Annotated in this window: 51 protein-coding genes (1 of these 51 running past the window's edge); 33 read left to right on the forward strand and 18 right to left on the reverse strand. The window is 37.5% G+C overall.

What is annotated here, in order from left to right:
* The first annotated feature begins 197 nt into the window (after window positions 1-197).
* From FBT53_RS00005 to FBT53_RS00050, 10 genes are all read left to right on the forward strand, one after another.
* The gene (locus tag FBT53_RS00005) at window positions 198-860 is read left to right on the forward strand and encodes a hypothetical protein (protein WP_136949119.1); all 663 of its coding nucleotides are present in this window, start codon (window positions 198-200) and stop codon (window positions 858-860) included.
* A gap of 215 nt (window positions 861-1075) precedes the next feature.
* Window positions 1076-1813 (forward strand): hypothetical protein, encoded by a 738-nt coding sequence (locus FBT53_RS00010; protein ID WP_136949120.1) that lies wholly within the window; start codon window positions 1076-1078, stop codon window positions 1811-1813.
* A 139-nt stretch (window positions 1814-1952) separates the two neighbouring features.
* Window positions 1953-2396 (forward strand): hypothetical protein, encoded by a 444-nt coding sequence (locus tag FBT53_RS00015; protein WP_169630290.1) that lies wholly within the window; start codon window positions 1953-1955, stop codon window positions 2394-2396.
* A 290-nt stretch (window positions 2397-2686) separates the two neighbouring features.
* Window positions 2687-3409, forward strand: a complete 723-nt coding sequence (locus FBT53_RS00020; RefSeq protein WP_136949122.1) for a hypothetical protein — start codon at window positions 2687-2689, stop codon at window positions 3407-3409.
* Window positions 3410-3737: 328 nt separating this feature from the next.
* Window positions 3738-4301, forward strand: coding sequence for a helix-turn-helix domain-containing protein (locus FBT53_RS00025; RefSeq protein ID WP_136949123.1), 564 nt, complete (start codon window positions 3738-3740; stop codon window positions 4299-4301).
* A gap of 115 nt (window positions 4302-4416) precedes the next feature.
* Window positions 4417-4851 (forward strand): hypothetical protein, encoded by a 435-nt coding sequence (locus tag FBT53_RS00030; RefSeq protein ID WP_136949124.1) that lies wholly within the window; start codon window positions 4417-4419, stop codon window positions 4849-4851.
* A 546-nt stretch (window positions 4852-5397) separates the two neighbouring features.
* Complete coding sequence (locus FBT53_RS00035; protein ID WP_136949125.1) at window positions 5398-5664, forward strand: hypothetical protein; 267 nt, start codon at window positions 5398-5400, stop codon at window positions 5662-5664.
* Window positions 5665-5869: 205 nt separating this feature from the next.
* Complete coding sequence (locus FBT53_RS00040) at window positions 5870-6310, forward strand: hypothetical protein (protein ID WP_136949126.1); 441 nt, start codon at window positions 5870-5872, stop codon at window positions 6308-6310.
* Window positions 6311-6464: 154 nt separating this feature from the next.
* On the forward strand, window positions 6465-8132 hold the full coding sequence (locus FBT53_RS00045; protein ID WP_136949127.1) for a hypothetical protein: 1668 nt from the start codon (window positions 6465-6467) through the stop codon (window positions 8130-8132).
* A gap of 35 nt (window positions 8133-8167) precedes the next feature.
* Window positions 8168-10327 carry a prolyl oligopeptidase family serine peptidase gene (locus FBT53_RS00050; RefSeq protein ID WP_136949128.1) on the forward strand — a complete coding sequence of 720 codons (2160 nt, stop codon included), beginning with the start codon at window positions 8168-8170 and terminating at the stop codon, window positions 10325-10327.
* Between the two features lie 114 nt (window positions 10328-10441).
* Here the strand turns inward: FBT53_RS00050 and FBT53_RS00055 are convergent, their stop codons facing one another.
* Window positions 10442-11746 (reverse strand): dienelactone hydrolase family protein, encoded by a 1305-nt coding sequence (locus FBT53_RS00055; RefSeq protein WP_136949129.1) that lies wholly within the window; start codon window positions 11744-11746, stop codon window positions 10442-10444.
* 174 nt (window positions 11747-11920) lie between these two features.
* Here FBT53_RS00055 and FBT53_RS00060 point away from each other — a divergent pair, with 174 nt between their 5' ends.
* Window positions 11921-12661, forward strand: coding sequence for an SDR family oxidoreductase (locus FBT53_RS00060; RefSeq protein ID WP_136949130.1), 741 nt, complete (start codon window positions 11921-11923; stop codon window positions 12659-12661).
* Between the two features lie 19 nt (window positions 12662-12680).
* Window positions 12681-14078, forward strand: a complete 1398-nt coding sequence (locus FBT53_RS00065; RefSeq protein WP_136949131.1) for an NAD-dependent succinate-semialdehyde dehydrogenase — start codon at window positions 12681-12683, stop codon at window positions 14076-14078.
* 558 nt (window positions 14079-14636) lie between these two features.
* Here FBT53_RS00065 and FBT53_RS00070 read toward each other — a convergent pair.
* Together FBT53_RS00070 and FBT53_RS00075 are read right to left on the reverse strand one after the other, a co-directional pair.
* Window positions 14637-15338, reverse strand: a complete 702-nt coding sequence (locus FBT53_RS00070; RefSeq protein ID WP_136949132.1) for a carboxypeptidase-like regulatory domain-containing protein — start codon at window positions 15336-15338, stop codon at window positions 14637-14639.
* Between the two features lie 92 nt (window positions 15339-15430).
* Entirely contained in the window at window positions 15431-16291 is an 861-nt protein-coding gene (locus tag FBT53_RS00075) for a DUF4328 domain-containing protein (protein ID WP_136949133.1), read from the reverse strand.
* A 113-nt stretch (window positions 16292-16404) separates the two neighbouring features.
* Here FBT53_RS00075 and FBT53_RS00080 point away from each other — a divergent pair, with 113 nt between their 5' ends.
* Both FBT53_RS00080 and FBT53_RS00085 read left to right on the forward strand, forming a co-directional pair.
* Entirely contained in the window at window positions 16405-19545 is a 3141-nt protein-coding gene (locus FBT53_RS00080) for a glycosyl hydrolase (protein ID WP_136949134.1), read from the forward strand.
* Between the two features lie 251 nt (window positions 19546-19796).
* Window positions 19797-22928, forward strand: coding sequence for a WD40/YVTN/BNR-like repeat-containing protein (locus FBT53_RS00085; protein WP_370323653.1), 3132 nt, complete (start codon window positions 19797-19799; stop codon window positions 22926-22928).
* 71 nt (window positions 22929-22999) lie between these two features.
* Here FBT53_RS00085 and FBT53_RS00090 read toward each other — a convergent pair whose 3' ends face one another.
* Entirely contained in the window at window positions 23000-23539 is a 540-nt protein-coding gene (locus tag FBT53_RS00090; RefSeq protein WP_136949135.1) for a hypothetical protein, read from the reverse strand.
* Between the two features lie 9 nt (window positions 23540-23548).
* Entirely contained in the window at window positions 23549-24154 is a 606-nt protein-coding gene (locus FBT53_RS00095) for a hypothetical protein (RefSeq protein WP_136949136.1), read from the reverse strand.
* 127 nt (window positions 24155-24281) lie between these two features.
* Here FBT53_RS00095 and FBT53_RS00100 point away from each other — a divergent pair, with 127 nt between their 5' ends.
* The 6 genes from FBT53_RS00100 (at window position 24282) to FBT53_RS00125 (ending at window position 30757) form a co-directional block, all read left to right on the forward strand.
* On the forward strand, window positions 24282-24830 hold the full coding sequence (locus FBT53_RS00100; protein WP_136949137.1) for a CopD family protein: 549 nt from the start codon (window positions 24282-24284) through the stop codon (window positions 24828-24830).
* A 156-nt stretch (window positions 24831-24986) separates the two neighbouring features.
* A complete protein-coding gene (locus FBT53_RS00105) occupies window positions 24987-26393 on the forward strand; it encodes an ATP-binding protein (RefSeq protein WP_136949138.1) in 1407 nt (468 codons plus the stop codon).
* Between the two features lie 76 nt (window positions 26394-26469).
* A complete protein-coding gene (locus FBT53_RS00110; protein WP_136949139.1) occupies window positions 26470-27252 on the forward strand; it encodes an enoyl-CoA hydratase/isomerase family protein in 783 nt (260 codons plus the stop codon).
* A 21-nt stretch (window positions 27253-27273) separates the two neighbouring features.
* The gene (locus tag FBT53_RS00115) at window positions 27274-28818 is read left to right on the forward strand and encodes a hypothetical protein (protein ID WP_136949140.1); all 1545 of its coding nucleotides are present in this window, start codon (window positions 27274-27276) and stop codon (window positions 28816-28818) included.
* A gap of 61 nt (window positions 28819-28879) precedes the next feature.
* Window positions 28880-29953 (forward strand): PA0069 family radical SAM protein, encoded by a 1074-nt coding sequence (locus FBT53_RS00120; protein WP_136949141.1) that lies wholly within the window; start codon window positions 28880-28882, stop codon window positions 29951-29953.
* 180 nt (window positions 29954-30133) lie between these two features.
* Window positions 30134-30757, forward strand: a complete 624-nt coding sequence (locus tag FBT53_RS00125) for a 2OG-Fe(II) oxygenase (RefSeq protein WP_136949142.1) — start codon at window positions 30134-30136, stop codon at window positions 30755-30757.
* Between the two features lie 67 nt (window positions 30758-30824).
* Here the strand turns inward: FBT53_RS00125 and FBT53_RS00130 are convergent, their stop codons facing one another.
* On the reverse strand, window positions 30825-31409 hold the full coding sequence (locus FBT53_RS00130; protein ID WP_136949143.1) for a GNAT family N-acetyltransferase: 585 nt from the start codon (window positions 31407-31409) through the stop codon (window positions 30825-30827).
* A 365-nt stretch (window positions 31410-31774) separates the two neighbouring features.
* Complete coding sequence (locus FBT53_RS00135) at window positions 31775-33199, reverse strand: Gfo/Idh/MocA family protein (RefSeq protein WP_136949144.1); 1425 nt, start codon at window positions 33197-33199, stop codon at window positions 31775-31777.
* 259 nt (window positions 33200-33458) lie between these two features.
* On the opposite strand from FBT53_RS00135, the gene FBT53_RS00140 reads away from it, so the two are divergent.
* Complete coding sequence (locus FBT53_RS00140) at window positions 33459-34895, forward strand: glycosyltransferase family 2 protein (protein WP_136949145.1); 1437 nt, start codon at window positions 33459-33461, stop codon at window positions 34893-34895.
* A 42-nt stretch (window positions 34896-34937) separates the two neighbouring features.
* Here FBT53_RS00140 and FBT53_RS00145 read toward each other — a convergent pair whose 3' ends face one another.
* The 3 genes from FBT53_RS00145 to FBT53_RS00155 all read right to left on the reverse strand — a co-directional run bounded on the left by FBT53_RS00145 (window position 34938) and on the right by FBT53_RS00155 (window position 36854).
* Window positions 34938-35609 carry an HD domain-containing protein gene (locus FBT53_RS00145; RefSeq protein ID WP_136949227.1) on the reverse strand — a complete coding sequence of 224 codons (672 nt, stop codon included), beginning with the start codon at window positions 35607-35609 and terminating at the stop codon, window positions 34938-34940.
* Window positions 35606-36343 (reverse strand): 1-acyl-sn-glycerol-3-phosphate acyltransferase, encoded by a 738-nt coding sequence (locus FBT53_RS00150; RefSeq protein WP_136949146.1) that lies wholly within the window; start codon window positions 36341-36343, stop codon window positions 35606-35608. Before FBT53_RS00150 ends, FBT53_RS00145 begins: the two co-directional genes overlap by 4 nt.
* A gap of 100 nt (window positions 36344-36443) precedes the next feature.
* Window positions 36444-36854 (reverse strand): BrxA/BrxB family bacilliredoxin, encoded by a 411-nt coding sequence (locus FBT53_RS00155; RefSeq protein WP_136949147.1) that lies wholly within the window; start codon window positions 36852-36854, stop codon window positions 36444-36446.
* A 120-nt stretch (window positions 36855-36974) separates the two neighbouring features.
* Between FBT53_RS00155 and FBT53_RS00160 the strand changes: the two genes are divergently transcribed.
* Window positions 36975-37712, forward strand: coding sequence for a TerB family tellurite resistance protein (locus FBT53_RS00160; RefSeq protein WP_136949228.1), 738 nt, complete (start codon window positions 36975-36977; stop codon window positions 37710-37712).
* Here the strand turns inward: FBT53_RS00160 and FBT53_RS00165 are convergent.
* Window positions 37709-38866: a PepSY domain-containing protein gene (locus FBT53_RS00165; protein WP_136949148.1), complete on the reverse strand. Its 1158-nt coding sequence runs from the start codon at window positions 38864-38866 to the stop codon at window positions 37709-37711. The two genes, FBT53_RS00160 and FBT53_RS00165, sit on opposite strands and share 4 nt — an antisense overlap.
* A gap of 184 nt (window positions 38867-39050) precedes the next feature.
* Here FBT53_RS00165 and FBT53_RS00170 point away from each other — a divergent pair, with 184 nt between their 5' ends.
* The 3 genes from FBT53_RS00170 (at window position 39051) to FBT53_RS00180 (ending at window position 41833) form a co-directional block, all read left to right on the forward strand.
* Window positions 39051-39695 (forward strand): HupE/UreJ family protein, encoded by a 645-nt coding sequence (locus tag FBT53_RS00170; protein ID WP_370323654.1) that lies wholly within the window; start codon window positions 39051-39053, stop codon window positions 39693-39695.
* A 64-nt stretch (window positions 39696-39759) separates the two neighbouring features.
* A complete protein-coding gene (locus FBT53_RS00175) occupies window positions 39760-40197 on the forward strand; it encodes a dCMP deaminase family protein (RefSeq protein WP_136949149.1) in 438 nt (145 codons plus the stop codon).
* A 10-nt stretch (window positions 40198-40207) separates the two neighbouring features.
* On the forward strand, window positions 40208-41833 hold the full coding sequence (locus FBT53_RS00180) for a S41 family peptidase (protein WP_136949150.1): 1626 nt from the start codon (window positions 40208-40210) through the stop codon (window positions 41831-41833).
* 10 nt (window positions 41834-41843) lie between these two features.
* Here FBT53_RS00180 and FBT53_RS00185 read toward each other — a convergent pair whose 3' ends face one another.
* Window positions 41844-42050, reverse strand: coding sequence for a hypothetical protein (locus FBT53_RS00185; protein WP_136949151.1), 207 nt, complete (start codon window positions 42048-42050; stop codon window positions 41844-41846).
* Window positions 42047-42625 carry a MarC family protein gene (locus tag FBT53_RS00190; protein WP_136949152.1) on the reverse strand — a complete coding sequence of 193 codons (579 nt, stop codon included), beginning with the start codon at window positions 42623-42625 and terminating at the stop codon, window positions 42047-42049. Before FBT53_RS00190 ends, FBT53_RS00185 begins: the two co-directional genes overlap by 4 nt.
* Window positions 42626-42716: 91 nt before the next feature.
* Between FBT53_RS00190 and FBT53_RS00195 the strand changes: the two genes are divergently transcribed.
* Window positions 42717-43289 carry a DUF3109 family protein gene (locus FBT53_RS00195; RefSeq protein WP_136949153.1) on the forward strand — a complete coding sequence of 191 codons (573 nt, stop codon included), beginning with the start codon at window positions 42717-42719 and terminating at the stop codon, window positions 43287-43289.
* On the opposite strand, the gene FBT53_RS00200 is transcribed toward FBT53_RS00195, so the two are convergent.
* Together FBT53_RS00200 and FBT53_RS00205 are read right to left on the reverse strand one after the other, a co-directional pair.
* On the reverse strand, window positions 43279-45249 hold the full coding sequence (locus tag FBT53_RS00200; protein ID WP_136949154.1) for a tetratricopeptide repeat protein: 1971 nt from the start codon (window positions 45247-45249) through the stop codon (window positions 43279-43281). The two genes, FBT53_RS00195 and FBT53_RS00200, sit on opposite strands and share 11 nt — an antisense overlap.
* Window positions 45250-45256: 7 nt before the next feature.
* Window positions 45257-45991 carry a LytTR family DNA-binding domain-containing protein gene (locus FBT53_RS00205; protein ID WP_136949155.1) on the reverse strand — a complete coding sequence of 245 codons (735 nt, stop codon included), beginning with the start codon at window positions 45989-45991 and terminating at the stop codon, window positions 45257-45259.
* 832 nt (window positions 45992-46823) lie between these two features.
* On the opposite strand from FBT53_RS00205, the gene FBT53_RS00210 reads away from it, so the two are divergent.
* Both FBT53_RS00210 and FBT53_RS00215 read left to right on the forward strand, forming a co-directional pair.
* On the forward strand, window positions 46824-47807 hold the full coding sequence (locus tag FBT53_RS00210; protein ID WP_136949156.1) for a ribonucleotide-diphosphate reductase subunit beta: 984 nt from the start codon (window positions 46824-46826) through the stop codon (window positions 47805-47807).
* A gap of 128 nt (window positions 47808-47935) precedes the next feature.
* Window positions 47936-50410 (forward strand): ribonucleoside-diphosphate reductase subunit alpha, encoded by a 2475-nt coding sequence (locus FBT53_RS00215; protein ID WP_136949157.1) that lies wholly within the window; start codon window positions 47936-47938, stop codon window positions 50408-50410.
* A 130-nt stretch (window positions 50411-50540) separates the two neighbouring features.
* Here FBT53_RS00215 and FBT53_RS00220 read toward each other — a convergent pair whose 3' ends face one another.
* Both FBT53_RS00220 and FBT53_RS00225 read right to left on the reverse strand, forming a co-directional pair.
* Window positions 50541-51194 (reverse strand): gluconate 2-dehydrogenase subunit 3 family protein, encoded by a 654-nt coding sequence (locus tag FBT53_RS00220; protein WP_136949158.1) that lies wholly within the window; start codon window positions 51192-51194, stop codon window positions 50541-50543.
* Complete coding sequence (locus FBT53_RS00225) at window positions 51194-52912, reverse strand: GMC oxidoreductase (RefSeq protein ID WP_136949159.1); 1719 nt, start codon at window positions 52910-52912, stop codon at window positions 51194-51196. Before FBT53_RS00225 ends, FBT53_RS00220 begins: the two co-directional genes overlap by 1 nt.
* A 143-nt stretch (window positions 52913-53055) precedes the next feature.
* On the opposite strand from FBT53_RS00225, the gene FBT53_RS00230 reads away from it, so the two are divergent.
* Genes FBT53_RS00230 through FBT53_RS00245 form a run of 4 tightly spaced genes read left to right on the forward strand, consistent with a single transcriptional unit; the run spans window position 53056 to window position 56952 of the window.
* Window positions 53056-54060, forward strand: a complete 1005-nt coding sequence (locus FBT53_RS00230) for a sugar phosphate isomerase/epimerase (protein ID WP_136949160.1) — start codon at window positions 53056-53058, stop codon at window positions 54058-54060.
* 12 nt (window positions 54061-54072) lie between these two features.
* Window positions 54073-54516 carry a DinB family protein gene (locus tag FBT53_RS00235; protein WP_136949161.1) on the forward strand — a complete coding sequence of 148 codons (444 nt, stop codon included), beginning with the start codon at window positions 54073-54075 and terminating at the stop codon, window positions 54514-54516.
* A gap of 35 nt (window positions 54517-54551) precedes the next feature.
* Window positions 54552-55775: a sugar MFS transporter gene (locus FBT53_RS00240; protein WP_136949162.1), complete on the forward strand. Its 1224-nt coding sequence runs from the start codon at window positions 54552-54554 to the stop codon at window positions 55773-55775.
* Between the two features lie 37 nt (window positions 55776-55812).
* Complete coding sequence (locus FBT53_RS00245; RefSeq protein WP_136949163.1) at window positions 55813-56952, forward strand: Gfo/Idh/MocA family protein; 1140 nt, start codon at window positions 55813-55815, stop codon at window positions 56950-56952.
* A gap of 35 nt (window positions 56953-56987) precedes the next feature.
* Here the strand turns inward: FBT53_RS00245 and FBT53_RS00250 are convergent, their stop codons facing one another.
* Window positions 56988-57443: an ASCH domain-containing protein gene (locus FBT53_RS00250; RefSeq protein ID WP_136949164.1), complete on the reverse strand. Its 456-nt coding sequence runs from the start codon at window positions 57441-57443 to the stop codon at window positions 56988-56990.
* A 224-nt stretch (window positions 57444-57667) separates the two neighbouring features.
* On the opposite strand from FBT53_RS00250, the gene FBT53_RS00255 reads away from it, so the two are divergent.
* Window positions 57668-57671: the 5' end (the start) of a sugar phosphate isomerase/epimerase gene (locus FBT53_RS00255; protein WP_136949165.1), read on the forward strand. Its footprint extends 1049 nt past the window's final position; the window shows 4 of its 1053 coding nt (coding positions 1-4); it begins with the start codon at window positions 57668-57670; the stop codon falls past the right edge of the window.

Here is a 57671-nt window from a genome sequence, read left to right on the forward strand (position 1 = left end):
GGTATTTTCAACTTATTTGGAAGCCAATAGGCACTATTAAAAAGGGTTTTAAATCAATTAATGGTAGTTTGGAGCAAAACAAAATTTCGCCATCCTTTTTACAAGCTTCGGTAATTTGAAACTAATAAGCTAATTTTAAATTAAAATCTGAAGGCGGTTTTGGGACAGACTGCCGTTGTGAGCAATTAAAACAAACTATGGGAATAGGAAGAAGGCAGTTCATGAAATTATCAAGTCTTGCTTTGGTTGGACTTACTATTGACCCTTTAAATGCTGTTGCCATAAATGATAGTGTTTATGTGAATAAAAAACTTGGAATACTATTCAACAAACCAAAAAAATGGGGATTCATTGCTGTTAAAGACTTTGGGAAAATTAAAAGCGAACAAATAATTGGAGAGGGACTTGAAGATTCACAAGAAGAAATATGGGAGGGATTGGGAGACCCTATTTGTATTGCTACAAAATATTACGGGGACAAACCTAAATATAAAGGTATTTTCTCACCAACAATTACTTTAAACATAACGCCAAAAGAAGAACTCGAAGATTTAGGACACGAAACTTTCGAAGAACTAATGGAAATGTCTGAATTTGGAACTTCTATGATTTTAAAGGACTTTAAAGTAATAAAAAAGTATGAGCCTTATTTCATTAGTAATTGTAAATTCTATGAATATGACGCTGAATATTTATTTGAACATATAGAAATAAATGAGCCATTAAAAGTCGAGCTTAAAGTATTAAAAGCAGAGCATAATGGATTTTATTACGATTTTAATTGCCATCAATCTAAAGCTCAAAATCAACTTGCGAACATGGAATTTGAAGAATTTAAAAAATCAATAAAACTAATATAAATAACTGCCCACCACACGGTGTATAAAATATAGCTAATAAGTACTTAACCGAAAAGTTGGTGTATATTTAAAAAGTCCGCCAAATTTTTTATTTGGCTTTTTAAAAAAAGAAAAATTAAAAACAAAATATAAAAATTCGTCTCTGTGTTTATCTGAAAGGTTAGTGTCTATTTATACGCTACATTTCATACACAAGACCATTGCAACCAATTAAGATGAACGAAGAGATTAAATTTAATTTAGAAGCCTTATTAAATGAATCTTTGAAAAAATTAAATTCATCTTCTTTACAATCAATTGTTGATGACTTTCTTCTTTCAACCCCTTATTTCATTAATTTAAATCCTGAATCATCTCAGGATAAACCTACTTATAATGAAATTGAAAGAGTTAAAAGAGCTCTTAAAAATCCTGAGTTAATAAATTCCTTTGAGGTGGCCAGAAAAATGGAATTTAATAAAGACGAGATTATAAAAGAATTAAAAAGTGATATTCTTAATTCAATTCCTGAAATGAAAGAAAGTATTACAAGAAGTAATATAAAGTATAAGAAACAGATACTTTTTTTAGAATATGACCATGAACCAATAGCCTGCCTCTGTGGGTTTGGAAAAGGGAGTTATCCAATTTTAAAAAACCCTGAATACATCGACTACAATTATAGAGAAGAATTATACAATGGAATTGGTAAAGTAGATTATCGAAAAATTTGGAAAAACCTAATCGAATTTGACCAGATACTAGATGAATTAAATATTTTTTATCAAATTATTGATACAGAATTGTATCATAATTTATCAGATTCTTATAGATATAAAACATATTTATTCCTTTACGAGACATTTGACGAATTGAGTATTGAAATATTTGAAGGGATACCTATAGAAAAGCCATTAATGATTTATGGAAATGAACACGATTTGGAGGCCATAAACATTTATGCTTTTACTTAAATTAACTGGTTACAACAACGGCCATGCCTCATAGCCTATCGCTCGGCTAATTTTTTGTACATTTCAAAGAAACTAAAAGCGCCTACGCTTGGCCACGAAGGCATAGCCAGGGACGTTGAATGCCACTCAACGCAACCAAATGATTAAATATCTACTATTAAATAAAATAGACGATATGAAAAGTAAATTAATATTTGAAATTATCTCAATTCTTTTTTTGAGTCTTTTATCCTGTGAGTCTAATAATCCTGATGGAAAGTGGGAGGATAATATAAAACTTTCGACTAAAGAAGTAAGTTTTTCTGCCCAATCTGATGCTGTAATTATAACAACCGAGGGAACTTCATGGTGGATTAATGGAATAGGTATGAATGACGACTGGAGTTACGATATAAGCGGAATTGATACTATGCAAGACAATTTTTTGATCGAAGAACCTGAATTTACTATTGAAAGGAAAAATGCTAAAGAAATTCACATTTCTATGACTGAAAACCAATCAGCCATAGAAAGAACCCTAACAATTGGACTACAAGCAGGAAATTATTTTGACGGAATTAAAATTATACAATCTGGTAATTGAAAATATAAACGGTATACAACAAAGAGTTGAGGTAAAAACCAACTTTTTTCTACTTTAAATTTAGGCATATTTTTTCTAGCAAAATTCCTGCCCCCGCTATCACTAGTTTGCTCATCTGCAAAGGAAACCACTTTTGAACAAAGAAGAACTTGGTGAAAATTTAGCTATAATTCATTGATCGAAAATTTCCTAAACGGTTTTCAACCGAAATTGCCTATATTTATTCCCAACCGTGTGGTCCGCGCTTTATTTGGTTGCAACTCGCCATACGTTTAAAGTTACCAATAATTATGAAAAACAGCATTTTGACAATATTATTCTCATTCTTATTGACTTTGGGTCTTGCTCAAACAGAAGTCTATTACCCTGAATTTAACTATGATAATTCAAAAGATGGAACTTATGAAAACAAAAGTTTTTCTAAAGAATTTTTGGACAAAGAACTGCCAATTATCAAACCGAATTTGGAAACTCTTAATCCTAAAAAATATCCCAATTTCCTAAATCCTAACAATAGAGAAATAGTACTTTTTGAAAACCATAATCTGAATAGCTTAAAACCAGTTGCGAAATTAAATAGTTTAACCCAAGTTTATATTGACTCTATAATTTACAAATACAAGTTTAAAGACTTGACCAATTGCGTTTGGAATAGAATATTGATAAAGGACAAATATTATTACACAGACGCTGATATTCACGACTTTTCTCTGACAAAGAAATTGAATAAACTCAATCAAAAAGTAGAGATTATTGGACAAAATGACGGTTACGATGGAGCATATCATTTAGGTTACCCAGAACATTTTTTTATGATTTTTACCGACATAGAAAATAAGGTTATAAATAAAACTGATGTTCTTAAATTTTATTTAAATGACGAATTTGCGATGGAAGAAGATATTCTAAAGGTAGATTGGAATGAAAAAAATAAAACGTATGAAATAAATTTAATTGGAGCAGATGACAAAATAAAAGTTATTTGGAATGGAAAGACATTTGAAATAAAATAACTTGTACAACAGCCACAATGCCTAAATGTAATGTGGATTTTAGGGCAAGACCGAAAATTCTGAATGCATTTATGATGACGCTAATTCTTATAGGTTTAGCATTTAACAATTAATGAAAATAAAAACAATAAGCTGTAGCTCCGTCGCCAGATGGAAACTAAAAGTTTCCTTACCTGCCCTAATTGCCATAGCCGCAACGTTGGCACCAATTAAAAACGCAACAAAATCAATAGATTGACAAGAATGTCGTAAGAATGCCGCAAAGTAACCGTTATCAAAAAGATACTCTCATAAGTAGTTTTGTGAAAAGAATAACCCAAAATTAATTATGAACGAAATCGGAAAAAAAATTAAAGAATTAAGAAAGAGAAAAGGTCTTTCTCAAGAAGAATTAGCGGAAAAAGCGAAAGTAAATTTAAGAACCATTCAGAGAATCGAAAATAATGAAAGTGAACCTCGTGGAAAAACGCTGAATTTGATATGCGAAGTTCTTGACATAAACCCAGAAGCTATTTTGGATTATGGAAAACAAATGGACAAAACTTATCTAACAATTTTCCATCTTACTGTGCTGACCTTTTTGGCAATTCCTGTTGGTAACATTATCATACCCTTAATTATGTGGATGAACAAAAAAGATAAAATATTTGGACTTAAAAAAATCGGAGTAAACTTATTGAACTATCAGATACTTTGGTCAATTTTGACTTTTATTTCAATAACAGCATTCGCATTTTTTAAAATTATGCATTATGGATATTATCCGCTTTTGCTTTACATTTTTGCTGGACTTTATGCCTTAAATATAATATTGCCGATAATTTTCGCAATTAAAACAAATAAAGGAAAAATGGTAAACTCATATCCGAATTTAATAAAACTAATAAAATAACTGGTGCTATCGGGTATTGTTATAGATGTGTATAGGAATTAGTATATCTTTAGTGTTATAGAAGTATTTATCGGATGAAGCGTATTCTATTTTGTAATTCATTTAAAATAAGTCTATGAAATTTAGCCTTCTTTTTATTATAACCGTATTTACTGCTTCAGCTGTCTATGGACAAGAAGTTCAAGTAATTGGAGAATACGAAAAAAATGTAGAAACCAATGATGGGTCTATTTTGGTATGGACAGTTCATCTAAAAGAAGATAGTACATTCTTGTATAATTTTTACCGCAAGTTAAATTGTGATGCGTGTAAAGAAGAAAACTTTTGGGGAAAAGGAAAATGGACTGCTAAAGAAAATGTAATTACAATTCAATCCGAAAAAGAAAAAGATTTGGATAGTATTTACACAATGGATTTTAGTATTACTAAAGCTAGAATTAAGAGTCAGTCTAAGCGAAATTTATCTGCCAAACGCATTCCAAATAAATTGATTTTCTATGATTCGCCCTTATCCTTAATTAAAGGATTGAAATTGGTAAAAAAATCTTAACATATTTCAATAGTGCCTGTAATTCATTGAGCCAAAATTTCCTAATCGGTTTTCAATTGTAATTGCCTATATTTATTCCCAACCGTGTGGTATGCGCTCTTTTGGGCGCAACTCGTCATACATTTAACGTTACCTGTAATTTTGAAATTCTAATTGGAAATAACAAAATCCGACATAGTCAAGCTTATTGAAGAAGAGAAAACGGACAATTTAACCACTCACTTCTTGACAATCCTAAAATGGGATTTCAAACCGACTGGGGAAATACGGAATCGGGAAATCAGGGTTTGGAGACAAAACAGTTGGAACAGAATGTTTTATCCGATTTTCAAGTTTGAATTAAACAAAGATTCACACCTAATAAATATTTCGGACAGAATAAACCCTGTTGGACTAATATTTTATATCCTTTTTTGCATTCTATTTTCAATTCCTTGGCTCTATTGGGTTTTTGAAGATTTTGACCTTTGGAATCATTGGATTCAGATTCTTGGATGGATTATTTTTCTGGGAATTTTCCTTTTAATCGGCTTTAAAATATATCGAATGGAAAAGAAAATCCAATTGGAAAAGATTTACGAAATCTTGGAAATCGAAATTGAAAATGAAAAGCTAGCGAAACAATGGAACTGGAAAAAAATATTGGTACGCTTAATTACTTATCCTCTTTCTCTTTTTCTTTTAGCAATGTGCTTTTTCGCCGCCATTCCACAAGGAAAATACCTGCTAGCACTAGGAATACTAACAATTGTTGGGTTCTATATGTATTCGGATTTGAAAATAATACTAGAAAAGAAAAAAAACTACAGGTAACAACGGCTATAAGTGATGCGGACTGATGTTCAAGACGAAAGTGATTTTCTTACAGCATCGCTTACAATTTTGTAAATTGGTTACTAACAAAAAACAAATTTATAAATGGTCCGCTTGGGTTCGTGCCAAATTGATGACTAGCGCTTTTCAATCCCGAACTAATCATAGCCAAACCGTTGTAAGCAAGCTGAAAACCGAAATATAATTGATAAAAAGAGCGATAATAATAACCATAATTCTGAACTCAATAATTCTGATTGATGTTCCTGCTGGACACGGTTACGGAATAATGGCAATGTTTGAATTTATAAGTATTCCGACTCTGATTAAAAACGGATTTGATTTTCAGAAAGAATACCCTTTTGAAAGTAGTCTGATTTTAATTGCTTTGGTTTCCTTAATTGGAAAACTGATTTCAATTTCACTATTGTTTTCAAAGAATATTTTGAACAAAAAGAACTGGATTTATGTCGGACTGACTTTAATGCTGATTTCATTCCTTTTTGTTTGTTATGGAGCTTGGGAATATGATAATTTCCTATTTGCAATTACACTGGGAAGCGGAACTCCATTTTTAATGTATTTCGGCAGAATATTATATTTAATTAAAAAGGAAAAAAGCAAAACGGAATTAGTAGCGGAATGAAAAAAAGCCAGCACACAACAAAAACCAGACCTAAAAACCACCCCATTACCCCATTACGTTTAAGGCCTTTTTATCTAGACCAAAATCCTGTATTTTTAGGAATTCAACGATAACCCCACCATTTCGGCCAATTAAGAAAAACCACCAGCAACATATGAGAACCACTACCATCTTGCTCCCTGTCTTAGTAATGCTATTGTTTACTTGTACCATAGATGCAAAAGAAAAGAGCAAGAAAACAACACCGATACAAATTACAACCAATGATTATCAAGATTTAGTAATCTTGTTCAAAGAATGGCGGCGTTTTGAAGCGCCGCCAATGCACGAAGGTGCTCCGGACTATCGTAAAGCTACGTTTACGGAGCGTATGCCTACCTTTAATCAATTAAGAGCGCGCCATGCTGCTATTGACACTACCGGCTGGTCTATCCCCAACAAAGTGGATTGGATGGTAGTTTGGGCAGAGATGAATGGTTTTGATTTTAACCAGCGTGTACTAAAACCATGGGAGCGAGACCCTGCATTCTACAAAACCATTTGGACCGCCAAAAGTGATGTGCCAGCACACGAGGGCCCTACCCATCATGGTACCTTGGAACTATGGACGTATACTTTTCCGTTGAGCGATGCTGCACGAACAAAAATGCTTAAGGAGCTGGCCGTGATTCCATCCTTGAACGCACAGGCCAAAACCAACCTTACAGGCAATGCTAGAGACTTGTGGGTTACGGGTATAAGAGATATTAAAACCCAATCCGAAGTACTTGAGAATATGAAAAGTGCAGCAGGTGTACGTGCCGATGAAGCCCTGATGGCTGCCATTGAAAAAGCCCAAACGGCCACAAATCAACTGGTAGCATGGCTAGAAGCGCAATCCGATAAGAAAACGGGCCCTTCAGGTATTGGTAAGGAGAATTACACCTGGTATATGCAAAATGTACATTTGGTTCCACTTACTTGGGAAGACGAGGTAATGATTTTAAAAAGAGAATTGGCCCGTGCATGGTCGGCATTAAAATTAGAAGAACACCGCAATCGAAAGCTCCCCCAATTAATCGCCGCAGACTCTCCTAAAAGTTATGATGCCTTAGCCAATCGAGCAGCCAACAGCTTCCTCAACTTTCTAGAGAGCGAAGCTATTTTAACGGTCAAAGATTATTTTGAGCCCGCTTTACGGGAACATTTGGGCACCTTTGTTCCAGAGGAAACAAGAAACTTTTTTTATATCACTTCGCACTACGACCCTCGCCCTCTCTTTTCTCACTTTTATCATTGGTTCGAGTTGGCTAGAATGGAAAATGAGCCCAACCCCAGTGAAATTAGAAAAGGACCACTGTTGTACAATATCTTCGATTCTAGAAACGAGGGCACGGCCACGGCCGTGGAAGAAATGTTTATGGATGCCGGTTTGTATGATGACGACCCTAGGGTGCGGGAGATTGTTTACATTATGATTGCGCAACGGGCTGCCAGAGGACTGGGTTCGCTCTATGCACATGCCAATGAAATGACCATGGAAGAAGCTGGAAGTATACACTCAGAATATACCCCTAGAGGGTGGATGAAAACGGAAAAAGAACTATTGATATTTGAGCAGCACTTGTATTTAAGACAACCGGGTTACGGTACCAGCTATATTACAGGGAAATATTTGCTAGAAGCCGCTATGGCCGCATATGCGCGTGATAAAGAACTAGAGGGAGCGCCATTTGTGCTCAGTGATTTTTTTGATAGTATTAATAGCATAGGTAATATTCCGGTGGCACTAACGCAGTGGGAAATGACCGGCAATGCTGACCATATGGTAATGATGAAGTAAGTCGATTTTTAGAAAATTTATATTGAAATAAGCGGATGAACTACATTTCTTTTTGGCAAAAATGGGCTTTAACGGTGGTTTTAATAGTCCTAACCGGAACTGTTACAGCACAGGAAACAGCGCTTACCCTGGATGCCATTTTTGCATCACCAAAACTTACAGGGACAACACCGTCAAAGCCTGTTTGGGCACCCAACAGCGAACATTTTGCTTTCTCTTGGAGTAAACCGGGTGTTTCTGGGCGTGGTCTTTGGATATCTTCAAAGGATGGGAACGAGGTACGACTTTTATTCAACGCGGAATCTGCGCCAGTGCGCGATATGGTCTGGGTCAATAAAAATACCATCATCAGTCTACGTGGCAGCCATCTATGGCAGACAACGTTGCGCAAAGGGGAAGACTCGGAATTAATGGCGGTAACGGAAGGCGCGCACAGCCTATCAATGTCACCAAACGGTAAGCAATTGGCGTATGTAAGTAAGGGCGATTTATGGCTGGCGGACCTAACCACCAAACAAAACCAACAGCTTACCAAAATTGGTATTGCAAGCCTATCTAACTTAGGAAAAGGACGCTATAGTAGAGCTGAGCGCGAAATTGGTCCGGGTATTTGGAGTGGGCCAACCTATAAATGGGCTCCAGATGGAAAACAAATTGTTTTTCATTCTGTGGATAGACGTGAAATGCAAAAGGTGCCCTTCCCAAATTACCTTGCTAAAGAAACCACTCCTAACGAAGTACGCAGAAGTTACCCGGGAGACCCTAACGAGATACGTAAAGTGGGCCTACTCCAGTTAGATAACCAAGCGATAACGTATTTGGATTTACCAGAACCAAGTGCCAATCAGATTATAGATTTCAATTGGTCACCAAGCGGTTCATTGTTAATTGATGTAGCTTCTGATACGGCCGTAGAGCGTAAACTATTTGTTGTAGCTCCTAATGAATCTAAACCTCGTGAAATTTGGAAAGGCGTTCGTGAGAGTCGCATGTACACCTCGTTTGGGTCTTGCTGGCATCCAGATGGGCAGCAGGTTGTTTTTTTAAGCGATATGGGCGACCGTTATGGGCTTTATGCCTTAGACCCATCAACTGCTAAGAATAATCCAAAGTTACTTACAGACCCTTCTTATGATGTACTGTCTGCCCCAATGAATGCGGCAAATAGACTGTTTTATACTGGGAACGGTGTTAACCCGTACGAACAACACGTGTATCGCTTGGATACATCCGGTGGCAAACCTGAGCAGATAACACATTTAGCAGGTCAAAACACAGGTTATCCTTCACCAGATGGCCAAAACTTGGTAGTCTTGCATAGTAACGACACAGCACCTCATGAACTCTATGTAATATCTGGTAAGGGTGGCAAAGCAAAACGAGTGACCCATTCACCATTGCCAGCGTTCACAGAACAAACGTGGACAAGTGCAGCTTACGTTACTTTTCCTAGTCTTGTAGACGACTACACGCTGCATGCCCGGATGCTTAAACCTGACAATATGAAGCCGGGTAAAAAGTATCCCGTAGTTTTTGGTCCCGTGTATTCCAATACGGCTAGGAACCGCTGGGCTGGTAATTACAGCCTTGTACAGCAACTGTTAGTTAAGAAAGGTTATATCGTGGTGCAGGTAGATTCACGTGGCAGTAACGGTTATGGTAGAGCATTTCGCGAAGAATTTCTATTGGGTTTTGCGGACCAAGACATAGAAGATTATGCAAGTGCGGTTGCCTACCTTGAGTCCTTAGATTATGTAGACCCCAATCGTATGGGTATTTGGGGCAGCAGTTATGGTGGTACCCTATCCGTGTATTCACTATTAAAAAAGCCCGGTTTATTCCAAGTTGGCGTTGCTGCAGCTGCGGCTGTGGACCCAGTGTTTTTTGGTACAGACGATGTTGCTATCGTGCGTACCCCACAAACACATCCAGAGGTTTTTGAAAGAAAAGCAATTAAGTACGCAGGCAATTTGCAAGATAAGCTCTTGTTTATCCACGGCATGCAAGACCATGTGGTTCCATTTAAGACCACGGCCGTTTTAGCTGAAGAACTGATTAAACAGGGTAAAAACTTCGATTTTGCTTTTGCACCGGGAGGAACGCACGGATGGAGCCGTGAGCCAAATTACGACCGCTATCTTTTTGGAAAACTCATCGAATATTTTGACCTATACTTGGCCGAGCCATCTGAGTAAATCCATTTTGTATTTCACTAATAGTTATGGATAAACAAGACAATAAGCCAAACCCCATACTCAACCATTTAACTATGGGGTTTGCTATTTTACACAGTAATAAATAGTAAAAAGTTACTCTGCTGGCTTTTGGTGTAGCAATTCTAAACCAGTAACCGACCGCGGTTTAAAACCCTTCCAATTGGTTTTGTTTTCCGTGGTCTCTAAATCTAAAAAGGCATCATTCTCTTCACCTTTAAGATGACGGCCTAAAAAAGCTGTTATAAAATGTTGATTGATATTGTTGATTCGCCTAGAATCCCATGCAGGTTCTGCGTAGCGGTAATATTCATCAAAATGCAATGCTAAATTTAAAGCTTCTTTTGGCGCAGGGTTGGGTGCTACGTTATGTCTGGCATTGGCATAGGTGAGCAAGTACCTGTCGCTATAAATAGCCTCCTCGTAAATGGCTTTGATACCATTTTCATATCCTGAAATATCGTCCTGATCCCCAGCTATAAAAAAGGTAGGTACTTTAATTCCTTTTAAGTTGTCTGCTGTCCAAACGCCTCTTTCTTTACCCCACGGCGCCAAAGCAACCACAGCTTTAATTCGATTGTCCTTACTGTTTTGATAGGTGGCATTGCTCGCCAAGTTTACCGTAATCGCATCATTTCCTTTAGTCATCGTTCTAAAAAACGCACCTAAACCATCACTATAGCCACCGCCTGCAACGTTTAATACGCCGTAACCGCCCATGGAATACCCAATTAAGGCAGTTTTATTGGTGTCTACCAAATTTTCCAGAACCGTATTGGAACCTTTTTTAGAAATAGCCTCAATAGCATTCAATACAAACTTAATGTCTAGCGGCCGGTTTAATAAAGTGCTGTAAAAAGCATTGGCATCTTCAAAAGTGCTGTCTGTATGCGCAATAGCTACTACCACATAACCCTTAGAAGCCAAATTCTCGGTCAAATACGTCATTAGGTAACGAGACCCAACATAACCATGAGAAACAATGACTAGGGGATATTTTTCCAATGGCTTCTCTGGTACAGCATCTCTCAAAGCTCTTCCTTTAAACGTAAAAGGGATGAGTGGTCTTAAGCTATCATTGGCAAAGCCCATATAATCTTGGTATTCCGTGGTGGTACGGTTACCTTTTTTATTAACTGGATACCATACTTCTGTGGTCAAGGGTCTGTTGTAGGTTACGGTATTTTCCCCTGTGGAGTTTAAAATGTCTACCTGATTAGGGTTTTCAAATTGCATGGTTTTTACTCCTACAGAGTATGGGCCTCTAAACGCGAATTCTGGCGCATCTGGTAAAGGGTCCCCATATACAAATTCTTGTGCTGCAACGGTCAATAGACCAAAGTTAAACGCGAGCAGTAGTAACATCCAATGGTGAACATTGGATAAAGCAGTTCGTTTCATTTGTGTTCAGTTTTAGTTGCTGTAAGATACGTAACCTTAGAATAACAGTGTTCACGGTACTAAAAATTTAATGGCCTTAACATTTGTGTTTTCAGCATATCCGTCAAGGAAAACGGGAATCGCACTAAAAGGCAAGCTCAATTCGTGGCAACTTTGTAGAAAAAGAAAATTGCTATGAATTTAGAGAATAAAGTAATCGTGATTACAGGTGCCTCTAGTGGTATAGGTGCCGCAACTGCAAAACGTTTGGCCAAAGCAGGTGCAAAAATTGTTTTAACCGCTAGAAGAGAGGAGCAATTACAAGATTTACAAGAAGAAATTAAAGCGAATGATGGCGAAGCCCTTGTGGTAGTTGCAGATGTGACCAACAAGGACGATATGCGCCAAGTTGCGGCAAAAGCAAAAAGTACCTTTGGTACAATCAACGGAATTATCAATAATGCCGGTGTAATGCCATTGTCTTATATCGATAAATTAAAAACAGAGGAATGGGACCAAATGGTTTCTGTAAATATTAACGGGGTTCTTAATGGTGTGGCTGCGGTACTGCCTACATTGATGGAAAATAAAGGCGGCCATATTATTAACATATCTTCCAGTGCGGCACATAGTTACTTCCCAGGCGGAGGGGTGTATTGCGCAACCAAGGCGGCAATTAAAATGTACTCTGAAGGACTGCGTAAAGAATTGGCACCTAAATATGGTATCAATGTTACGTCTATAGAGCCTGGATTTACTTCTACGGAATTAACGGACACTATTACGGATGATGATATTCTAGATATGATGAAGGATATGCAAGAAATGACTCCGCTACAAGCCGAGGATATTGCAGAAGCTATTTATTACGCTATGGCACAACCACAAAGAGCCAATGTAAATGATGTTTACGTAATGCCAACAGAGCAACATTAGAATTTATAAAAGAAGAATGATGGAGACGATAACAATAGAAACTCAAAAAATAGAAACTACAAACCCTGCAACGGGCAAAGCGCTAAGTAGCTATCCACAAATGACAGATGTTGAGGTGGCCAATGCCGTGCGCAATAGTCATAAAGCGTTTACCTCATGGCGACACAAATCGTTAGAGGAGCGCGGAGAAATTATCAAGAATATTGGTAAAAAGCTTTTGGAACATACCGATGAGCTTGCACAGTTAATGACGGATGAAATGGGCAAGCTTTTATCTCAAAGTAAGCACGAAGTGGAGTTATGTGCAGCAATTTGTGACTACACGGTAAAAAAAGCGCCAGAGCAGCTAGCATCAGAAAAAAGAGAATTAATGAATGGGGGCGAAGGCATAATTACCTATTCCCCAATGGGCGTAATCTACGGTATACAGCCATGGAATTACCCTGCTTACCAAGTAATCCGTTATGTTATAGTTAATCTAATGGCAGGGAACACCGTACTGTTAAAGCATGCGAGTAACGTTACCGGAACAGGTAAGTTGTTAGAGAAAATTTTTAATGAGGCAGGATTGCCAGAGCACGCTTTTCAAGCGCTGATTATAAATCACGACCAGTCAGATGCAATTATTAAGAACAATCTAGTACAAGGTGTTACGTTAACGGGTAGTCCAAGCGCTGGTAGAATAATAGCTGCAAAAGCAGCCAAGGTGTTGAAGAAAACAGTGATGGAACTAGGGAGTAACGATGCTTACTTGGTTTTAGCAGATGCGGATGTAGAAGCTGCTGCAGAATCTTGTGTAAAGGGTAGAATCTATAATAATGGGGAAACCTGTATTGCGGCTAAACGGTTTATTGTAGTAGATGCCGTTTATGACGAATTTAAAAAAGCTTTTGTTAGCAAAATGAAGGCTTTAAAAATGGGCGACCCAACTAAAGAAGAGACCGAATTGGGTCCAATGGCGCGTAAAGATTTAAGAGAAGAATTGCACCAACAGGTAATTGAGAGCGTAGAGAAGGGTGCCAATGTGCTTTGCGGTGGACAAATGCCACAAACGGATGGATATTACTATCCCGCTACAGTATTAGAAAATCTAGAACCTGGCATGCCCGCTTTTGACGATGAATTGTTTGGCCCTGTAGCTTCGCTAATTAGAGCAAAAGATACGGATGATGCCTTGCGTATTGCCAATGATAGTCAGTTTGGACTAGGGGGTGGAATCTTTACCAAAGACAAAGAAAAAGCTATTGAATTGGCGCAAAATCATTTTGATACCGGAATGGTATTCATCAACTCCTTTGGTTTGGCGAACCCAGAAATGCCATTTGGTGGTATTAAAAACTCGGGTTACGGTAGAGAACATGGAGGTTTTGGTATGCGCGAATTTGTGAACGTAAAATCAGTTATCCTTTCAGAATAGGAGGATGGTGATTTGTGATGGTGAAAAGAGGGTTTATGGCCCTCTTTTTTTGTTGGTATTACTCAATTTTCATTTCCGTAGATAAAGTTGCGCATGGATTGATAAATCTTCTTTAGACTAAGAAATTAAACAAACAATCAAGTGTTTTCCATATTGGTCATGCTGAACTTGTTTCAGCATCTGTTTTTTAAGTTTTGAGATACTAGTTAAAAGTTATAAGATTATCTTCTTTGACAATGTAGCTGCTACCTTTAGTAAGGGGTGCTGTCCGCAGGACAGGCGTCTGTTTTTATTCAAGTACGAGGTTAAAAGTTAGAATGAATAGTGAATCAGTATGTTATCGTCATTTCGATAGGAGTAGTAAAGTTACGACTGAGAAACCTCTTAGTAAGTAAAAAGTACGAAGTATTAAGTGATGTTTTCTTGGTCATTCTAGACTTGCTTCAACGTCTTTTTAAGTGTATATACTGCCTAATAAAAAAACCATAGCTTTAAATTGTGGTCTCTGGTATTTTATTGCTCACTCAGTACAGCGCTAGCTGGGGAATTAAAACAGAGTCAATGCTTCTTTCGAAATAGATTACCGACCCGGTGTAAAAAATTTGGCTTTTCATCAATAACTATTTCACCTAACAACTCTTCTTCCATTTCTGTAAGTTGTATTTCAAGATGACTTGAATTTAGAATAACTTTTTGTTCTTGTGTTTCAAAACCAATATAACGGATGATTAAGGTAACCTCGCTATTGAAATAACTGCCATCCAATTGCAAACAAAAATTACCATCAAAATCGGTTTCCGTTTTTAACTCAGTTCCTTTAATACTAACAGTTGCACCTGGTAGCGGACCTGAATAATCTTTTACCGTGCCCGTAAGTGGTATATTGCTGGGTTTGGCAGTAGGTTGCACGGCTACTCTACCCAAAACATGTTCTACTTTTTGAGTAGGGCAAGTTTTTGGCTGCTCTTGCGCTAGGGCAGGAGCTGTTGTGGCAAGTACACTAGTAAATCCCAATAACAATGCGTTTTTTCTAAAATTGGAAGAACTGGTTTCTTTCAATGGAACATTTAATTGTGCTGCTTTAAAACGCCCACAGATACGTTCTCCTTTTTTCACTTTTCTCGCTAGCTCCTGCTTAGATGTTTTAGTAAAGTCTATCACCTCTTTTGAACAGCTTTGGCAGAATGCCCCTTGTTGTGTTGGCGTCATCTGATACCAGTTTTCAGAACAAGGATTAGGAATGCTTAATTGTATACGCATCTGGTTTATTTTTTTGCTAAACTAGTATTTGGCTATGAAGAATTAAATCAAGAATGAGTTAACAGATAGTTTCAATGAGTAAACAATGCTAGTTATAGAGCAGTAGTATCACTACTTTCAAAAGAGCCTGCTGTGGCTTCTCTTTCTAATTGTAATAAGGTCTCTTCTTTCTCGTTAATGCGTTTAATTAAAAATATGATGCTTAGGGTTAAAGGGATGCCTATTATTAAACTCATAATTTGCAAATTAGCAGATTGTATGAGCTGCTCTATGGTTTCTGCATTCATCGTCTTTTTAAATACCATACGGTCAATAATACCTCCTACTATCCATAAAAACCACCAGACAACAATTAAGGTGTAATTGGTGGTACTTCGTTGAACGGGACTAAAGGCGTTGATATAAGAACTTAGCTTAGTGTCTATCTCATTCATTATTTGTACGGGGCGGTATAAATTCAAAAAAGGTACAAACCAAGCTCCTGAGGCCCACCCTTCATCGTGCAAGGTGTATCCACTTAAACCTAAATTGTAATACGCTCGTCTAAACCAGCGAATAAACAAAACAATAATAACGATGTAAATAATAAAATTTAATAGACCAATGGCAGCTTCCCGTAAATCATTAAAGGTGGCAAACATTTCGTCCACTTCAACACCATTTTGGAGGTCTTCTAAAATGCGAATATTAAAATAGGAGGATATAATACTGGTTATTTCTACCACGAGTAAGGCCCAAAGAAAGCCTACCACCCATTGCGAACGTTTTTTATTCGGACGTATCGCTTGGGCCTCAGCTACAGGTTTGGTAATGGATTCGTCCTTTACATAATCAACGCAACTGGTATCAAAATTGGCTTTAGCTTTGGTTAAGGAACATAGAATTCCTGCATCATAATCTAAATAACGGTGATTACAGCTTTTACAAAAGGCTAGGTGTTGTTGTCTGGTCATGATTTGGGTTTATTTAAAAACGTTAGTATTCTGCTTCGTATTGTATATCAAAAAGTTTTGAGTATTAGGAAAATCACTATTTTTAAGACTGACTAATTCAACTTGCTTAAAAAATGAGAACCACGCTTCAAAAAATGGGCATTGTACTATGTGCCCTTGCTTTGGCAATTCCTACAGTCCAAGCACAACGCAGAAAAAAACAAAATCAAGACACAGCACCTAAAGAAGAACTGTATTCTAGTTTGGAATACCGCTTGGTGGGTCCATTTAGGGGCGGGCGTTCTGCTGCGGTAACGGGTGTTCCCGGAGAACCTAACCTCTATTATTTTGGTGCTACCGGTGGTGGTGTTTGGAAAACTTTAGATGGAGGCAGGTCTTGGAAAAATATATCTGACGGCTATTTTGGCGGTAGTATTGGAGCTGTTGAGGTTGCTAAAAGCGACCCTAATGTAATTTACGTTGGTGGTGGGGAAAAAACCCTACGTGGCAATGTATCTAGTGGTTACGGTATTTGGAAAACAGAAAACGGGGGTAAAACTTGGGAAAAAGCCGGTCTTGAGAAAAGTAGGCATGTACCAAGGCTACGGGTGCATCCTACAGATTATAACACCGTGTACGCCGCGGTTTTGGGCAATATTTATAAACCCACCAAAGAACGTGGTATCTACAAAAGTACCGATGGCGGCAAAAATTGGAAACAGGTTTTATTTGTGAATGACCAAGCAGGTGCTGTGGATTTAACTTTTGACCCAAACAACCCTAGAATATTATATGCGTCTACATGGCGGGCGCAGCGCACACCTTATTCCTTAAGTAGTGGTGGTGACGGCTCTGCCTTGTGGAAAAGTACGGACAGTGGTGAAACATGGACGGAAATTTCCAAGAATGAAGGTTTCCCTACGGATACTTTAGGCATTATAGGGGTTACCGTATCGCCAAAAAATAGTGAGCGTGTTTGGGCCATTGTAGAGAATAAGGATAAAGGTGGTTTATACCGTTCAGATGATGGTGGTAAAACTTGGAGCCAAGTAAATAGTGAGCGTAAACTACGCCAACGTGCCTGGTATTACACCCGTGTGTATGCAGATACGGAAGATGAAGATGTGGTCTATGTGCTTAACGTAAGATACCACAAGTCTACCGATGGCGGTAAAACATTTAAAACCTTTAATGCACCGCACGGAGACCATCATGATTTATGGATTTCTCCAGAGGATTCCAAACGAATGATTATTGGGGACGATGGTGGCGCCCAAGTAAGTTATGATGGTGGTGAAACGTGGAGTACCTACTACAACCAGCCAACGGCACAATTTTATAGGGTTACTACGGACAATGCTTTCCCATATCGTATTTATGTGGCGCAGCAAGATAACAGTACGTTGCGCATTAAACACCGCTCAGACGGTAGCTACATTGGCGAAGCCGATTGGGAGCCAACAGCGGGCGGCGAAAGTGCCCACATAGCGGTAGACCCTTTAAACAATGATATTGTCTACGGAGGTAGTTATGACGGATTTTTAACCCGAGTAAACCACGATAAAGGTACTACTAGAGGCATTAATGTGTGGCCAGATAACCCAATGGGTGCGGGCGCAGAGGCTATGAAATATCGTTTTCAATGGAATTTCCCAATCATTTTTAGTAAGCACGACCCTAAAAAATTATACACATTTTCTAACCACGTGCATTTAACCACCAATGAAGGGCAAAGCTGGGAATTGTTGAGCGATGATTTAACACGAAACGACCCTACCAAACTTGGTTCTAGTGGAGGGCCCATTACCCAAGACAATACCAGTGTGGAATATTATTGCACCATTTTCGCAGCAAATGAAAGTCCATTAAAAGAAGGTCTTCTTTGGGTAGGTAGTGATGATGGTTTGGTGCATATAACCCAAGATGGAGGTAAAACGTGGAAAAATGTTACGCCAGCGGGCATGCCAGAGTGGATGATGATTAATAGCATTGAACCTTCCGCCTTTGATGAAGGTACGTGCTACGTAGCAGGTACACGCTATAAGTTGGGCGATTTTGCACCCTACTTGTATAAAACAACGGATTATGGGGCTACCTGGACAAAAATAACGAACGGTATAGAAGATGAGCATTTTACTAGAGTGGTTCGTGAGGATCCAAAACAAAAGGGTTTATTGTATGCCGGTACAGAAACAGGCATGTACATTTCTTTTAATGATGGTGCTTCTTGGAAACCTTTTCAGTTGAATTTGCCTATTGTGCCTATCACGGATTTGGCCATCAAAGACAACAATCTAATTGTGGCCACACAAGGTCGTAGCCTTTGGATGATAGACGATTTAACTGTACTACACCAGTTAGCAAGTGCTGATACTAATGTTGCGGCCAAACTTTTTGCGCCAAAAGATAGTTACCGTACCAAAGGTAGGGCAGCCTCCAAGCCAAGTTTGTTGCAAGGACAAAATCACCCCAATGGAGTAGTAACCCATTTTTATTTAAAAGCTTTTGATAAAGAAAAAGATACCGTTCAACTAACGTATTTAAGTAAGTCTGGAGATACTTTAGCCATGTACAGTAGCATGGCTAAAGATAAAAAACAAGTCTTAAAAGACCTTAAAGCCGGTGGCAATACCCATGTATGGGATACCCGCGGTAAAGGTGCGGAAAAATTAAAAGGGATGATTCTTTGGTGGGCGTCTTTAGAAGGAGCTAAGGCAGTCCCAGGGGAGTATAAGGTAAGTCTTAGTGTAAATGGTAACACACAAACGGAAAACTTTAAAATTTTACCGGACCCTAGAGCAGAGGTTTCCGTTGCCGATATGCAAAAGCAATATGATTTTATTACGAGCATAAATGAGACTATAGATAGAGCCCATCAATCTATAAAAAAGATTCGCGCTATAAATACCAAGCTAGATGCCTTTGTAAAGCAGTACAACGATAATTCGGCCACAAAAAGCTTGGTAGAGAAGGCTAAGGGTATGAAGGAAAAGTTTGGTGAAATAGAGAAAACCCTATACCAAACCAAGAATAGAAGTAATCAAGATCCGTTGAACTTCCCAATTCGCCTGACCAACAAGCTTGGTCACCTGAACAGCCTTGTCAGTATAGATGATTTTCCACCAACGGCACAAGATATAGCGGTTAAAAACGAGATGACAGCTAAAATTGAAGCACAATTAGAGGCGTTTGATGCCTTAGTTGATGAAGAAATGAAGGCTTTTAATGCGGAGTTCAATCAGCTTGGTTTAAATTATTTGTCCATTGAGGAATAGTCGTAAGATTTATCTTTTCAGTTAGGTGAAGTACCTAACAATAAGATAATTTATAACCACCCCGACTAACGCCACCCCTCCTTGAAGAAGGAGGGGACAAGTTTATTATAACTTAGTACTTAAAAGATGTGGGCATTTAGTTCAAGGTCCTCCCCTAAGCTAGGGGAGGTGCCCATAGGGCGGAGGGGTCTGTTGAATTAGGCATGTACTAACTGGAAAAACAATTAATTAGTAAGATAATTTTAGATAAAGTGAATATTAAAAAAGCTGTTTTACTACTAGCATACATGGCAATTACAGTTACTTTTGCCCAATCTGCTAACGATTATTTTAAGCCACTTAAATACCGGAACATTGGTCCGTTTAGGGGTGGGCGTTCCGTAACTGCAACGGGTGTTATAGGTGATCCGCTCACCTATTACATGGGTACTACGGGTGGCGGTTTGTGGAAAACGACAACTGCCGGCCAACGCTGGGAGAATATTTCTGATGGTTATTTTAAAACCGGCTCTGTAGGTGCAGTTGCCGTGGCACCTTCCAATCCGAACATCATTTATTGCGGAATGGGAGAACATGCGCCACGAGGGGTAATGACTTCTTACGGTGATGGGGTTTACAAATCTACCGATGCAGGTAAAACATGGAAGCATATCGGACTTACCAAAACCCAACATATATCACGCATCGTTATTCATCCTTCAAATCCAGATATTGTTTATGTAGCAGCACAAGGTGCTTTACACCAAGGGAATCCAGAACGTGGTATTTATAAATCGGTAGACGGCGGAAAAACATGGAAAAACACTTTGTTCGTCAATGAACTTACTGGAGCATCAGAGTTGTCTATGGATGCCAACTACCCAGAAATTATGTATGCCGCCATGTGGGAGCACCAACGTAAGCCAAATATGGTTGTAAGTGGTGGTGTAGGTAGTGGTTTGTACAAGTCTACGGATGCTGGTGAAACTTGGACCAAAATTCATAAAGGTTTACCAGAAGAAAAAGGTAAAATGGCCATTGCGGTTAGTGGTGCAGACTCCAATAGAGTTTATGCGTTGATTGAGAGTGATTCCAACCAAGATAAGGGTGGATTGTTTGTATCGAATGATGCTGGTGCTTCTTGGCAAATGGTAAGTGGAGATAATAGATTGGTACAACGCGCCTGGTATTATATTGAAGTTTTTGCAGACCCAAATGATGCTGATACAGTATACGTTTTGAGTGCACCGGCCTTACGTTCTACAGATGGTGGTAAAACATGGGAAACCTTATCGGGAACACATGGCGATTATCATGATTTGTGGATTAATCCAACCGATTCCAATAATATGGTTATTGCCAATGATGGAGGTGCTGCCGTAAGTTTTGATTTTGCCAAAACTTGGTCTACACAAGATAATATGCCAACGGCACAGTTTTATCGCATCAGTGTAGACAATCTTTTCCCATATAATATTTATGGAGGGCAGCAAGACAATACCTCGGTACGTATTGCCAGCAGGTCTTTAGGTAGGTCTAGTATTGGCGAACAAGATTGGACGTATGCAGCGGGTGGTGAAAGTGCCTTTTTGGCGTTTGACCCAGACAATCCAAAATATGTTTTAGGGGGAAGTTATTTGGGCACAATTGAAGTGTTAGATATGGAAAGCAAGGCTTCTACCCAGATTATGGCAGCACCCATTCAGTATCTAGGTAGGGAAGCCCGTAACATGAAATACCTTTACAATTGGAATGCTCCGATAATTGGTTCCAAACACGAACCAGGCACCTATTACCATGGTGCGCAGTTGGTACTGCGTACACGCGATATGGGGAAGAACTGGGAAGAAATCTCTCCTGATTTAACGCGTGATATTGATGAAAAACAAGGCAACGGTGGTGGGCCGTACACCAATGAAGCAGTAGGGGCCGAAAATTATGGCACCTTGGCGTATATGATAGAATCGCCACACCAAAAAGGGGTGTTTGTAACGGGGAGTGATGATGGCTTGGTACACATCACCAAAAACGGAGGTGAAACTTGGGAAAATATTACACCCAAAGGAATAGGAGAAGCTTTGATTAATGCCATTGATGTGTCGCCACATGACCCTGCTACCATTTATATAGCTACCACAAAATATAAGTTTAACGATTATACCCCGGCCATTTACAAGAGTATCAATTATGGTAGCTCTTGGGAGAAAATCAATTCGGGAATACCTTATGGAGCATTTACCCGTGTAGTTCGGGAAGATACCAAACGTAAAGATTTACTGTATGCGGGTACCGAGTTAGGGATGTATATTTCGTTCAATGGTGGTACTAACTGGGAGCCTTTTCAGTTGAATTTACCCACTACGCCAATTTTGGATTTAAAAGTGCACGAGCGCGATTTAATCGTGGCAACTTCCGGTAGGTCTTTTTGGATTTTAGACGATTTAGATGTGCTTACCGCTTATGAAAAGTCGGGCAGCAACGAGTTAAAATTATACCAACCAGACGACGCTTACTTAGGCTCATGGGGAAGTCCTATGAGTGGTAATACCGATAAATTTACTGGAACACATCCTTTTGAAGGTATAAATCCAGCAAACGGAGTGGTGTTGTATTACGAGTTGCCGAAGTTGGATGATTCAGCAAACATCACTTTAGAAATAAGCGATGAAAACAATAAATTGATTCGTTCATTTTCTTCGGAGAAAGATTCAACCTATGTGCCACACAACGGCGGTAGTGCCCCGCCAGCGCCCAGATTGCCTAAGAACGAAGGGTTAAATCGTTTTGTGTGGGACATGAAGCACCCGATTATGCCTGGTGTGCCAGGGGTGTACATAGAAGCGGGTTTTACCGGACATAAAGTAATACCAGGCACCTATAACATCTCCCTTAAAGCGGACGGAAAAACGGTTACGACCAAGGCGGTAATTAAAAAGATTCCGACATACAATGTATCTGCAGAAGACTATCAGGAGTTTGATGCAATTACGAGTGCTATGGAAGAGGAACTAACCACTATGCATCAACAAGTGAATAGGTTATTTGCTCTTCAGAATAAACTGAATGGTATTTTACCCAAAATTAAGGATGGAGAATTAAAGCAAAAGGGAGAAGAGTTGCTTGCCAAACTAAAATCTTGGGATGAAGAGATGGTGCAACGTAAATCACAAGCCTATGATGATGTGGAGAATTTTCCCAACAAGTTTACTGCGGAGTATTTGTTCCTAATAAATCAAACCAATAGCGATTTACCAAGGGTAAATACCGCAAATAAGGAGCGTAAAGCGGAATTGGATAAGCAATGGAAGGAATTAAAGGCTAAAGCAGATAATTTAGAAAACAACGCAGTACCAGCCTACAACAAACAATTATGGGAAGCTGGTATCGGTGCTTTAAGTATATAACCAAGTCAAAGCTTTAAAAATTAGGTTAATAATTAAATGGAGGGTATGTTTTCTAAACCACCTTCCATTTTTTATTCAATTACTGTAAAAAAATACTCTTGCGTGGTATTTATGCCAATGTTTTGAATAGTCAAGTTAACCTTATTAGGAGAAAAGTCGTAACTATTAATATAAGCGCTATTAAAGTCTAACTGAAAATCTCCGGTTTCTACTAAAACAATTGCGGTGGTAGAGGTATATGTTTCGGTATTAGGATTATAGCTTGCTAAATTGGTTTCCCCATCAGGTGAAAAATAGTTGCTTTTTTCGGTATAAATTCTTTGATAACTATTGGAGAAGCTCGAAAATTTACTGAATTCAACATCATAGTAAAAATCATTTGCTCCTGTACTTTCAAAAATGTCTAAAAGATTTGGTTGGCCATCTTCAGGTAGGTAACGGCTAAATTCGAATGTAAAATAAATGGTGTCTCCTACTTGATAGTTTTCTTGATTTTCAAAGGTAAATGCATCTTCGATGGTAAGTAGCGGTACAAAAAAATCATCATCAGATATACAACTACCAACTAGTATTAATCCACAAAGGCTTAGAATTCTGAGTATTTTTTTCATAGCAATATTTTAAAATCTATATCCAATATTTATCCCTGATTGCGCTATAGAAATGCCCCAATCATAATAGTATTCTTGACCAGATAAATCGCCTCCTAAACCAAAAACCAATTCCAATGAAACACGCTTTTTAAACAACAAAAATTCCTGACCTATCGCAGCACCCAAGGCAAGATTGGTATAATTATTTATACCTCTTCTATAAACTCCAAAACCAGCAGCTGTGGTTTCTCTACTAATACCGTCATAACGGCCTCCGTAGATAGTTGCAAATCCTTGAATAAAGAAACTAGTGCGTTGTGTACCTCTTACATACCATCTTGCAAAAGGTGTAATTTCATAATCACGTGTACCATCGCTATAACCATCCGTAAAATCTTTGCTGTTTATGCCGTATCTGCCGTACCAAAGTCCAGCTCCAGCAGAAAACTTTTTATCAAATCTGTTTTCATAAACTAGATAAGCTGATGCGTCTGCAAGTAAATAAGTAGTATTCAGCGCTATCTCATGCTGGTAGTTTGGAATAGAATCTTGACTATGACCGTGATAAAAGTTTCCTATCAAAAATGCGAAACAATAATATACAAGAGGTATATTCTTAGGTAATGGCGCCATATAAGGTAGCTTAGTTTTTACTAAGATGAAAATATATAAGATAGGATGCTTTAAGAAATTGTTAATTGCTTCAATATCATAAAAGTTAAAAAGGTTGTAGTAAGTTTGTGAAGTATTTAGAGAGCATATGCAGGCATATTTTTACATTAAAGCGCTTCACCTCATCTTTGTAGTAACTTGGTTCGCAGGGCTTTTTTATATTCCCCGTTTATTTATTTACCACATTGAAGCAGCTGATAAAGCATCCCCAGAAAAAGAAATTTTGACTGCACAATTAAAATTAATGACCAAACGGTTATGGAATATTATTACGTGGCCATCTGCTGTTCTATGTACACTCTTTGCATTGACCTTATTACATTTAAACCCAGGATTATTAGGAATGCCATGGATGCAGGTAAAATTAGTTTTTGTAGCCTTGTTATGGGTTTACCACATAAAATGCCATTTAATTGTAAAAGAATTACAAAACGATGAGATAAAATATACCTCTCGGTTTATGCGTGTTTTTAATGAGGGAACGACGCTAATTCTATTTGCAGTTATCTTCTTGGTCATTTTAAAAAGTGCCGTGAATTGGATTTATGGCGTAGTGGGAATCTTTGTTTTAGGAATTCTGCTGATGTTAGGAATTAAGTTATACAAGCGGATTCGAGATAAAAATCCAAATGCCTAAAACCATTCGGTTTAGGAAATATAGCGAGAGCTACAACTTTAAAATATCGGAATCTATTTTTAATGTTAGCCTTTGGTGCGATTATTGCTTAATTTAGATATAAAGTCCTAGTCCTTGATTAAAAAGCTTTCCCTTAGATCACGCATATTTTTTACCATGATTTTACTTGTGGTGATTGCATCTGTTTTAATAGCCGGGGTTACCATCTATCAGTATAGGGAACAATCCAACGATTATCATGAAAATCGATTAGAGCGTAAAGAAGAGCAGATTTTGCAAAGCATGAATTACGTGCTTCAAGAGACCACTTATGAACCGTCTACAGAGAACCTTGCACATATTTTTAGAACAGAAATCTATAAGATTGCCGATGTACAAAATGTAAATTTTAATATTTACGATTTAGAAGGGCAACTGATAAAATCTTCCAAACCCGCTTTTGAAGCAGATTCTATTAGCAATTGTTTGGATGCTGAGGTCTTAAACAATTTAGAAATAAGCCCTACCAAACGCTATGTAGAAGAAAAACGAGCAGCAGGGGATAATTACCAAGCCAGTTATACATACATCAATGACCCAAAATTTAAACCAATTGGTATTATAAACCTACCCTATTTTGAAGATAATTCTTTTAACGATATGGAGTTAAAGGAATTTTTAATGCGCTTAGGCGGTGTTTATCTGCTTATGTTGTTATCTGCAATTATCTTGGCGTATTTTGTTTCTAAATACATAACCCGGAGTTTACAAACCGTGGCAGATAAGTTGCATCAGACCAATTTATCAAAGCGAAACGAGAAAATTTATATAGAAAATCCTAGCGAAGAGATAGGGAAACTGGTTCATTCTTACAATAGTATGATAGACCAATTAGAACAAAGCGCAGCTAAATTAGCAAAAAGTGAGCGCGAACAGGCATGGCGAGAAATGGCGAAGCAAGTGGCGCACGAGATTAAAAACCCATTAACGCCTATGCGCTTAAGTGTACAAAGTTTTGAAAGAAAATTTAACCCAACAGACCCGGACGCTCCAGAGAAATTGAGCGAGTTTTCTAAAACTATGGTGCAGCAGATAGACATTATGAGTAACATAGCATCTGCCTTCTCTAATTTTGCAGATATGCCTGCCCAACAAAAGGAAACTTTGAATGTGGTAGAAGTAACCAAACTGGCCTTAGATATATTTCAGGAGCCTTATATTCATTTTATATCGGATGAAACCACGCTTATTGCCAAACTAGACCGCACACAATTGATTAGGGTGGTTACCAATTTGGTTAAAAACGCCTTGCAAGCTGTACCAGAGATAGATAACCCTCGAATTTTGGTCACCGTAGCTCAAGAAAAGGATTGGATTAAAATTTGCGTAGCAGACAATGGTATAGGTATCCCTGACGCGCATAAAGAGAAAATATTTGAACCCAAATTTACCACAAAAACTAGTGGTATGGGCTTGGGCTTGGGAATGGTTAAAAATATTGTGGAAAACTACCATGGCACTATAGAATTTACCAGTCAAGAAGCTAAAGGGACTGTTTTTATCGTAAAATTCCCCAAAGAATAACCCAGTTACTACATGGGTTGCTCCTCATATTTTTTAACTTTACAATACTAGATACATTAACAACTAAAAACATTAGATGGACTACAACAACATTTACATAGAAGAAGAAAATGGGGTTGCGGTGATTACTATAGACCGTCCTAAAAAATTAAATGCACTTAATAAAGCAACCATAGAGGAGTTGCATAATGCTTTAAATGAGCTAGAGCAAGATAAAGACACACGTGTTATTATTTTAACCGGTAGCGGAGATAAGGCCTTTGTTGCTGGCGCAGATATTTCTGAGTTTGCAGATTTTGCGGTAAAACAGGGAGGACAATTGGCTGCTAAAGGGCAAGACATCTTATTCAATTTTATACAAGACCTTTCTAAACCTGTTATTGCTGCGGTCAATGGTTTTGCACTTGGTGGCGGATTAGAGTTAGCCATGGCCTGCCATTTTAGAGTAGCTAGTGATAATGCTAAAATGGGACTGCCAGAGGTTTCCTTAGGCGTAATACCAGGTTACGGCGGTACACAACGTTTACCGCAGTTAGTGGGTAAAGGTTTAGCCATGGAAATGATTATGACAGCTGGGATGATAGATGCGCAAAGAGCACTACAGCACGGTTTGGTAAATTACGTAGTAACACCAGAAGAGCTGTTACCGTTATGCCATAAATTAGCAGGTAAAATCATCAATAATTCGCCTGTAGCTATTTCCCAAGCAATAAAAGCAGTAAATGCGGGTTATAATTCTGAAAAGAATGGCTATACCGTAGAAATTGAAGCTTTTGGTAAATGTTTTGGTACAGATGATTTTAAAGAAGGCACCTCTGCATTTTTAGAAAAACGTAAAGCTAATTTTCCAGGTTCATAGTCTAAACCAACTAATGTCCCTATGAAAAATCTTTTTTTAAGCTGTTTTTTATTGATGGCAGGGTGTATTATGGCCCAAGATATGCCAATTACCTATCAATTTGGAGAAAAACAGAACGATAGACATCGGTATTCTAATTTAGTAACCATAGAGGAAGATGGCGATGGCGGTCTTATTTTGGTGCGGTCTTATTTTGCAGGACTCATTCTAAAACCCAAAGGCTATCTTATTGAGCGTTACGACAAGGATTTGAACCTTATCTCTGAATACAACTACAAGTTTAAAGACATGCAGTTGATAGATGGTTTTGTAAAAAACGGCACACTTAATCTCATTTTTTTTAATTACGATTATAATAAAGGGCAGTACGAGTATTGGGTGCATAAAACTGCTACAACCAATATCAACTTTACTACAGAGCGTATTTATGAGATGAAAACTAAAGTGGTCAATGGTGCCTTTGGTAAAAATTATTACAATAGAGATTTTTCTAACGGCTTTTCTACCACCTTACTATTTAATAAAGAGAAAACCGGATTCGTAATCAGTACACATCATTCTAAAGGAAAAGAAGAAACGCATACGTTGCAGTTGTTTGATACCAATCTTAAAAAACGCTGGGAGGTAGATTTTAATCGCGAAGCAGAAGAGAAAAACTACGCTTTTGAACAGCTAGCGCTAACCAATGATTTATCTACTGCTTACATTGTAGCCAAAGCGTATTTTAAGAAAAGACGTTTTAAGCAAGATGAACGCAAATATCAATATGAGCTATTAAAGGTTAATGGCGCTGGCGTACAGACGCAACAGTTTACCACACCAGGGAACTATCCAGAAGCTTTGTATCCCATAATCACCGAAAATACTATTAAGTGTGTTGGCTTTTATGCAGACCGTAAGGATAATCGTTACAATGGTATTTCTTACTATAATTTAAATGCATCAGACTTAACCATTACAGAAGAAAAACACCATCCATTTTCGGACGAGTTTATGTTTGATAAGTTTGGTCGTGAGGATGATAGAGTGATAAAAAACTTGGTTTTTAAAGAAGTAACAGTGACTAAGGAGAACGACATCTTATTTAATGCAGAAGAATATTTTGTAACTAATAGTATGTATAGCACCGGTGCGGGACAACGTATGAAGGTGGAGCGTTTTCATTACAATGATATTATGAGTGCCAAATTAAAAGCAAATGGGGATTTGCATTGGATTCGTAATATCAATAAAGCAGAAGTTACACAAGGCGATGGTGCTTACGCATCTTACAGCTCTTACACCAAAGATGGTAATACTTACTTTTTTATCTGCACGGCGGCAGACAATCCGCAATTAATTAATCAAGAAAGATTAATATTTAGACAAGGGCTAACACAAAATAGAAACGTTTTCGCTATTGCTCTAAATAAAGACGGAAAGCTATCTTATGAAAAGATTATAGATAGTAAAGAAGCTAGACTGCCGTTAATGGTATCTACACCCTTACGTTTAGGCAAACAAGATGCTATGTATTTCTATGCAAAGCGTGGTTCTAAGAAGCAAATGGTTAAAGTAGCGTTCTAAGAGCGTTAAAAATTTACAGAAATAGGATTTAATCCAAAATTATGGATTAAATCCTATTTTATTGTCCAATTCTAGCTATCAAAAAGGTCGTGGGGCACAGCTAAATGTGCATAATAGATTTCTAAAAGATATTCATGAACAACGAGATGATTTTTTAGAATTCTGTCGTATTTCTGGCGAAGAACCAACCAAGAATACCACGGAACGTATTCCTATTTTTCCAAAGAGCATTGTCAATAGAGTCACAAGTCCGGATGTGGGTATGCACTACAGTTTAAACCCTTACCAAGGCTGTGAACATGGTTGTATTTATTGTTATGCGCGTAATGCCCATGAATTTTGGGGCTATAGCGCGGGTAAAGATTTTGAGCAGAAAATTTTGTTTAAAAAAGATGCACCGCTACTGTTAGAAAAGTTATTGCAGAAAAAAAGCTGGAAAGCAGAAACCATAGTACTATCTGGCAATACGGATTGCTATCAACCTATAGAGCGAGATTTGAAACTTACGCGAGCATGCTTACAAGTTTTTCTAAAGTACAGACATCCTGTAGGGATAATTACTAAAAATGCTTTAATCTTAAGAGACTTGGATGTATTACGAGAATTGAATGCCTTAGGATTGGTTGGCATTAATATTTCTATTACTTCTCTAGAAGAATCTACAAGACGTTTGTTGGAGCCCAGAACGGCATCGGTACAAAAGCGGTTAAAAGCGATAGAAACTTTATCTAAAGCAGGTATTCCTGTAAATGCAATGTTGGCACCCATAATTCCCGGAATTAATAGTCATGAACTTTTAACCCTAGCAAAAGCGGTGTCTGACCGTGGTGCACGCTCTTTTGGATTTACTGTGGTGCGCTTAAATGGTGCTATAGGCGAAATATTTACAGATTGGTTGTACAAAGCCATGCCAGATAAAGCAGCTAAAGTACTTAGCCTTATTGCGCAATGCCATGATGGTAAACTGAATGATAGCCGTTTTGGTAGTAGAATGAAGGGCGATGGCGCTGTAGCGGAACAGATACACCAAATGGTTCAGCTAGCCAAAGCAAAATATTTTAAAGGCAAGAGGTTTCCAAAATTGCGAACAGACTTGCATGAAGCTTATAAAGATGGCCAATTGAAATTGTTTTAACGACGTGTAATTCCGATTAAAGAATTAATACAAAGTAACCTTGTTCTTTGCTATGCTAGGTTTCTTTAGGTTTTCATTTAGTGGTTTGGCGAATTGGTAATTACTTGTAAAAATTAAAATAAAAACCACAGCTATATTCTAAATAAGTTTACTTTTGCGCGCTATTTTTTATTAATGTAAGTGATAGACTTTCATGACCTTGAAGATTGGCTCAGTTGGATAGATGAGCTTTCTGATAAGCATTACGTAGTGGTCGACAATTTTTTGAACCCACCTCTTTACGATACGCTAAAAAATTACTTTGTAGCACACCAAGATAAGTTTACACAAGCGGGTATTGGTAGTTTAGATAACCACCAAGTACGTACTAAAATTAGAGGAGACAAAACTTTATGGCTAGATACCAATAGAGATGTTGACTTAAATTCTTTTTGGCAACTGGTACAAGAGACAAAAAACGTACTCAACCGCTACTGTTACTTAAGTTTGTCTGGGCACGAGTTTCATCTAGCACATTATCCGCCTGGTGGGCATTATGCCCGTCACTTAGACCAGTTTGAAGAACGAAGTAACCGCATGATCACCATGATTATTTATTTAAACGATACGTGGCAAATGGGTGATGGGGGCGAATTGGAAATTCTTGAATCTGATAAATCGTTAAGTTTAATACAACCGCTTGGCAACCGTTGTGTATTATTTAAAAGTGGGGTAGTACCACATGCGGTATTAAAATCTCACAAAGACCGCTACAGTTTAACAGGTTGGCTTACGTATCAACCTAAAGGCTTGGCATGGATTTAATAGCTAAGTATTTTAAGCATCTTGTGCTGCTGTAAACTGTTGGTTTAAAGAGTTCTTTTTTCTAACATTATCGTGCTGGCTGCTTAAGCGTAGTTGAGGAGCATACTTTCCACTCGTCTTTTAGTATACTATAATAGAGCGTATCTCTTCTACGGTTGTTGGTCATTAGGGTATGACTACGCAATACCCCTTCTTTTACGAGGCCTACTTTTTCCATGCCTTTACGGGCAGCAATATTAAGCACGTCTGTTTTAAACTCTATGCGTAGGGTTGCCGTTTCTGTGAAGAGATAGTTGAAGAGTAGTTTTTTTACCAAGCTATTAATTCCAGTGCCTTGATACGCCTTGGCAATCCACGTCCAACCAATTTCTACACGACCATCTTTGGTAGAAATGTTTCCAATACGTGTAGTACCAATAATAGCCCCATTAGCGGGGTCCACAAGGGTAAAGGGCAATTCTTTTTGCTGCTCACGGTTGTGTACCGCGGTAGCAATCCAATTTTTTAAAGTTACTTCATTAGATAAATCAGCCGTAAAATAATACCACATTTGGGTGTCTGTAGTAAGTGTTTTCATAGCTTCAAAATCTTCTAATTGCATAGGTCTTAGAATAACTTTTTCAGTAATTAGGGTTTTATCAAAATTGAGCATTGTTTTTTGGTTTGTCTTGAAGATTGCTTTAAAGGTAAAAGGTACTAAGTAAACAGTAAGTAGTAAAAAGTACGAAGTATTAAGTGGTGTTGTCTGTCGTCATGCAAAACTTGTTTCAGCATCTCATCCTGAAGTTAATAATTAGAAATAAGTCTATTGCAAATACAAATTTTAGTGCTCCCTTTAGCAAGGGGAGCTGTCCGCAGGACTGAGGGGTCTGTTTTTATGAAGCAAAAAATCCAAAATAAATAGTTCTAAATATCAGGTAATGTTTAAACTATTCATGTAGCGCTTTCGTTGGAATTTTTGCAAATTAAAAAACCGAGAGCAGTACTCTCGGTTTTATAGCTATAGTGTCTTTTTAATTAAGAAAGCTCCCAACCTTTACGGTAGTCTCTAGTTACCCATTCGTTGGCTTTTTCGTAATTGGTAATTCGCATATTAGCGCCATCCCAATGCAGTTTGCGGCGGCCTTCGTACCTATAAGGATCCCAATCGCCTACTTTTTTACCAGCTTTCAACTTTTTGTATTGGTAAGCCCGTACGGCCAAATTACCCATAAGTACGGTTTCGGTAAGTTTTCCTGCTTTTTCAAAATTAGAAGAGGTTTCTACCCCGGTTAAGCAGCCTTCTACAAAGTTTTGGATATGACCATTGATACCATTAGTAACTCTTGGATATTTAGGTGTAGGTTGTTGGTAGAAACCCATGAGGTCAGACGGTAACAAACGTGCATTTTGGGAGTAAGTGTCTGCTACAATAATCCCTTTTTCGCCATACATTATAGTTCCACCATCACCATTGCCTATAGTTTCACCATCTTTAAGCTCGTCTGGCAAATCTGGTTTAATACCACCATCATACCAATTCAGTTGTATATCTCCGTGATAATCGTGCTCAAATTTTAAATGTATTTTAGAAGACGGTGGGCAAGAAGGGCTATAATCTGCCTCCACAAAATCGCCTACCCAAACAGTAGTGCAACTCGCTTCTGCTTCAGTAGGGTAGCCAAGGTCTAATACACTAAAGGGAGTTTCCATTATATGGCATCCCATATCGCCCAAAGCGCCTGTTCCAAAATCCCACCAACCTCGCCATTTAAAAGGTAAGTATCTAGAATTATAATCTCTCATAGCAGCAGGCCCCAACCACAAATCCCAATCTAACTCTTTAGGAATGCGTTCTTTTGTATTGGGTACGGCAACACCTTGCGGCCATACGGGTCTGTTGGTCCAACAATCTATGGTATGCACCTTGCCAATAATGCCAGATTCTACCCATTCCCGTGCAACACGGCTACCATCACTAGAGGCGCCTTGGTTACCCATTTGGGTAATTACATTATTATCTCGAGCTACTTTAGTCATCAGCCTAGCTTCATAAATATTATGCGCCAAAGGCTTTTCTACGTAAGCATGTTTTTTGGCTTTCATAAACGGTAGGGCAATGGTAGCGTGTGTATGGTCTGGAGTGGCTACCATTACTGCGTCCATGTCCTTAAGGTGTTTGTCATATACCGTTCTAAAATCCTTATAGGTGGTTACATCTGGGAAGTTTTTGTAGGTATTGGCTGCAGCTCTATCATCTACATCACAAAAAGAAACAAATTTTACTTTACCGGTGTTGTGTAGGCCTTCAATTACTCCAGCACCTCTTCCGCCCACGCCAAAGGCACTTACATAAAGTGTGTCACTTGGAGGAACGTGATTTTTTCCTAAGACAAAGCTGGGTACAATAGTGAAGGCAGCCGTACCCGCGGCTGCATTTTTAACAAAATTACGTCGTTGCATTCGGTTTAGTTTTAGTTTTTAAAAAGATACGGATTTTGGGGTAGATGATGTTAACTTTTTAGACCGATAACAGCTGTAAAAAGTTTAGCAGATAGTGGTAGGCTACTAAAGGCATTGTATTAATTATACGTTAAGGGAAGAAGACAAATATTAAATAATATATCGATAGTGTTAAAATTTCATTTTTTGTCATCCATACGCTCAGCCAAGTGCGTATAAGAGGTGTATTTAAATCAAGAACACTAAAACAGCACACATAATGTCTAAAACTACTTCTAAGGAAGCCAACCAAGACCAAAACAAGACCACTTTTTTAAAACGAATACAGCACTTTTTTTATACCGCAGATGGTGCAGAAATCTTTGTTAAGGGGAGTTCCTTAGCCTTGATGTTGGGCGCTATTTATTTGGTGTATGTGTTGCATGAAGATTTTACACAATTTAACACAGAACAACGTAGCTCTTTGCTAGGCCGTTCATTCTTATTATTAGCGTTGAGTCTTTTAGTATTTAAAGCCTTTTTCTTTTTATATACTCTATACCATTACATAAAATACAAGGCGATAAAATCTGTGAGTGATACAGAATTGCCAACTACTACCGTAATTGTACCAGCGTATAATGAAGGCAAGCAAGTCTATGATACTTTGATAAGTTTGTCTAAGAGCGATTTTCCTAAGGAAAAATTACAAATTATCGCTATAAATGACGGAAGTAAGGACGATACTTGGGAATGGATGCAAAAAGCAAAGCAAGTGTTAGGAGACCAAGTAGAAATTTATCAGCAACCTAAGAATATGGGTAAAAGGCATGCCTTATACCGAGGCTTCCATTTGGGTACTGGCGATGTATTTGTTACAGTAGATAGCGATTCTATTGTGGACCAAAACACCTTACGGAATTTAGTAAGTCCTTTTATAGTAGATAATAAATGTGGTGCAGTAGCAGGGAACATCCGGGTATTAAACAATAAAAAAGCATTGTTGCCTAAAATGTTAGATGTAAGTTTTGTGTTGAGTTTTGAATTTGTACGTTCCGCAGAAAGCAATGTTAATACGGTGCTATGTACTCCAGGAGCTTTGGCAGCTTATAAACGAGAGGTGATTTTCAATTGTAAAGAAGAATGGATTAACCAAAAGTTCATGGGTAAACCTTCTGATATAGGGGAAGACCAAGCTTTAACCAACATGGTAATAAAGCAAGGATTTAGTGTGCTTTTTCAAAGCAATGCATTTTGCTATACCAATGTGCCAGAGCGTTACAAAAACTTGTATAAAATGTTCATTAGATGGGATAGAAGCAACGTTAGAGAAGTATTAGAGATGTCTAAGTTTGTTTTTACCAACTTTAGAGCACATAGTAAAGGCGCTGCAAGATTGTTATTCACCAGTCAGGTATTAAAAATTGTAATGAGCTATCCATTATTTGTATTCATGTTGTTCTTTGTGGTCACCGAACCGTTATTATTTATTGGATCCTCATTGGTAAGTATTTTGATATTATCTTCTTTCTCGGTTATTTTCTACTCCAGAAAATACAATTTTGCCGAGTCGTTTTGGGCGTATTCCTACAGCATATTTTACACCTTTGGTTTGTTCTGGATAACGCCGTATTCTATTGCAACGGTAAGTAAAGGAGGGTGGTTAACTAGAGGATTAGACGCTAAAAAGCAAAGACGATTTAAGTTGATGCCTTAAAATAAATTTATATAAAAAGGTCGGGTAAGAGCCCGACCTTTTTTATGCTTCTTCTTTAATGCCTATAGGATTCCACTCGGCATAGAATTGCTCTAAAAAGCTAAGCATAAACGCATGGCGTTCTTCTGCAAGAGCTTTTCCCGTCTTGGTGTTCATTTTGTCTTTTAATAACAATAGCTTTTCATAAAAATGATTAATGGTAGGCGCTGTAGATTTTTTATAGGCCTCTTTGCTCATGTTTAGGTTGGGTGGTATGGCGGGGTTATATAGTTCTCTATTTTTGAAACCACCATAATTAAAAGTACGAGCAATACCAATGGCGCCAATAGCATCTAAACGGTCAGCATCTTGCACTACTAGTAATTCTGGAGACGTAAAGGTAGGTCCGTCTTCCAAGCTATTTTTAAAGCTAATATGCTCTATTATTTTTACTACGTGGTCTATTACATCTTGTTCTACCGCTAAAGAAGCTAAAAAGGCCGAAGCCATTTTAGGACCTACGGTTTCATCTCCATCGTGGAATTTAGCATCTGCAATATCGTGCAACAACGCTCCCAAGCTTGCTACTAAGATATTTACATTTTCATCCCTAGCAATACGGATGGTATTTCGGAATACACGTTGTATATGGAACCAATCGTGACCGCCCTCTGCGCCTTGCAAGGTTTCCTTTACAAAAGCAATTGTTTCTTCTATGAGTTGGTCGTCTCCTATTCTTTCCATTTAATTCCAGATTTTACTACCTCTTCTACTTGTATTAAAAGGATGTCTAGGTCTTTACTATTTTCTATCGGTTGATGCACCTCAAAAGTAACATGTACCCCTAATCCCATAGGGAATTTACCGTACTTCAAAAGTTTCCAAGAATTATTGATGCTTATAGGAACAATCAGAGCATTGGGAGCCTTTTTTAATAAAGTCTTTAAACCCATGGGCTTAAAAGGTTTTGGCTTACCGTCTCTACTACGGGTACCTTCTGGGAAAATTACTGCAGATCTATTGTGTTCTTCTATATATTTTCCTAAAGAAGCAATGGCCATAAGTGCCTGTTTAGGGTCTTTACGGTCTATAAGTACAGAGCCGCCATGCCTTAAGTTGTAAGACACACTAGGAATGCCTTTGCCTAATTCTTTTTTACTTACAAATTTGGGGTGGTATTTACGCATGTACCAAATTATAGCAGGAATATCATTCATACTTTGGTGATTGGTAACAATCACTAAAGGCCTGTCTGTTGGGATATCATGCGTGTTGGTAAAACTATAACGTGTGCCCAAAACTGTAGTGCTCCGCATTAAAAACCAATTTAAAATGGCGACACTACGTCTATGAGCTTCGTATCCAAACCAATTAAAACAAATCCATTGTATGGGATGAAATGTTACAAGAAATAGCCCAAATAACAGAAGATAGAGTACTGTTAAAGGATAAGAAAGTATCTTAAGCATGGAGTCTATGTTAGTTTAGGGTGGCAAGGTAAAACAGAATCTTTACAAACTAAAAAAACCACTCTAAAAGAGTGGTTTTCTATTTGCTTTAAATTGTAGCTTAGCAATGCTCGTTATAAGCCTCCATTAGGTTTTCTGCAATCATTTCTGCAGGTCTACCTTCTATGTGGTGCCTTTCTATCATGTGTACCAATTCACCATTTTTAAATAATGCCATACTTGGAGAAGATGGAGGAAAAGGAACCATAGCTGCTCTAGCGGTATTTACGGCATCCGTATCTACACCAGCAAAAACGGTTACCAAATGGTCTGGTTTTTTACTGTTTTGAATACTCAATTTAGCAGCTGGTCTTGCATTAGCTGCTGCACAACCACATACAGAGTTTACTACAACTAGAGTAGTACCATCTTTTTTAAGTGCCTCTTCTACGGCATCACTTGTATATAATTCCTCAAAACCAGCAGAAGCTAGGTCTTGTCTCATTGGTTTTACTAATTCTTCTGGGTACATAAACTTTCTTTTTACAGTTCAAAGATAAACTTTTTGTCGCATAAGCAGATTAAACTTAACAAGGTGTTCACGTTAGCAATTTTTTTTAATGGTCTATCTTTGTTCGTCAATAATTACGGTATGATTAAATGGGGTGCAGCCATTTTGGGCTATGTGTTTTTACGGTTGCCAGGTGCTATTCTTGGATTCATCGTCGGTAGTTTTTTAGATAACCTAAAGACTAGCGGAGCTAGTGCAAGTACCGTTTACAAGAACTATAAAAAACAAACGGTTTCTCCTGCAGATTTTGAGTTGCACCTACTCTCTTTATGTTCTATTGTGATTAAAGCAGACGGACAAGTAAGCCAGCGAGAGTTAGATTATGTTCGGCAGTATTTTATAAGCACCTACGGAAAAGAAAAAGCAAATGCCATTTTTAAAACCTTTAATGAGGTCATTAAAAAACGAGAAGTTTCTGCTGAACGTATCTGCACCTACCTTAATCAACGTACTCGACATGAAGTACGTTTGCAATTGGTTCATTTTTTATTTGGAATTGCACAATCTGATGGGCAGGCCAGTACTGCTGAAATTAATAAACTCAAACAAATTGCCACCTATTTAAGAATTGGTAATTACGATTTTGAGAGTATAAAAGCTATGTTTGTTAAAGAAGCAGACAATGCCTATAAAATTCTTGAAATCTCTAAGGCTGCCAGTGATGATGAGGTAAAAAAGGCATATAGAACAATGGCTAAAAAATACCACCCAGACCGTGTAGTAACGGAAGATGAGGCTATAAAAAAGGGAGCCGAAGAAAAGTTTAAGCAAGTGCAAAAAGCTTATGAAACCATTCAACAAGAAAGAGGATTATCTTAAGCTATAGCTTGGGCCACTCGTCTTTTGGCTTTTTTTTTCTTTAGTTTATTAATATAAATTATGGTGCCTGTGATTGGCAAACTTGTACCTATTAAACACGCCAGAAAATACAAGATTTTACTAAACGTGCCATAAATCTCCCCAGTGTGTATAGGTTTAATGGCAGAGGCTATTTTTACATTAAAAGGCTTATCTGCATACAGCTCCTTAGCCAATACGGTTCCGTCTAGTCCCAAAATAAGATTATCATACGCTGTAGTCACCCAGCTTTGGTCTGCTATTTTACGTATGGTATAGGTAGGATTCTTTTTATTTGGCAAACTAATTTGTACTACTCCTTGATAATTTAAGTGTGTCTGGCTCAATTCCAAAGCTTCTTCTAAAGATATTTCTTGGTCTTTAGCCACTTTGGCAGCATCAAATTCTGGACCACCACCTCTATTAAATACCTTGGTGCCTAAAACTGCGCTAAGCCCTGTTCTATACCCTTCAAAAGACCAGCATAGTCCGGTTAAACCCATGACTAAAATTAGCAAACAAGCGTAAAACCCTAGGGTATTATGTAAATCATGATTTACACGTTTCCAATTGGCATTGGTCTTAATTTTAAAGCCGTTTTTTAGATATTTCCATTTCAATTTGTTTGGAAACCAAAGAACAATCCCTGTTAGAGAAAGAATTAAAAAGATAATGGTGGCTATACCAACTATGGGTCTACCAATTTTAGAATCGAGCAACATCCAGCGGTGTAGCTTAAACATACTAAACATAAAATCGTCCACAGCGGTTTTTTGTGGAGCTAAAAGAGCAGCAGTATATGGGTTTACTTGGTAGTTAGTACCGCGGCGTTGTTTAGGATTTTCTTTTATAGAGAATAAATAGGGCTCTTTAGGGTCTGTAGGAATGGTTACCGCATTCAATTGCCCCTTTGCAGTTAAATTTGGATTTTGACTAAGCGTACTTAAAGATAATGGCGCTCCACTAGGCACTACGGCCAAATCTTCTTTAAACCAGCCTTCTATCTCTTTCTCAAACGTGAGTATTGTACCACTTAGGCATACCAAAAAAATGATAATGCCACTTACAAGGCCTAACCATAAGTGAATATCATTTATCAATTGTTTAAATCCGTAAGTGTTCTTTTTGGTCGCCATATTTGTAAAATAATTCTGGTTGGTCTTAATCCTGGTTGTTTATATTATTTTAAGTTTTATACAACAACTTTTGTTTTGGTCTTGCTATTTAGACTTGTTTAAAATAACAGTACAAATGTAACGGCTGGCAATGGTAAATACAATTTTTATTTAGATTTGTTTTAAATAAATTTAAGGTAGATGGATGTCCAACATTATCCACCCTTTAAATTTCTTACATTTAGGCATCAATTTAGAACAGCTCATGAACGATTTTGGCCTATATCTGCAGCTTGGAGTAGCGCATGTACTCGATTTTGCTGCCTATGACCACATTCTTTTTTTAAGTGCACTAGCTATACCATACGGATTTAAAAAGTGGCGTTTGGTAGTTTTATTAGCAACCATTTTTACAATAGCCCATTGTATCAGTTTAGCGCTATCTGCTTTTGATATTTTAAGGGTAGATGCCAGCTGGATAGAATTTTTAATTCCTGTCACAATTGCCTTTACAGCAATTTTTAATGTTTACCGGGTCTATAACACAACCCAAAATACGGGTTGGTATTTTACAGGTTTGGCAACAGCTTTTTTTGGATTGATACATGGTTTTGGTTTCTCCAATTATTTTAATATGATGATGGCAGAAGCAGAAGATAAAATAACTCCTCTATTGGGGTTTGCTACGGGGATAGAAGTATCGCAATTAGTGATTATACTTTCTGTACTTATGCTACATTACATAATCGTTCACAAGCTCAACCTTGCCAGTAAATGGTTTGTATTAGCTGGTTCAATACTCATTTTAGGAATTACAATACCGATGTTGATAGAAACGTTTCCTTTGTAAGAGGTTTCGTTAATTTTATCGGAATTCATTGGTAGACGTTAACAAAGCAGGTATCTTTAGAAGAATGAAGGATTCTAAACAGGAAAAGTACGACCGTGCCTATTTAAGAATGGCTCAAGAATGGGGTAAGTTATCTTATTGCAAAAGAAAACAAGTAGGAGCCATTATTGTAAAAGACCGGATGATAATTTCTGATGGATACAATGGAACACCCACCGGTTTTGAAAATGTATGTGAAGATGAAGAAGGGTATACCAAGTGGTATGTACTCCATGCAGAAGCTAATGCTATTCTAAAAGTGGCTGGCTCTACGCAATCTTGTGATGGAGCAACCTTGTACATTACCTTGTCTCCCTGTAAAGAGTGTAGTAAGTTGGTACACCAATCTGGCATAAAACGTGTGGTGTATCAGAATGCATATAAAGACGATTCTGGACTTCGATTTTTAGAAAAAGCAGGAGTGGAAATCGTGCATATGCCAGTAGTAGAAGAGCCAGTATAATTGTATGTGTATGAAAGGAATGAAATCCATCTTAAAACCTACCATTTTTTCCTTTGCTCTTGCATTAGGCATTTTTATTGGTGGTAAGCTTCATTTTGGTGATTCTCCTGAAAAGCTTTTCACTACAAATTCCAAAAAAGATAAACTCAATAGGTTAATAGATTATATAGACTACGAGTATGTAGATAAGATTGATACAGATAGTATTGTAGATGTTACCGTAAATAATATTTTGGGCAAATTAGACCCACATTCTGTCTACATTCCAAAAGACCAAATGGAAGCAGTAGCCGAGAATATGAAGGGTGATTTTGTAGGTATTGGCATTCGTTTTAACAGAGTTAAAGATACCATTACTGTAGTCCGTACCATCATTGATGGTCCTAGTTATAAAAAGGGACTAAAAGCTGGTGATAAAATTTTATTGGCAGATGGCGATACACTGTATGGTAAACGCATACCCAATAGTGATTTGGTTGCCAAACTTAAAGGGAAAGAAGGTTCTAAAGTATCGCTAATGGTGTATCGTAAAACAGAAAACAAAACCTTTAAAGTAGAGATACGTAGAGGTGTGGTGCCTATACGTAGTGTGGAGGCCCAATACATGCTTAATAAAGAATTGGGATACATAAAAATAAATCGCTTTGCGGAATCAACATTTAAAGAGTTTAAAGAAGCTTTGTATTCCTTACAGGTGCAGGGTGCTCGTAAACTCGTTTTAGATTTAAGAGATAATCCTGGGGGTTATTTGGGCATTGCAGAGAAAATGGCAGATGAGTTTTTAGAGGATGGGCAGCTTATTCTTTTTACAAAAAATAAAAAGGGAAAAGTCAACAAAGTTTTTGCTACTAATAAAGGCACTTTTGAAAATAAACAGGTTTACGTACTAATTAATGAGCGTTCTGCATCTGCAAGTGAAATTATAGCAGGAGCACTGCAAGACAATGATTTGGGTACAATTGTAGGGAGGCGCTCTTTTGGCAAAGGCTTGGTGCAAAGAGAAATGGATTTAGGCGATGGCTCTGCAGTGCGTTTAACGGTTTCTAGGTACTACACCCCAACAGGGCGGTCTATACAAAAGCCCTATGCAAAAGGACATAAAGATTACTACCAAACCTTTATGGACCGTTACCAGAGTGGTGAATTAATTTCTGTGGATAGTATAAAAGTGGCAGACTCATTAAAGTTTACCACACCAAAAGGAAAGGTTGTTTATGGCGGAGGTGGGATTATACCAGATGAGTTTGTGCCAATAGGTACACTAGACCATGAACGTATCCAAAGTATGGAGGCCTCTGGGTATTTTTCTGATTTTGCTTTTCGGTTTCTAGAGTTGGACCGTAGCAGATTTTATAATTTTCCAGAGAAAGAGTTTATGGAAGATTATCGTGTGGATGACATCATCTTTGAAAGATTTATAGATTACTTACTTAATAATAATATTAAGATGGATTTTTATGCTAATGAGCAGATGATTAAAAGGTATCTAAAAGCAAACATTGCAGAACAACTATACTCACCTAACTTAGCAGCAAAAATAAAATCTACAGAAGATATAATGCTTCAAAAAGTGCTGAGTTTAGAAGAAGCAGCAAAACAAGAAGAAGTACCAGTTACGGAAGATATTGTAGACTAAGAACGTCAAGTTATTTTTGCTCTTTTATCTTTTGCTCAATACGCTTAGAGGTATTTAAGATTAACAATAAAACAATGGCAGATAGTGCAGCCAAAATACCAATACAAGCAATTAAGCTATCTCCCTTAAAAAGAGCATTAAAATCTAGCATGGTAACGTTATAAATAGCCAATGCTAATGCAATTAGTATCATTATAATTAAGAAAGTCTTGTTCATCGGTTTAGCAATTCGTTAATATTAGTGGCAAAAAGTTTTACAGCAATGGCTAATAAAATAACGCCAAAAACTTTTCTAATTATTTCTAGACCATTTTTACCTAGCATTTTTTCTATGCGTTTAGAAGATTTAAGTACTAAGTAAACAAACAACATATTTACCACAATGGCCACGATGATGTTTTCTACGTGAAACTCTGCACGTAAAGATAATAAAGAAGTCATAGTTCCTGCTCCTGCAATTAACGGAAAAGCAATGGGTACCACAGAGGCGGTTTTAGGTTCATCATCTCTAAAAAGAGGAATACCTAAAATCATTTCAATTGCTAAGAAAAAGATAATGAAGGCCCCTGCCACCGCAAAAGAATTTACATCTATACCAATTAGGTTTAAAATACTTTCCCCAACAAACAAAAAAGCAATCATAATACAAATTGCAACAATTGCAGCTTTTTCTGATTGTATATGACCTACCTTTTTGCGCAAAGAAATTATGATTGGGATACTACCTAAAATATCTATCACCGCAAATAAAACCATGCTCGCTGTGGCTATCTCCTTAAAATTGAAATTCATCCCATTAAATTTTGAGGGTGCAAATCTACAGTTATTTATGACCAAGTATTTGCTAAAACCCTATTAAATTTACAGCATCAAAATAAGCATTATGTTTCAAATAGACAGCACACTAATATCAGAGGAAATTTTGGAGAACGATTTTGTGTGTAATTTAAATGCGTGTAAGGGAGCTTGTTGTATTGAAGGTTCTTCTGGTGCACCGTTAACGGAAGATGAATTGCCCATTTTGGAGCAAATTTATACCGCTGTTACACCTTATTTAAGAGAAGAAGGCAAAAAGGCAATTGCGGAGCAGGGTGTTTTTGTTAAAGGAATGGATGGTGAATGGGAAACTCCATTGGTAAACGGGGAAGAATGTGCTTATGTAGCTTTTTCTGATGATGGAATTGCTAAATGCGGTATTGAGGAGGCGTATAACGATGGCAAAATAGATTGGAAAAAACCAGTGTCTTGCCATTTATATCCTGTAAGAACTAGAGCCTACACAGAATTTACAGCTGTAAATTACCACAAATGGACTATTTGTGACCCAGCTTGTGCGTTGGGAGAGGAGCTTAAAGTGCCAATATATAAATTTGTAAAAGATGCTCTAATTCGGAAATTTGGTACTACATGGTATGCGGAACTAGAGAAAGTGGCAGAGCAGCATCTTAATAAATAGGTATTTCTAATACCACCTTTGTTCCAGAAGGGTTACTTTTTTCATCGTATAAATCTATAATGTTTACACTATATCCGTGCTGATAATCCTTAGAAAAATTGGCCAATCGTTCTTTTGTTATATCTATCCCAACAGATTTACGTTTAATAACACGTTTTTCTTTTATTTTTTGTGATTTAGCACGGCCCACCCCATTATCCATAATGCTTAAAGTGATGTGGTAGTCATTGAGTTTTTCTACGGTTACTGTAATTTTTTTGAACCCCTCCTTAGAAGAGAGTCCATGCCATATGGCATTTTCTAAGAAGGGTTGTAATAGCAGTGACGGAATTTTTATGTTTTCTGGGTTTAAATCGTCTTTAATAACTACCTCATAACTTATCTCTTCAGAAAAGCGGATGTTTTCTATGTTTATATAGAGGTCTACGGTTTCTAATTCCTCTGCAAGAGTGGTTTCTTTTAGGGTAGAGCCGTCTAATATTCTACGTACAAGTTTGGAGAATTTATTGAGGTAATGTACCGCATTTTTTTTATCATTATTAATAATATACAGTTTTATACTGTTTAAAGAATTGAATAAAAAGTGCGGATTCATTTGGCTACGCAACATATTTTGTTCTAAACCAATCACCCTTTTTTCATAATTAGATTGGCGATTGCGATACATGATTAGTAAAATGGTAATGACCAATATTACGAGTAGTGTACTAATTAAAATGGTGGTTTGGTTCTTGCGTAAACGTAGATTTATAAGTTCATTTTCTGCATTAAGTTCAGCAATTTCATTGGCTTTTCGTTCAGCATCGTAACGTGTGATTAAATCGTTAATGTAACGTAGATTTTGTCCGTTTTTAACATCACTCTCTATACGTTCTGCCGCTTTAAAATAGGTTAGGGCTTTCTCGTAATTTTTACGTTTAGTTTCCAACTCAGATAAAAGCTTGTTGCCATAAATTATCTGCCCTGTAATGTTTTTATCCACGGCCATGCCAAGGCCGTCTAGCATGTATTTTTCTGCAACGTTAATAGCTCCAAGTTCCATATTGGCCCACCCTAGATTAATCATTACATTGCTCCAGATAAATTTGTCGCCAATGTTTTTTATGGGCTCTACCAATTGTTCTAATAAGTCTTTAGCTGCTTTGGGTTGTTGCTGCTTAAGATAGATTTGTGCAATGCTATTTTTGCAGATAATTCTACCGTAGGTATTATCCATCTCATCATTAATGGCTAAGGAACGCCTATTGTAATCTAGAGCGGTTTCTAAATCTCCTTTATATTCATAGCAATCGCCAATATTCTGATTGTTGATGGCTAAACCGAGTTTGTTTCCCAAATCGCCTTCAGATTTTAGGGCTCTCTGGAAATAATCAATAGCCAAATCATATTGCTCCAGAGATTGGTATATATTGCCTATGCAGTTGAGACTTATGTTGATACTTCGGTATATATGATGTGTTTTGTTTTTTACGGTATCTGCCATTTCTAATGCCCGTTGGTTGTAGTCTAGCGCAGTTTTAACAGCATCCATACGTCTGTAAACCACCCCAAGCATATTTAAACTATTGATGGTTAGACTAGTGTTTTTTATGTCTTTAGAGAGGGCGAGTGCCTCCTCATGGTAGGTAATGGCCTTTTTGTAGTCAGATTTATTTCTGAAATAGGTGCCGAGCATGTTTAATGCATATACTTTACCATCTTGATAATTCTCAGCATGGGCGGTGTCTCTAAATTTTAAAAGGAGCAATGTGTCTCTCTTAAAAAATCCAAAACTGCTATCTATTTCTTCGTAGGTAGTTGGTCTATTTGCTAATAAGGCTAAAATGGCTTTGTCTGCTGAAGGTGCCTCATTAAACTTAGTTTCTTGTGCAGTAGAGCGTATACCTATGCAAAAGCATAACGTGGCAATTAAGAAGACTCTTTGCTGTAGGTGCAGATACTGTAAACGGATTTGGGCCATAGTTCTGTTAGAGCAAATCTAAAAAATCCGATTTCTTTTGACGAGAAACAGGAATTTTGTGATTGGATTTTAAGATGACGTAGCCATCTGTTTTCAAAAACTCTTTAATCTTTCCTAAATTAACAACAAAGGAATTATGTATCCTAAAAAAAGAAGTATCGGGTAATAGTGCATTTACCTCCTTGAGCTTTTTTGTTAATACAATTTTTTGGCCATCTTCTAAGTATATGGTGCTGTAGTTACCATCAGACTCAGCATATAAAATTTCATCACTTTCTAAAAAAAGTAATTTGCCATCTGTATTAATGGTAATTTTTTTATCCAAAGAACGAGCATTAAAGTTCAAAAGAATCTGCTCTAATTTTTCTGCGGTTTGATTTTTGTTATTGAACTTTTTAATCTTTTTAATCGTATCGTTAAGGTCATCGGTATCAATAGGTTTAAGTAGGTAATCAATAGCTTCGTTCTTCAGAGCTTTCAAAGCATATTGGTTATAAGCAGTGGTGATCACTACAGGAAAGCTTTTGTTTTTTAGGCTTTTAATAAACTGAAAACCATCCATTAAAGGCATTTCAATATCTAAAAATAAGCAATCTGGGGTGTGGTCCTCTAAATAACCCAATGCTTCGTGTGCATCTGTAAATGACGCAATAACATTAACCTCATTACTAAGGTTGTTTAACTCCCACGTTAAACTTTCTAGAGCTTTAGATTCATCATCTACCAGTACAGCTTGTAACATGATTATAGGTGTTTAATGTAAAAATAAGACTTAGATTAAATTCTGCGCATAAGATTGTATTTCTGGTCGTTTATTATGCATAGTTGGTTGCTTTTAGGGTAATCCTGTAAGAAACAACCTGTTAACGCTGCAAATGTTAAAATTTATCTGTCAGAATTCATACAAACCGCTTTCCATTCGTACAGGTTTCTATACCAATTATACAAATAGGCTCAATTTGCGACCATTGTAGTGGTAATTTTAATCCAAGATTGCTAGACTAAAAACACGGACTAAGTTATGAGAAAGTGTATACTAATGTTCATCGTATTATTGATTTCGCTCTTCTTTGCTGTTGTTTCTGAAAAAGACATGCCAGCAAAACAAGAGACATTAATTGCAGCTAAGTAAAATGTTCATCACATTACCAACCATCGTACGGCCGCCAATGTGCGCAAGCATGTGAATAGATAAAATAGTTGATGCTTTTTCAATTGAGATGGTGCTAGGTTTCGGGGGAACTACCTAGGCTTTAATCCTTTTGATAATTGCATTGGCCGTACGGTTTGGTGGTAAGGTTATCCTATAAAATAAAGACCAAAAAGTATATAATTTGATTATACTTTTTGGTCTTTTTTGTTTTCGTTTACAATGTAAAAATAATGCGGTTTCAGCTCTAAGTTTGATCGGCTCAATAAACTCCGCTGCTAAGCCTACATTTCAACAAGATCTGTTAAAAACTTGTAATGTTAATTGCTTCAACAGCCTTTAGAATTCAATGGTATTTTACAATCTTTGTTTGTCCCTGCCGCCAGGTAATTTTTACAACCCATTCTAAAAATATTAGAGAGATATGTCTACTGCTGTTGAACCCATTTTACAAGAGAATAAAGATAGATTCGTAATCTTCCCAATCCAACATAATGATATCTGGGAATGGTACAAAAAGTGTGAAGCTTGTTTTTGGACTGCAGAAGAAATTGATTTACACCAAGATTTAACAGATTGGAATACAAAACTCAATGACGATGAGCGATATTTCATTAAACATATTTTAGCCTTTTTTGCGGCTTCTGATGGTATTGTTAATGAAAATTTAGCGGAGAATTTTGTAAACGAAGTGCAATATTCTGAGGCCAAATTCTTTTATGGTTTTCAGATAATGATGGAAAATATTCATTCAGAAACCTATTCGCTCTTGATAGATACTTATGTTAAGGATGAAAAGGAGAAAAATGTGCTTTTCCAAGCTATAGAAAATTTTCCTGCAATTAAAAAGAAAGCAGATTGGGCCCTTAAATGGATAGAGTCTCCCAGCTTTGCAGAACGTTTAATAGCGTTTGCTGCGGTTGAGGGTATCTTTTTCTCGGGAGCCTTTTGTTCTATTTTTTGGTTAAAGAAAAGAGGATTAATGCCTGGTTTAACTTTCTCTAATGAATTAATCTCTAGAGATGAAGGTATGCATTGTGATTTTGCTGTGCATTTACATAACAAGCACTTGATTAACAAAGTGCCAAAGGAGCGTATTAAAGAAATTATTGTAGATGCGTTAAATATTGAGCGAGAGTTTATTACAGAGTCTTTGCCCGTAAGCTTAATTGGGATGAATGCTAAGTTAATGACCCAATATTTAGAGTTTGTAACGGATAGATTACTTGTAGAAATGGAGTGCGAAAAGGTGTATAACGCCACTAATCCGTTTGATTTTATGGACATGATTTCTTTACAAGGAAAAACCAATTTCTTTGAGAAACGTGTTTCTGAATATCAAAAAGCAGGTGTACTTAAAAAAGACGATAGCGATTCTCAGAAAATCAGTTTTGACGCTGATTTCTAGTCAACAATAACACATACCACCCCCTTGGTATCTACAAGGGGTTTTTTAGAACCCAAAACGAGTTGTTAAAATTTTAACAACCTCATAATAGTATTGCCATTTATTAAGATTTAAAAGCGTTAGAAAAGATGTACGTAGTAAAAAGAGACGGGAGAAAAGAGCCGATAATGTTTGATAAGATTACGGCCAGAGTTAGAAAGTTGTGTTACGGGCTTAATAGCCTTGTAGACCCTGTAAAGGTAGCCATGCGTGTTATAGAAGGTTTATATGATGGGGTAACTACATCAGAACTAGATAACTTAGCTGCAGAGATTGCTGCAACTATGACTACTACGCATCCAGATTATGCAAGACTGGCTGCACGTATTTCTGTTTCTAACCTACATAAAAACACTAAAAAATCTTTCTCAGAAACGATGAAGGATTTGTACGAGTATGTAAACCCTAGAACAGGTAAGAAAGCGCCTTTGTTGTCTGATGAGGTGTACGAAGTAGTACAGGCAAACGCAGACAAATTAGATTCTACTATAATTTACAATCGTGATTTTGGGTACGATTATTTTGGGTTTAAAACCTTAGAGCGTTCGTATCTTTTAAAATTAAATGGCAAAATAGCAGAACGTCCACAACACATGTTAATGCGTGTTTCTGTAGGGATACACCTTAATGACCTGGATGCTGCTATAGAGACGTACGAGTTGATGTCTAAAAAGTACTTTACACATGCAACACCAACCTTATTTAATTCTGGTACCCCAAAGCCGCAGATGTCTTCTTGTTTCTTATTAGCTACTAAGGACGATAGTATAGATGGTATTTATGACACCCTTAAACAAACGGCTAAAATTTCTCAGTCGGCAGGTGGTATAGGTTTATCTATACATAATGTGCGTGCAACAGGTTCTTACATTGCAGGGACCAACGGAACATCCAACGGTATTGTGCCAATGCTACGCGTATTTAATGATACTGCACGTTATGTAGATCAAGGAGGTGGCAAGCGTAAAGGGAGTTTTGCTATTTACGTAGAACCTTGGCACGCAGATATTTTTGATTTTCTGGATTTAAAAAAGAATCATGGTAAAGAAGAAATGCGTGCGCGCGATTTGTTCTATGCCATGTGGATTCCAGATTTGTTTATGAAACGCGTAGAGGCAGATGCGGAATGGACATTAATGTGCCCTAATGAGTGCCCAAACCTTTTTAATATTCATGGCGATGAGTTCGAAGCGTTGTATCACAAATATGAGGCAGAGGGGAAAGGAAGAAAAAAGGTAAAAGCAAGAGAACTTTGGGAGAAAATCCTAGAGTCGCAAATAGAAACTGGTACACCCTACATGCTGTATAAAGACGCGGCAAATAGAAAGAGTAACCAGAAGAATTTGGGAACCATTAGATCATCTAACTTATGTACAGAAATCATGGAGTACACCTCTCCAGATGAAGTAGCTGTATGTAACTTAGCCTCTATTGCGTTACCCATGTTTGTAAAGAATGGTCAATTTGATCATAAAGAACTTTTTAAAGTTACCAAACGTGTCACTAAAAACCTTAACAAAGTAATTGATAGAAACTATTATCCAGTAAAAGAGGCAGAGAACTCTAACATGAGACACAGGCCAGTAGGTCTTGGTGTGCAAGGATTGGCAGATGCGTTCATTATGTTGCGTATGCCATTTACGAGTGATGAAGCTAAACAACTGAACCAAGAGATTTTTGAGACACTTTACTTTGCAGCAGTAACCGCGTCTATGGAAATGGCGAAAGAAGAAGGACCTTATTCTAGTTATGAAGGTTCTCCAATTTCTCAGGGCGAATTTCAACATAACCTTTGGGGTATTAAAGATGAAGAACTTTCCGGTAGATGGGATTGGGCTAAACTTCGTAAAGAGGTGCAGAAAAATGGTGTTAGAAACTCCTTGTTGGTAGCGCCAATGCCAACTGCTTCAACTTCTCAGATTTTAGGTAATAATGAATGTTTTGAGCCATATACGTCTAACATCTATACTAGAAGGGTTTTGTCTGGCGAATTTATAGTTGTGAACAAGCATTTATTAGAAGATTTGGTAAGCCTTGGTTTGTGGAACGAAGGTTTAAAACAAGAGCTAATGCGTGCTAATGGCTCTATACAGCATATAGAAAGCATTCCTGCAGAAATTAGAGAGTTGTACAAGACGGTGTGGGAGTTGAGTATGAAGGATATTATTGATATGAGTCGCCAAAGAGGATACTTTATAGATCAAAGTCAGTCCTTAAACTTGTTCATGGAAAATGCCAACTTTGCAAAGCTTACTTCTATGCACTTTTATGCTTGGAAGAGCGGTTTAAAAACAGGTATGTACTACTTGCGTACTAAAGCGGCTGTAGATGCTATTAAATTTACTTTAGACAATTCTAAAAAGAAAGAAGAGCCTGTAGCGGTAGAAACAGCAGTAGAGGTGCCTAAACCAGAGGTAGCAGCTACAATGCAAGTGAGTGCAACTGCGGTTGGTAATCCCAGTGATGTGGAAGTAGAGCCTATGTCTGCAGAAGAGATGAGAGAGCTCATTGCACGTGCTAAAGAAGGGCAAGCAGATGATGATTGTCTTATGTGCGGCTCTTAGTATTAGTGTATATACTATTATAAAAGTGTTTATTTAATACAAACGCCCAAAGCTTTTCCTTTGGGCGTTTGTATTTAAGGTCAAAAAAAAGCTCCCATTGGGAGCTTTTTTAGCGATAATCTTGCTTAGTTTAAAGTGACCATGCTTTATTGTTGGTCAGTTCGTTAACATTGCCACAGGCAATATATTCTCCAGGAATAGGCAGGTATGCTAAAACTTCTTCGCCTATGTATTCGGAGTTTTTATAGGCAAATGTTGCCATATCTCTAATGTCATTAGCAAAGGAGAAGTTAGCTACATCTTCTTCCAAAGTAGCTTCGCCACCTTGCATAATAGCTTCCATATAACCACTTATGGCTTTAGAATGTATTTCTTCCTCTTCTTCTGTACGTTTTCTAAGATACATTTTTAAAGCAGGTTCAATGTCTTCTGGTGTAAGGTCAGCAATGGTTTCCTTACCAGCATCTTTTTGTATTTTGCTAAAGAACATATCCATACGTTTAAGTACAAAATCTTGTTGCTCTTTTTCTAATACCTCTTCTATAAAAGTATCTATAAACGTATGTACGTTCATTTCTGTAGCAGAAGGAGTATCTGTTTTAGGTAAAATAATATCTAAAGTTTGCGCAAGGGCAAAACCTTTATCTTTCTCTAAAAAAGAAGGAACCCATTCTGCATAGGGAGCTTTTTCTTTACAACTTTGTAATACGCTCAATAATGTTGGGGTAGCAACGGCATAACCAAAAGCAAGCCCCATGTTTTTAAGTGCTGATCTCCTTTCCATTATAAGTTTCCTTTTTTAAGTTCTTCTGCGGCATGGTTGGCTGCTCTTGCTGTGAATGCCATATAAGTTAAAGAAGGATTTACGCAAGAGGCAGAAGTCATAAACGATCCGTCTGTTACGTAAACATTCTTACAGGTATGTACTTGGTTGTACTCATTAAGTACAGAAGTTTTTGGGTCACGCCCCATTCTTGCGGTTCCCATCTCGTGGATACCTAAACCAATAGCATACGGATTGTCATACGGTTCTATATCTCTAGCACCAGCTTTTTCTAACATTTGTACGGCTTGGTCTTGCATATCTTTACGCATGTTTAATTCGTTTTGGCGAATTTCTGCATCAAAAGTTACGGTAGGCAAGCCCCATTGGTCTAATTTACCGTAATCTAAGGTCATCTTGTTATCATGATATGGCAAAATCTCCCCAAAGGCTAACATGTTCATATTCCAACCACCTGGAGAAAGAACAGCATCTTTATAGGCTTTACCAAAGCTAGCTTCGGCCACTAAGTCTTCATAATCCCCACGGCTTGCACCACCTTGGTACCCATAGCCACGAGTAAAATCTTTCATATCAGAAGCGCCACCTAAATTTCTAAATCTTGGTACGTAAATTCCATTAGGCTTTCTTCCTTTGTAATATTTATCGTCAAAACCATCCATTTTACCACGAGCACCAACTAAAAAGTGGTGGTCCATAATATTGTGTCCTAGTTCTCCAGAGTCATTTCCTAAACCATCTGGAAAACGGTCAGACTTAGATTGCATCAAAATAGAGGTAGACGCTACAGCAGAAGCACATAAGAAAATTACTTTTGCTTTAAATTCATAGGTCTCTTTAGTTGTGCGGTCTATTACTTTAACTCCAGTTGCTTTTTTAGTATCTGGGTCGTACATAATTTCGTGTACAATAGCATCTGGTCTTAGTGTCATATTACCAGTAGCTTCCGCAGCGGGTAGGGTAGAAGAAAGACTGCTAAAATAAGCTCCAAAAGGACAGCCTCTAACGCAACGGTTTCTAAATTGGCAACGAACTCTACCATCGCCTTCAAATTTTTTATCACTATTTATGTGTGCAACCCTACCAGAAGTTAGGATTCTACCATCAAAATGTTCGAAAACCTTTTCGCGTACGTGTTGCTCCACACAATTTAGGTCCATCATGGGCTCAAACTTACCATCTGGTAGTTGCGGTAAGTTTAATAATTCTCCAGATACACCAATGTAAGATTCTACTTTATCATACCAAGGAGCAATATCTTTATAACGGACAGGCCAATCTACAGCAATCCCTTCTTTTTTATTGGCTTCGAAATCTATCTCGCTAAGACGATAACTTTGTCTACCCCACATTATAGAACGCCCGCCCACGTGGTAACCACGCATCCAGTCAAAACGCTTAACCTCATTATAGGGGTGCTCTAAATCATTAACAAACCAATGTTTAGATTCTTGCTTTACTGTGTAACCTGTACGTGCTTGTTTTTCTTGTTGCTTTAAGTCTTCAGCAGTTGGGTTTCCAGCGTTTTTAAAATCCCACGGATCTTTATTGGCAGTTGGGTAATCCTCTCTATGTTTTACCATTCTACCTCTTTCTAAGACTAGGGTCTTAAGGCCGTTTTCGCAGAGCTCTTTTGCGGCCCATCCACCGCTGATCCCTGTTCCAACTACGATGGCATCATAAGAATCCTGTTCCTCGTTGTAATAGAATTTGCTCATTTGTTTAAAATTGTTTATTCTCTAAATGTATTAAATATTAAATTAATTTTCTACATTTAATCCTTATGAAAATTGAGAATATCGTACTATAACGTTGTAGTTTTCGCTAATCTCTTCAAAATCAGAAATACTTAAAAATCACCATGAAACGACGAAAATTTGTAGAAAATTCCGCTTTGACCACCATTGGAATTTCTGTCTTGGGATTACAAGCTTGCAAACAGGAAAAAAAGAAAGAAGAAAAAATGACAGAAGGGGGGATGGAAGTAGAAAAAGAAGAAACCGTTTTTTTTCAAATTTCACTAGCACAGTGGTCTATTAATAGAATGATTAGAGAAGAAGGTTTAGATCCCTATCTTTTTGCTGAAAAAGCAAAACAATGGGGCTTCACTGGATTGGAATATGTAAGTGGATTATACTACCCAGAATTAGAGAAAGAAAATTTTTCTGAAGCGGCTATGAAAAATTTTGTAGACCGTAGCAATGCAGAGGCAAAAAAACACGGTTTGCAAAATCTTTTAATCATGATAGATGGCCAAGGAAATTTGGCAGTAAATGATGAGGCAGAGCGTAAGGCTGCAATAGAGAATCATTATAAATGGGTAGATGCAGCTGCTGCAATGGGTTGCCATAGTATCCGAGTAAATTTAGCGGGTAGTACGGTAGAGGAAGAATGGTTGCCTGCGGCCATAGATGGACTTAAGGGTTTAAGTACATATGCCATGGATAAAAATATAAACGTGATTGTAGAAAATCATGGCGGTTTATCTTCTAACGGAGCCTTATTGGCTCAAGTAATGCAGAAAGTAAATATGAAAAACTGTGGTACCCTCCCAGATTTTGGGAATTTCTGTATTGCTAAAGAAGATCCTAATAATTGGCATTCTACCTGTGTAGAAATGTACGATAGGTATAAAGGTGTGGCAGAATTAATGCCGTATGCCAAAGCTGTAAGTGCTAAATCTATGAATTTTGATGCTAATGGTAATGAGACAGATACCGATTACAATAAAATGTTGCGCATTGTTAAAGATGCTGGTTATGCTGGTTTTATAGGAGTAGAGTACGAAGGGGATGAACTGAGTGAAGAAGCGGGTATTTTAGCAACCAAAAATTTATTGATTAAAGCAGCAAAGACAATAGTATAACCCTACCTAGCAATGGAATCCCATTTAAATCAACTGTTTGACTATAATTTTTACTGTAATAAAGAGCTAATTCTTCAGGCCAAAGATGTCGTAGATTACCCAGAAAGCTGCAAACGCCTGTTTTCTCATATTTTAAATGTACATCATTTATGGAATGCAGCTATGTTGGGAGAAGCTTCTGAATATACTCAATGGCAAATCCACGCTATAGAGGATTGGGAAGACATTCATTATAACAATCAGCGAACTACTTTTGGGTTACTTCGTAATACTGAGGATTTGAGTAAGCGCATCAATTATACTACCGAAAAAGGGAATACCTATACCACTGAATATAAGGATGTGCTCTTTCACATCATAAACCATTCTACGCATCACAGAGGGCAACTATTGGTAGAATTACGAAAGCATAATGTAGAGCCCTTAGAACTAGAGTATATTATTTACAAACGATAACAAACCAAAATTAACTGAATAAATAAAACGAATACATGGAACAAATCAATAAGAACAAATTATTTCTAGCAGCCTGTGTCTCGCTGATTGTTACTTCTATGACCTTTGCTATTAGAGCAGGAATATTAAATCAACTAGGAGTTGATTTTGAAATTAACAATACAGAGTTGGGGTATATAAATAGTATGGCTTTTTTAGGGTTTCCGATTGCTATGCTAATTGGTGGGTTTATTTATAACTCGGTAGGGCCAAAAAACTTAATGATTGTAGCCTTTGTCTGCCATGTTTTAGGTTTGTTGTTAACCATTTACGCTGGTGGCTTTTGGTCGCTAATCATTTCTACATTCTTTATCGGATTTGCAAATGGCTCCGTAGAGGCAGCTTGTAATCCTATGATTGCAGATATGTATACCAATAATAGAACCGCTATGCTTAATAAGTTCCACGTTTGGTTTCCTGGCGGATTGGTCATTGGTGCCTTAGTTTCTAAATTTATGACGGACGCAGGTTTAGGTTGGCAATTGCAAATAGCTACCATGTTAGTGCCAACAGCTATTTATGGCTTTTTGGTATTTACACAATCCTTTCCTAAAAGTGAGAATATGGTTTCTAAAACCACAGACAATGTTAAAGGGTTATTAGACCCTTTGTTCTGGTTTATGATGCTTTGTATGACGTTAACCGCAACTTCAGAATTTATACCGCAACAGTGGATAGAGACTATTTTGGGTAGTTCTGGTGCTAGTCCAATGTTAGTATTGGCCTTGGTAACGGGGATTATGGCTTTGGGTAGATTTTTTGCAGGGCCTATTGTTCATAAATTAAACCCCATAGGCGTGTTGTTAATGTCTGCTATAATTACCACAGTAGCTATTTATTTTATGAGCGTTGCTGAGGGAGATATAATTTACGCAGCAGCAGTATTATTTGCACTTGGGGTGTGCTATTTCTGGCCAACCATGATTGGTTTTACATCTGAGTATTTATCAAAAACAGGAGCATTGGGAATGTCTTTAATGGGAGCAGCAGGGATGTTTGCTACCTCTATTTGGAATCCTATTATAGGTTCTAGATTAGATGCAGAAAAAGAGACGGCTATAGCATTTGGTTTGGTAGAAGAAGCAGCAGATATTGCTGCTGGCCAAGCGGTTCTTGGCTTTATGGTATTTTTTCCGTTAGCATTGGTATTACTGTTCGGTGTCCTTTTCGCCCTAAGAAAAAAAGTAGAAACAAAAAGAATACATACAAAAGCTGCGTAAGTAGCATAATTAGTTAAATCACGATAATTTAAAAACAATGCCAAAAAAAATTAGATTAGGAATTGTAGGTGGAGGAGGCGATTCACTTATTGGTGTACTGCACCGTATCGCTGCCCATATTAATGACAATTATCAAATCACAGGAGCGGTTTTTAACCCCGATTTTGAAAAGAATAAAGAATTTGCTCAAGAGATAGATGTACCCTTAGATAGGATTTATTCCGATTTTGACACTATGGTTGCAGAAGAGCTTAAACTGCCAGAAGACGAAAGAATACAAGTGGTTTCCGTTCTTACGCCTAATTTCTTGCATTTTCCTATGGCTAAAAAGTTATTGGACAACGGCTTCCATGTCATCTGTGAAAAGCCAATGACTACAAGTTTAGAAGAGGCTAAAATTTTGCAAGAATCTCATGAAAAATCTGGTGTTATTTTTGCGCTAACCCATACGTATACGGGCTACCCAATGGTGCGCCAAATGCGCGAAATGATTAAAAGTGGCGAGCTAGGAAAAATACATAAGGTAGATGCTCGGTATTACCAAGGATGGATCAATCCAATTATCCATGATAAAGAAAAGCGTTCTAGTGTTTGGAGATTAGACCCCAAAAAAGCAGGTATTAGCTCTTGTATGGGAGATATAGGTGTACATGCTTTTAATATGGTAGAGTACACAACTGGGTTGCAAGTAAAATCTATCTTGTGCGATTTTAATTATTTGTATGAGGATAACCAAATGGATGTAGATGGTACTGTTTTAATTCGTATGGGAGACCATGTAAAAGGTGTAATCCGTAGTAGCCAAGTAGCTACTGGCGAAGAAAATGGATTGGCTATTGCTATTTATGGCGAAAAGGGGGCGTTTAGATGGGAACAAGAAAGACCTAATTTCTTGTATTTTATGAGTGATACAGAAGCTACTCGTATCTACAAACCTGGACATGCTTACAATAGCGAATTTTCTTTGGATGGTACCAAGTTGCCACCTGGGCACCCAGAAGGTATTTTTGATTCTATGGCTAATATTTATTTGGGTGTTGCTAGGGCCATACGAGGCGAAGAAACTAATAGTGGAGCTTACCCAACTATGAAAGATGGGGTAAGAGGTATGAATTTTATAGAGGCTACTGTAGCATCTCATAAAGGTGGGAATACTTGGGTGACATTAGAAGACTAGCATAAAAAACCAAAGGCCGTTAGCGGCCTTTGGTTTTAATATATTTTTTCAAATCGTTCAAACACCACAATCATGCTCTGACTTGGATAGCGGTCAAAGGGTCTTAACGCTCTTGTATAGAAAGCCCAATGTGTGCGCTGCCAGTGTTCTAAAGACTTATCACCTTCACCTTCTAGTCGTGCGTGCTCCGCGTTAATAGTAAAGTAGGGTAGTAGTTTTACAGAAGTGGTTTTTACAACACACTTTGGTGTTCCGGACCAGTCCGTAACCACAAATAGGTTACCTATTTTGGGGAGCGGCTCATTGTTATGTTGCAAACTTAAAAGCGCATGTGCTGTGGCACGTTTAATATCATTTTTTACCAGTTCTGCGCAAGTGTTAGCATCGGCTTCATTGTCGCAAAAATATCCATAGTTATAGGTATGGTTTTTATAAGAAGGATAAGCTTTGGAGAATTCCTCCCAAAACAGTTTTACAGCTTCGTTTTTCATAGCAGCAATATTAATTAAAAATGCAATTTAATTCGATAGAGGACATGGGGTTTTCGACCAAGGAGTGCATCGTTTTAACGAAAATTATCTTTTCGTTATTCAAACAAATAAACTGAAAGAATACGCCTGTTGCGTTGCTTGTAGTTGCTATATTTATAGAGTGTTACATTGGACAATAGACGAAAATTAATCACATAAACCGAAAACAAAAAACATAAAACAGCATGA

The sequence above is a fragment of the Flavobacterium sp. ASW18X genome, assembly GCF_005144745.1.
GTDB lineage: Bacteria > Bacteroidota > Bacteroidia > Flavobacteriales > Flavobacteriaceae > Croceivirga.

Excerpts from the sequence above, each read along its gene's own strand:
- FBT53_RS00010 (WP_136949120.1), top strand. The coding sequence starts at position 1,076 with ATGAACGAAGAGATTAAATTTAATTTAGAAGCCTTATTAAATGAATCT.
- FBT53_RS00110 (WP_136949139.1), top strand. The coding sequence starts at position 26,470 with ATGGACTACAACAACATTTACATAGAAGAAGAAAATGGGGTTGCGGTG.
- FBT53_RS00140 (WP_136949145.1), top strand. The coding sequence starts at position 33,459 with ATGTCTAAAACTACTTCTAAGGAAGCCAACCAAGACCAAAACAAGACC.
- FBT53_RS00230 (WP_136949160.1), top strand. The coding sequence starts at position 53,056 with ATGAAACGACGAAAATTTGTAGAAAATTCCGCTTTGACCACCATTGGA.
- FBT53_RS00115 (WP_136949140.1), top strand. The coding sequence starts at position 27,274 with ATGAAAAATCTTTTTTTAAGCTGTTTTTTATTGATGGCAGGGTGTATT.
- FBT53_RS00070 (WP_136949132.1), bottom strand. The coding sequence starts at position 15,338 with ATGCGTATACAATTAAGCATTCCTAATCCTTGTTCTGAAAACTGGTAT.
- FBT53_RS00180 (WP_136949150.1), top strand. The coding sequence starts at position 40,208 with ATGAAAGGAATGAAATCCATCTTAAAACCTACCATTTTTTCCTTTGCT.
- FBT53_RS00190 (WP_136949152.1), bottom strand. The coding sequence starts at position 42,625 with ATGAATTTCAATTTTAAGGAGATAGCCACAGCGAGCATGGTTTTATTT.
- FBT53_RS00155 (WP_136949147.1), bottom strand. The coding sequence starts at position 36,854 with ATGTACCCAGAAGAATTAGTAAAACCAATGAGACAAGACCTAGCTTCT.
- FBT53_RS00095 (WP_136949136.1), bottom strand. The coding sequence starts at position 24,154 with ATGGCGCCATTACCTAAGAATATACCTCTTGTATATTATTGTTTCGCA.
- FBT53_RS00025 (WP_136949123.1), top strand. The coding sequence starts at position 3,738 with ATGAACGAAATCGGAAAAAAAATTAAAGAATTAAGAAAGAGAAAAGGT.
- FBT53_RS00225 (WP_136949159.1), bottom strand. The coding sequence starts at position 52,912 with ATGAGCAAATTCTATTACAACGAGGAACAGGATTCTTATGATGCCATC.
- FBT53_RS00240 (WP_136949162.1), top strand. The coding sequence starts at position 54,552 with ATGGAACAAATCAATAAGAACAAATTATTTCTAGCAGCCTGTGTCTCG.
- FBT53_RS00205 (WP_136949155.1), bottom strand. The coding sequence starts at position 45,991 with ATGTTACAAGCTGTACTGGTAGATGATGAATCTAAAGCTCTAGAAAGT.
- FBT53_RS00195 (WP_136949153.1), top strand. The coding sequence starts at position 42,717 with ATGTTTCAAATAGACAGCACACTAATATCAGAGGAAATTTTGGAGAAC.
- FBT53_RS00065 (WP_136949131.1), top strand. The coding sequence starts at position 12,681 with ATGGAGACGATAACAATAGAAACTCAAAAAATAGAAACTACAAACCCT.
- FBT53_RS00090 (WP_136949135.1), bottom strand. The coding sequence starts at position 23,539 with ATGAAAAAAATACTCAGAATTCTAAGCCTTTGTGGATTAATACTAGTT.
- FBT53_RS00245 (WP_136949163.1), top strand. The coding sequence starts at position 55,813 with ATGCCAAAAAAAATTAGATTAGGAATTGTAGGTGGAGGAGGCGATTCA.
- FBT53_RS00050 (WP_136949128.1), top strand. The coding sequence starts at position 8,168 with ATGAACTACATTTCTTTTTGGCAAAAATGGGCTTTAACGGTGGTTTTA.
- FBT53_RS00045 (WP_136949127.1), top strand. The coding sequence starts at position 6,465 with ATGAGAACCACTACCATCTTGCTCCCTGTCTTAGTAATGCTATTGTTT.
- FBT53_RS00080 (WP_136949134.1), top strand. The coding sequence starts at position 16,405 with ATGAGAACCACGCTTCAAAAAATGGGCATTGTACTATGTGCCCTTGCT.
- FBT53_RS00250 (WP_136949164.1), bottom strand. The coding sequence starts at position 57,443 with ATGAAAAACGAAGCTGTAAAACTGTTTTGGGAGGAATTCTCCAAAGCT.
- FBT53_RS00165 (WP_136949148.1), bottom strand. The coding sequence starts at position 38,866 with ATGGCGACCAAAAAGAACACTTACGGATTTAAACAATTGATAAATGAT.
- FBT53_RS00200 (WP_136949154.1), bottom strand. The coding sequence starts at position 45,249 with ATGGCCCAAATCCGTTTACAGTATCTGCACCTACAGCAAAGAGTCTTC.
- FBT53_RS00215 (WP_136949157.1), top strand. The coding sequence starts at position 47,936 with ATGTACGTAGTAAAAAGAGACGGGAGAAAAGAGCCGATAATGTTTGAT.
- FBT53_RS00105 (WP_136949138.1), top strand. The coding sequence starts at position 24,987 with ATGATTTTACTTGTGGTGATTGCATCTGTTTTAATAGCCGGGGTTACC.
- FBT53_RS00150 (WP_136949146.1), bottom strand. The coding sequence starts at position 36,343 with ATGCTTAAGATACTTTCTTATCCTTTAACAGTACTCTATCTTCTGTTA.
- FBT53_RS00235 (WP_136949161.1), top strand. The coding sequence starts at position 54,073 with ATGGAATCCCATTTAAATCAACTGTTTGACTATAATTTTTACTGTAAT.
- FBT53_RS00060 (WP_136949130.1), top strand. The coding sequence starts at position 11,921 with ATGAATTTAGAGAATAAAGTAATCGTGATTACAGGTGCCTCTAGTGGT.
- FBT53_RS00130 (WP_136949143.1), bottom strand. The coding sequence starts at position 31,409 with ATGCTCAATTTTGATAAAACCCTAATTACTGAAAAAGTTATTCTAAGA.
- FBT53_RS00035 (WP_136949125.1), top strand. The coding sequence starts at position 5,398 with ATGGAAAAGAAAATCCAATTGGAAAAGATTTACGAAATCTTGGAAATC.
- FBT53_RS00030 (WP_136949124.1), top strand. The coding sequence starts at position 4,417 with ATGAAATTTAGCCTTCTTTTTATTATAACCGTATTTACTGCTTCAGCT.
- FBT53_RS00005 (WP_136949119.1), top strand. The coding sequence starts at position 198 with ATGGGAATAGGAAGAAGGCAGTTCATGAAATTATCAAGTCTTGCTTTG.
- FBT53_RS00160 (WP_136949228.1), top strand. The coding sequence starts at position 36,975 with ATGATTAAATGGGGTGCAGCCATTTTGGGCTATGTGTTTTTACGGTTG.
- FBT53_RS00015 (WP_169630290.1), top strand. The coding sequence starts at position 1,953 with ATGATTAAATATCTACTATTAAATAAAATAGACGATATGAAAAGTAAA.
- FBT53_RS00170 (WP_370323654.1), top strand. The coding sequence starts at position 39,051 with ATGTCCAACATTATCCACCCTTTAAATTTCTTACATTTAGGCATCAAT.
- FBT53_RS00135 (WP_136949144.1), bottom strand. The coding sequence starts at position 33,199 with ATGCAACGACGTAATTTTGTTAAAAATGCAGCCGCGGGTACGGCTGCC.
- FBT53_RS00020 (WP_136949122.1), top strand. The coding sequence starts at position 2,687 with ATGAAAAACAGCATTTTGACAATATTATTCTCATTCTTATTGACTTTG.
- FBT53_RS00075 (WP_136949133.1), bottom strand. The coding sequence starts at position 16,291 with ATGACCAGACAACAACACCTAGCCTTTTGTAAAAGCTGTAATCACCGT.
- FBT53_RS00055 (WP_136949129.1), bottom strand. The coding sequence starts at position 11,746 with ATGAAACGAACTGCTTTATCCAATGTTCACCATTGGATGTTACTACTG.
- FBT53_RS00175 (WP_136949149.1), top strand. The coding sequence starts at position 39,760 with ATGAAGGATTCTAAACAGGAAAAGTACGACCGTGCCTATTTAAGAATG.
- FBT53_RS00185 (WP_136949151.1), bottom strand. The coding sequence starts at position 42,050 with ATGAACAAGACTTTCTTAATTATAATGATACTAATTGCATTAGCATTG.
- FBT53_RS00210 (WP_136949156.1), top strand. The coding sequence starts at position 46,824 with ATGTCTACTGCTGTTGAACCCATTTTACAAGAGAATAAAGATAGATTC.
- FBT53_RS00220 (WP_136949158.1), bottom strand. The coding sequence starts at position 51,194 with ATGGAAAGGAGATCAGCACTTAAAAACATGGGGCTTGCTTTTGGTTAT.
- FBT53_RS00100 (WP_136949137.1), top strand. The coding sequence starts at position 24,282 with ATGCAGGCATATTTTTACATTAAAGCGCTTCACCTCATCTTTGTAGTA.